Source organism: Burkholderia sp. WTPI3 (assembly GCF_021483755.1).
In the GTDB taxonomy this organism is placed as follows: Bacteria; Pseudomonadota; Gammaproteobacteria; order Burkholderiales; family Burkholderiaceae; genus Burkholderia.
This window is the reverse complement of record NZ_JAGIXF010000052.1, coordinates 1-53,393: the sequence shown is the minus strand read 5'-3', so window position 1 is coordinate 53,393 and position 53,393 is coordinate 1. Positions and strand designations below refer to the sequence as shown.

Sequence of the window (53,393 nt, the reverse complement as noted above, 5' to 3'; positions counted from 1 at the left end):
GAAGCCGCGACGCAGCGCCACGCAGAAGCGATCGCAGAAGCCGAAGCGCTCGCGCTGCGTCACACGCAGGCCATCGCCGAAGCGGAAGCCGCCGCGCAGCGTCACGTCGACGCGACCGCCGAGGCCGAAGCCATCACGCAACGCCACGCCGAAGCGATCGCGCAGGCCGAAGCCGCTGCCGAGCGCCACACGAAGGCCATCGCCGACGCGGAAGCGTTGGTCGAAGCCGTCGTGAAGGAAGCCGCTGCGACTGCCGCTGCGCCTGCAGCCGCAGCGGCAGTCGCCGCCGAAGTCGTCGAACCGGCAGCCGAGCCGGTCGGGGAGGCAGTCGCCCCGGTAGCAGCCGATGCCGCCGGCGCAGCGCCGGCGAACGCAGGCGCCGCGATCGAAGTCGCCCCCGCCGCCGAAGCAACCGATGCAGCCGACGCCACGGCCGACAAATCGACGCTGCACGTCGCCCGTCCGTCGCAAAACGAGCTGACGCTGACCGTCAACGGCCAGTCGATCACGCTGCACCCGGAGCAACTGGGCCAGCTGATCGAGGAGCTCGCGCATGCGCGCGCGTCGATGCAGCCGGAACCGCCGCCGGGCATCCCGGCCGGCTGGCGCTTCGTGACGACAAAGAACCCGATGATGGCCGTGCAGAAGCAGTCGAACGGCGATCGCCTGCTGGTCGCGCGCCACACCGGCTACGGCTGGGTGCCGTTCACGTTCTCGCCGGACGTCGTGATCCAGATGTACATGATGCTGACGCAGCGGTAAGCACGCGCGGCCTGCGCCGCAAACGAAACAGCCCGACCGGTTCGCACCGGTCGGGCTGTTTGCCCTCCGAAGTCCGGGAGCGCGCAGCCGGCCTGCGCCGGCCGCCGCTCAGCGCTCCACCGGCGCCTGAACGCGCGCCTTCCACTGACCGCCCTTGCCGCGCCAGTAGCGCCACGCGGACGCGAACGTCGCGCCGACGTAGAACAGCGCGACGAGCGGCAGCGCGGGCGCCCACAGCGGCGAGCGCCGGTAGTAGCGCAGCATCGGTGCATACGCGGTGCACATCGACGCCCATGCGAGCCACGCCGGCCATGCGCGCGCACCGTACACGAGCGCGGCGACCGGCGGCACGAGATAGATGATCGTCATCCCGAGCAGCGTGCCGGCGAGCAGCAGCGGCGAATAGTGAAGCTGGGTGAACGCGGTGCGCGCGATCATGTTCCAGATGTCGCGCCAGCTGTCGTATGGGCGCAGCGACACGCTGCGGTCGGCCAGGTCGAGCCGGATCGGATGCCGGCCGCTGCCGCGATGCTTGATCTGCGCGGCGAGACTGCAGTCGTCGATCAGCGCACCGCGGATCGATTCGATGCCGCCCGCCTCCTCGAGCGCGGTGCGCCTGACGAGCATGCAGCCGCCGGCCGCGCCGGCTGTCCGGTTACGCGGATTGTTGATCCACGAGAACGGATAGAGCTTCGCGAAGAAGAACACGAAGGCCGGGATCAGCGCCTTTTCCCAGAACGAATCGCAGCGCAGCCGCACCATCAGCGACACCAGATCGCGCTGCTCGGCTTGCGCCCGCGTGACGAGTTGCGCCACCGCGTCGGGCGGATGCCCGATGTCGGCATCGGTCAGCAGAAGATAGTCGGCCGGCAGCCCGAGCGTACGAACCGCCGCGATGCCCTGCGACTGCGCCCACACCTTGCCCGACCAGCCGGCCGGCAACGGCTTCGCGGCCAGCACCGTCAGGCGGTCGGCGCGGTTGATCGCAAGCGCGGCCGCGCGGGCGGCGTCGGCCGTGCCGTCGTCGCTGTGGTCGTCCACGATGATCAGATGAAACTCGCCCGGATAATCCTGCTCGAGCAGCGACGTCGCCGCGCGAGCGATCACGTCGACCTCGTTGCGCGCCGGCACGACCGCGACGACGGCCGGCCAGCCGGCTTCGGCAGCAGCGCCGCGCGCGTCGGGCGGCAACGCCCGCGCCGGGCGTGCACGCCAGAAGCCGCCGCGCGCGACGAGCAGCACGATCCAGATCAGCAGCGACAGGCCCGATACAAGGAACGTCAGCGCGAGCATCATCGGCACACCTCCCGCCGGGTGCCGGCCCGCTCAATCGGGGTCGGAGTGAAAACACCCAAATCCGCATGGGCGGCAGGGCAATACGCGTAAGAATCGACGATCATCGAATGGCCTTGAAATGAGCGCGACGCCGGGCAGCCGGACAGGCTGCCCGCGAAACCGCGCAGTTTACCGGGTTCCGCGCCCGCGAGCGCCGACGGGGCGCTGCGGCGATTGCAACAGCGCCGATACGGCACCAAAGCAAGGACGGCCCGATAGAGTTAAAATGCGCGATTAATTCGGGGTTCCGAGGCCTGGCTTGGCCGGTTCGTTTCCTGCCTTCATAACATCAAGCCGGGGCGAGCGGGCAGTGCCAGCTCCTCGAACCCCGGCGTCTGTCGTCGGAGTTCGCTCACCTATGCGAGTCATCCTTGCCCAGCCCCGCGGCTTTTGTGCGGGGGTTGTCCGTGCGATCGAGATCGTCGATCGCGCGCTGCAACAGCACGGCTCGCCGGTCTATGTGCGTCACGAAATCGTGCATAACCGGCATGTCGTCGAAAACCTGCGCAATAAAGGGGCGCGATTCGTTGAGGAGCTCGACGAGGTGCCTCATGGCGCCGTGGCGATCTTCAGCGCACACGGTGTCGCCCAGACGGTCGAGCGTGATGCGCAAACGCGCGGGCTCGACGTGCTCGACGCCACGTGCCCGCTCGTCACGAAAGTGCACGTGCAGGGCCGGCAATACGTCGCGGCGGGCCGCCGGCTGATCCTGATCGGCCATGCGGGCCATCCGGAAGTCGAGGGCACGATCGGCCAAATTCCGGCCGAGGTGATCCTCGTGCAGAGCGAAGCCGAAGTCGGTACGCTGACGCTGCCGGTCGATACGCCGGTGGCATACGTCACGCAGACGACTTTGTCGGTCGACGACACGCGCGGCATCATCGAAGCGCTGCAGCGCCGGTTCACCGACATCGTCGGCCCGGACACGCGCGACATCTGCTACGCGACGCAAAACCGCCAGGCCGCCGTGCGCGAACTGAGCGAGCAGGTCGACGTGCTGCTGGTCGTCGGTGCGACGAACAGCTCGAACTCGAACCGCCTGCGCGAGATCGGCACCGAAAGCGGTGTGCCGAGCTATCTCGTCGCCGACGGCTCGGAAGTGAAAGCCGAATGGTTCGCGGGCGTGCAGACGGTCGGTCTGACCGCCGGCGCGTCGGCACCCGAGGAAATGGTTGAGGATGTAATCAGTGCGCTGCGCGCGCTGGGGCCCGTCGATGTCGCGACGATGGCGGGCCGTGAGGAAAAAGTCGAATTCAAGTTGCCGGCGAAGCTTACGCAAGCTGTCGCCCGCGAAGTTTAAGGAGGACATCTCTTGTCTATTCCGCTGCTCCAGCAAGTCCGCGTCGGCGCATACATCATGCGCCAACACCTGTCCGGCAACAAACGCTATCCGCTCGCGCTGATGCTCGAGCCGCTGTTCCGCTGCAACCTCGCCTGTAACGGCTGCGGCAAGATCGATTATCCGGACCCGATCCTGAACCAGCGCCTGTCCGTCGAGGAATGCCTGGAAGCCGTCGACGAGTGCGGCGCGCCCATCGTGTCGATCGCCGGTGGCGAGCCGCTGCTCCACAAGGAGATGCCGGAAATCGTCAAGGGCATCATGAAGCGCAAGAAGTTCGTGTACCTGTGCACGAACGCGCTGCTGATGGAAAAGAAGATGGACGACTACGAGCCGAATCCGTATTTCGTCTGGTCGGTCCACCTCGACGGCGACAAGGACATGCACGATCATTCCGTGTCGCAGGAAGGCGTGTACGACAAGGCGGTCGCGGCCATCAAGGAAGCGAAGCGCCGCGGCTTCCGCGTGAACATCAACTGCACGCTGTTCAACGATGCGATCCCCGAGCGCGTCGCGAAGTTCTTCGACACGCTGGGGCCGATCGGCGTCGACGGCATCACGGTTTCGCCGGGCTACGCGTACGAGCGCGCCCCGGATCAGCAGCACTTCCTGAACCGCGACAAGACGAAGAACCTGTTCCGCGAAATCCTGAAGCGCGGCGAAGGCGGCAAGCGCTGGTCGTTCAGCCAGTCGTCGCTGTTCCTCGACTTCCTAGCCGGCAACCAGACGTACAAGTGCACGCCGTGGGGCAACCCGGCGCGTACCGTGTTCGGCTGGCAGAAGCCGTGCTATCTGGTCGGCGAAGGTTACGTGAAGACCTTCAAGGAACTGATGGAAGACACGAACTGGGACAACTACGGCGTCGGCAACTACGAAAAGTGCGCGGACTGCATGGTCCACTGCGGCTTCGAAGCCACCGCCGTGATGGACACGATCTCGCATCCGCTGAAGGCACTGCGCGTGAGCAAGAAGGGCATCAAGACCGACGGCCCGTTCGCACCGGACATCTCGATCGCGAAGCAGCGCCCGGCCGAGTACGTGTTCTCGCGCCACGTCGAGATCAAGCTCGAGGAAATCCAGCGCGCAGGCAAGGGCAAGCTGCAGAAGCCGGCAAAGCCGGCAACGGCGGCTTAAGCGCGTTTCGCTGCGCGAAAGGCTTACGCCTTCGCACGAGCGGGCAACGAAGAAGCGCCACGGAGTTCGCTCCGTGGCGCTTTTGTTTGGCCGGCAGCCGTCATGAGACAACGCGTGCGTTCGCGCATATGCCTGCGAACGCCGCCCGCCTAGTGCCGCGACTCCGCCGCCGCGATCAGTTGCCACGCGGTCGGCCCGCGATCGAGCAGCGGGTCGGAAGGCGGGTCGAGATCGTGCCGATGCGCATCGTCGGACGGCAACGTCTGCGACTTCGCGATGCCGATTTCGTCGCCGCACACGGTACACCGATAGATGCCCGCCACCGTCACCTTGCTGCCGGGCAGCAGATTCTCGCTGAATGCGCGGCCGCTTCCGCACGTGAAGTAGCCGCCGATCCTGTATAGCGCCATCGCGCCTCCTGAACGAAACGAATGCGTTCGCGCCGACACGCGCGATCGTCGCGAGCGCGAGGGTGGATCGTCATCGCCCGTACGCGTGCGGGCTGCCGTGATGCCCCTGGACGGCGAGAACCGGCCTCGGGGGCCGGTCGCGTGGCAGCCGCTCAATGCAGAACGGCCGGTTTCCGCATCTTCGATGCCGCCTGCTCGACCAGGGCCGGTTGCCCGGCGGATGCGAACGCGCACACGTGATTCCACAGCTCGGCCAGCCGATGCCGCGTGAGCGTCGCGACGCATGCGTCGTTCGCGGCGAGCACGCGTTCGAGCACCGCGCATTCGTCCTCGTGCAGCGTCCATGCGCCGCTTCGCGCGGCGCGCGCCACGCTCGCGTCGAGCGCCCGCTCCGCCTCGACGCACAGGTCGATGCTCGCATCGGCACATACGTCGTCGTCGAGCGCGAGGAACACCAGATAGACGCTCGTGCGCAACCGCATCAGCAACGTTTCGCTGCCGTGCTCGCCGCGCAGCGCGACGAGCGCCATGTGGCATTTCAGCGAGATGTCGCGCACATGCGCAGGCGGCAGCGGCAGCAGCCATTCGCGGGTCAGCGGCGCGTGCCGACGGCCTTTTCGGACAGCCTTCATGATTCGCACTCGCTTGCAAACGCATCGTCCGCGATGAACACCGGCCATGCCGTTCGGCACGCGACCGCGCTACGGCTCGCGTCCCGCCGGCCGTTCGCAGGACGCCGGGCGTCGTACGCGTCGGCCCGCCACCACGTCGCACGCTCGCCGCGAAACCGGCGCAATGCCGACGTGCGCAACACGTCGGGGAATCGATTCGGACATCCCATTCGCGTCTCCCGCATCAGAACGTGTTCTCGCCCTTCAGGTAGTACGCGGTCTTCACGAAGAACGCCTGCACCGGATGGCCGCTCCGCGCGGCGCTGTCCGCACGTGCTTCCATCGCGGCCTTCTGCTCGCGCGAACGGTCCGGCATCGGGTTCCTCACCCGCTCCAGCGCGCGTTGCATCGCGAGCGGATAGTTCTGGTTGCCGGCCGTTGTCGCGCGAAAGCCGGCACGCGTCATCTGCATCAGCTGCACGTTGGTTTCGGCACGCGCCGCCGACCAGTTCAACGGCGCGGCGTTCGGCTGCCATTCGGTATTGGATGCCTGTGCGAAGCTCGCGGCGGGCAGCGCGGCAAGCGTAACGGACAGGGCAGCAAGGGAAACGAGGGATCGCATCGTGGCCTCCAGATGGTTGCGTCCGCATCGATCGTCGTCGATGCCGTGCAGTCATCGTATGTCGCGTCGCAATGCGCTTGAATAGCCGATTCCGCAATTGATATTTTCAGCGCGAAAATCCGGGCCGCGATCCACGTGAATCGCCATTGCTGCCGAACCGGAATTTCTTCATTTCATTCAATGACCTGATCGCGTCTTTCCAGGCGATTCGCCGTCGCGCATCCCGCGTTTTTTCAGTTTTCGAAATGAAATATTGCCTGCGCGGGAAGCGGCCGCAGCCCTTGCCGGCGCGGCTTTCGGCACGATGCGACGCATACGGACACGAGCGAGAACGGCACCGCGCTGCAAGCCGAATACCAGGACGCATAGCCCATCCTCCGCGCCGAAATCCCGCTCCGCGACAAGACGTGTCCGACAAGGAAGCGCGATAATTGCGCATCGGCCGTCGTCACGGCTCTCACGCATTCCCTTTTCTTCTCGAGTCCCGCCATGGCTGCCATCGACACCACTGCCATCGATAGTTGGCACGCACACGTCTACTTCGACGCCGCGAGCCGCGACGCGGCCTGGGCGTTTCGCCTGATCGTCGAAGGGCGATTCGGCGCGGTCATCGAACTCGGCCGCTTTCACGAACGCCTCGTCGGCCCGCACCCGGCGTGGTCGTACCAGATCGCGTTCGACGCCGCGCAGTTCGACACCATCGTGCCGTGGCTCGTGCTGAATCACGGCGCGCTTGATATCTTCCTGCATCCGAACACGAACGACGAATTGCGCGACCATCGCGATAGCGCGGTATGGATCGGCAAGTCGTACGTGCTGAATCTCGACGCGCTGGCTGGCTGACCGGCGCACCGGCCGCCCCGTCGACGGCCGGTGCGCGGCCCCATCCGGCAAACGCCGCAGCCACGTTTCGGCTTGGGCTGAAACGTCCGGCGCCGCCGCGTCACTACAGTGGTTCCGTTATCCACGCCTGCCGGAGCCCACCATGACCCACACCGACACCGATGCGCGACGCATTCACGAGAACTGGCACGCCGCCGTCGTCGCACGCGACTTCGACGCGCTGATGTCGCTGTACGCGGACGACGCGATACTCGAAACGCCGCTCGTCGTCGTCACGCTGCCCGACCGCGGCTGCGGCGTGCTGCACGGCAAGGCGGCGATCGGCGAATTCTTCGCGGCGGGCCTGCGCAATCAGGGAAACAAACTCGGACGCTGGTACCGGACCGGGCAGTTCTTTTCGAACGGACAGCAAATCACTTGGGAATATCCGCGCGAAGCGCCGGAAGGCGATCAGGTCGATCTCGTCGAAGTGATGGATCTGCGCGACGGGCTGATCGCCCATCATCGCGTCTACTGGGGGTGGGTCGGGTTCATGGCGCTGCGCGACGCCGCGGCTCGAACGGCCGGGCGCGGATGAGAGCCGTCGCGCCCCGCACGCTCACGCGACATACATCGCGACACTGACGAACTGGCACAGGCTGCCGGCCAGCACGAAAAGGTGCCAGATGCCGTGCCCGTGGCGAATACGCTCGTCGTTGATGAAGAAATAGATGCCGGCGCTGTAGATCACGCCGCCGGCCACGAGCCATGCGGCACCGACCGGCGGCAACGCGTGGATCAGCGGACGGATCGCGACGAGCGCGAGCCAGCCCATCAGCACGTAGAGCACCATCGACACGATGCGCGTGCGCCGCCCCAGCGTGAGTTCCTGCGCGATCCCGAACGCGGCAAGCCCCCAGCTCACGCCGAACAGCGACCAGCCCCACGGGCCGCGCAGCGTGACGAGCGTGAACGGCGTGTAGCTGCCCGCGATCAGCAGATAGATGGCCGAATGATCGCACTTCTGCAGGATCGCCTTGAGCCGCGGATTGCGCACGCTGTGATACGCCGTCGAGATCGCGTAGAGCAGGATCAGCATCGCGCCGTACACGCTGAAGCTCACAATCTTGTAAGGATCGTGGTCGAGTGCGCCCATCGTCACCAGCGCGACCAGCCCTGCCACCGACAGCACCGCGCCGACGAGATGGGAAATGCTGTTGAAACGCTCACCGACATGCACGGCGGATTCTCCTGCGCGGATTCATCGGAAAAAAGAGAGGCATATGATACCGGTCGCTCGATTAAGCCGTACTGAAGCCGGTCAAACGCCGCGGTTACGGCCAGGCGACGCGCACCATCCAGCCCCAAAAAGAAAAAGCGCCGCGAATACCTTCGCGGCGCTTCCTGGTCCATCACCGGCCGGCCTTACCGGGCGGCTTCTTCGGCCCGGTTCAGCAGCACTTCCCTGCCCCCGACCCGTACCGCGCATTCTGGCGTTCGCGGAAGAATGCCTCGTACGTCATCGGCTCGCGGTCCGGATGGGTTTCACGCATGTGCGCGACGTAGGTGTCGTAGTCGGGCAGGCCGACCATCAGCCGCAACGCCTGCCCGAGATAACGCCCCGCGCTGCGCAGGTCGCTGCCAAGATCGCTGAACATCGCGGCCTCCCGTTATCGGCCGCTGCCGAGCGCCTGCGCGGCCGGCATCGGCTCGTACGGCGTCTCGCGCACGGTCGGCTTCGACTCGCGGCGCGCGCGCAGCACGGCAATCACGCCGTACACCGCGATCGCCACGACGACGAAGATGAACAGGCCGGCCAGCGCCGCATCGATGTAGTCGTTGAAGATGATCCGCTGCATCTGCGCGATCGACTTCGCCGGTGCCAGCACCTTGCCTTCGTCCACCGCGGCCTGCAGCTTCGCGGCGTGCGCGAGGAAGCTGACCTTCGGATTCGCGTCGAAGATCTTCTGCCAGCCGGCCGTCAGCGTGCAGATCAGCAGCCACACGGTCGGCACGATCGTCACCCACGCATAACGCTCGCGCTTCATCTTGAACAGCACGACAGTGCCGAGCACCAGCGCGATCGCGGCGAGCATCTGGTTCGAGATGCCGAACAGCGGCCACAGCGTATTGATGCCGCCGAGCGGATCGACCACGCCCTGATACAGGAAGTAGCCCCACGCGGCCACGCACAGCGCGGTGGCGACGAGGTTCGCGGGCAGCGACTCGGTGCGCTTGAGCGCCGGGTGGAACGTGCCGAGCAGGTCCTGCAGCATGAAGCGGCCCGCACGCGTGCCGGCGTCGACGGCCGTCAGGATGAACAGCGCCTCGAACAGGATCGCGAAGTGATACCAGAACGCCATCATCGCTTCGCCGCCGATCACCTGGTGCAGGATGTGCGCCATGCCGACGGCCAGCGTCGGCGCGCCGCCCGCGCGCGCGATGATGGTCGTTTCGCCGACGGCCTTGGCCGTCTGCGTGAGCATGTCCGGCGTCAGCACGAAGCCCCATTGCGTGACGGTGTTCGCCACCGCTTCCGGCGTCGAGCCGAGCGCGGCCGCCGGCGCGTTCATCGCGAAGTAGATGCCCGGCTCGATCACGCAGGCCGCGACGAGCGCCATGATCGCGACGAACGATTCCATCAGCATCGCGCCGTAACCGATGAAGCGCGCGTTGGTTTCGTTGTCGATCAGCTTCGGCGTCGTGCCCGACGAGATCAGTGCGTGGAAGCCCGACACCGCGCCGCATGCGATCGTGATGAACAGGAACGGGAACAGGTTGCCCGACCACACCGGGCCGGTGCCGTCGACGAACTTCGTCAGCGCGGGCATCTTCAGTTCCGGTGCGACGACCAGGATGCCGATCGCGAGGCCGAGGATCGTGCCGATCTTCAGGAACGTCGACAGGTAGTCGCGCGGCGCGAGCAGCAGCCACACCGGCAGCACCGATGCGACGAAGCCGTAGCCGATCAGGATCCACGTGAGCTGCGTGCCGTTGAACGTGAACCATGCGGCGAGCGTCGGCGAATCGTGCACGGTCTGGCCGAACGCGATCGATGCCATCAGCAGCACGAAGCCGATGATCGACACTTCGCCGATGCGGCCCGGACGGATGTAGCGCGTGTAGACGCCCATGAACAGCGCGATCGGAATCGTCGCTGCGACGGTGAACGTGCCCCACGGCGAGTTCGTCAGCGCCTTCACGACGATCAGAGCGAGCACCGCGAGAATGATCACCATGATCAGGAACGCGCCGAACAGCGCGATCACGCCGGGCACCGTGCCGAGTTCCATCTTGACGAGGTCGCCGAGCGAGCGGCCGTCGCGACGCGTCGAGATGAACAGCACGATGAAGTCCTGCACCGCGCCCGCGAACACGACGCCGGCCAGGATCCAAAGCATGCCGGGCGTGTAGCCCATCTGCGCGGCGAGCACGGGCCCGACGAGCGGCCCCGCGCCGGCGATCGCGGCGAAGTGATGGCCGAACAGCACGTACTTGTTGGTCGGTACGTAGTCGAGGCCGTCGTTGTATTTCACTGCCGGCGTCATCCGCAGCCCGTCGAGCTGCATGACCTTGCTGGCGATGAAACGGCTGTAGAAGCGATATGCGATCAGATACACGCAGACCGCGGCGATCACGATCCAGAGTGCGCTGACGCGTTCGCCGTGCGCAAGTGCGATCGTCCCGAACGCGAATGCGCCGAGCAGCGCGACCGCGATCCAGAGCAGGGTGCTGGAAGCCCGATTCATGGCGTCTCCTGGTCTCCTATGTGGTTTTGAGTGGATCCGGCAAGGCGCCGAACCCGCGTGACGTCGATGCGTCGTGCCGCGTCTCGTGGAAGCCGCGGCGGTGGGCCGTAGTATTCCGCGCGACGGGGGACGCTTACAAGCGCACAACTACGTACGTGGGGCTACGTAGAATTACGTAGCCCCGGGTCGTTTCGTGTCACGGGCGCCGTCGTCGGGCGGCGATTGATCGCCGTCGACAAGCCACGTACAGTAATTACCTGCCTCGATTATGGAGCCGCCATGCCGATCGGATTTCAGAAGATGAACGCGAACGGCGACGACTTCGTCGTCGTCGACCTGCGCGGCCGGGACGCCGCGCCCCGCATCGACCGCGAGCTCGTGCGGCGCATGGGCGACCGTCGCTGCGGCATCGGCTTCAACCAGCTCGCGGTGATCTCGGACTGCGACGACGCGGCTGCCCGCGTCGCGTTCTGGAACCCCGACGGCTCCGCGCTCGATACCTGCGGCAGCGCGACGCGCGGCATCGCGTGGAAGCTGATGCGGGAGACGGGCGGGGCGTCGATCGTGCTGCGCACCAGCCGAGGGCTGCTTTCCTGTACGCAGGATGCGCACGGGCTGATCACGGTCGAGATGGGCGCGCCGCGCGTCGGCTGGCAGGACGTGCCGCTCGCCGAAGCAGCCGACACGCTCGCGCTCCCGCTGCCCGGCGCACCGGCCGCATGCAACATGGGCAATCCGCATTGCACGTTCTTCGTCGACGATCCCGGCGCGATCGATATCGAAGCGCTCGGGCCGGCGATCGAAACGCATCCGCTGTTTCCGCTGAAAACGAATGTGCATGTCGTGCAGGTGATCAGTCGCACACGTATCCGGCTGCGCATCTGGGAACGCGGCGGCGGCGTGCCGCTCGGCTCGGGCTCGTGTTCGTGCGGCGCGGTGGTCAACGGGATCCGGCGCGGGCTGCTCGACGAGACCGTGCGGGTCAGTTGCGATGGCGGGGATGTCGTCGTGCGGTGGGACGGCGCCGGCAGCGTGTTGCTGAGCGGGCCGGTCGCGTTCGGCTTCGACGGGGTGTGGACGGAGTGACGATGCCGGCGAGGCGGTCGCCGGCAAAAGCGACATGCCCGGCCCGGTACATGCAGGATGCACCGGGCCGCGTGCATCAGTGCTTGTCGTCGATCTGCTTCGGCTTCGGCGGCGACGGCACCTTCGCGTACTGGAACGCCGGCGTCGCCTTCAGCGCATCCTTCGTCGCGCCCGGCAGGTAGATGTTGCCCTTGCGCACGTCGAGCGACGCGATCGGCACCGCGACGTCGTGCGCCGCCACGCCGAGGAAGCCGCCGGCCGACACGATCGCCGCGGACACCGAGCCGTCCGGTGCGACGATCAGGTCGCGCACCGTCCCGACCTTCTGGTTCGCGTCGTTGTACACGGCCTTGCCGAGCACGCTCTTCTTCACGCTCCAGCCTTCGAGCAGCGCTTGCGACTGTTCGACGGTGACGCTGAGCGGCTGCGCGCCGGCGATCTGCGCGTGCGCGCTGACGCTCGATGCGAGTACGGTTGCTGCGATGAGGGTCTTGTAGAACTTCATGTGCATGGCACTCCGGTTCGATTGTTGTTGATTCCGGGAGCGAAACGACGCGGGCGCAACGGCTGACCGGTGCGCGCCCCGCGCTTCGTCGATGGCGTGGCGGCCGGCCGCACCGCCACTGCGTGTACGCTCGGCGGACCGGCGTGGCCGGCCCGCATGCAACACGGCTTCATGGTAGCGGCATTCGCACGATCGTGCGTTCGGGAGGCAACGTCGCAGGCGGGTCGAGCCGGACGAAGATCAACGATGGCGTGAATAGGCGGCGAACGCGTCGCATCCGGCACGAGCGCGGCGCGAAAAAACGGCGGCGTGCGCGTCGATCGGGACAACATCGCAGACGCGCGCGGCGGTGGCGGGGCACTGCCCCGCCACCGCTGCATCACGCGTTGCGCGAATACACGCGCCGATGCCGCACCGCTTCGGCCAGCACGTCGAGCACCGGCTCCGTCTGCGTCCAGCTCAGGCAAGCATCGGTGATCGACACGCCGTACTGCAACGGCACGCCCGGCTTCAGGTCCTGACGTCCGGCCTCGAGATGACTTTCGACCATCACGCCGACGATCCGGTGCTCGCCCTGCGACAACTGCCGCGCGAGATCCTGTGCGACCTCGATCTGCCGTTCGTGCGACTTGTTCGAGTTCGCGTGCGAGCAATCGACCATCACCTGCTCGCGCAACCCGCTCTTGCGCAGCACCGCGCAGCTCGCCTCGACATGCCCGGCATCGTAATTCGGCCCGTTCTTGCCGCCGCGCAGGATCACGTGCGCGTCGTCGTTGCCGCGCGTCTCGAAGATCGCGGCCATCCCCATCTTCGTCATCCCCATGAACGCGTGGCTCGCGCGCGCGGCGACGATCGCGTCCGATGCGACCTGCACGCCGCCGTCGGTGCCGTTCTTGAAGCCGATCGGGCAGCTCAGCCCCGACGCGAGCTGGCGATGGCTTTGGCTCTCGGTGGTGCGCGCGCCGATCGCGCCCCACGCGATCAGGTCCGCGATGTACTGCGGGCTCAGCAGGTCGAGGAATTCGGTCGATGCCGGCAGGCCGAGCGCGTTGATGTCGAGCAGCAGTTGCCGCGCGGCGCGCAGCCCTTCGTTGATCCGGAAGCTGCCGTCCAGACGCGGATCGTTGATGTAGCCCTTCCAGCCGACCGTCGTGCGCGGCTTCTCGAAGTACACGCGCATCGTGATCAGCAGATCGTCCTTCAGCGCATCGGCGGCAGCCTTCAGCCGGCGCGCGTATTCGAGCGCCTGGCCGTGGTCGTGAATCGAGCACGGGCCGACGACGAGCAGCAGACGGTCGTCGCGGCCGTGCAGGATGTCGCCGATCGCGCGGCGCGTGTCCTCGACGAGCGTCTGCGTGCCGGCCGGCACCGGCAGCTCGTCCTGCAACAGCGCCGGCGAGATCAGCGGACGCACCGCGCCGATGCGGACGTCGTCGATGCGCGTGGTGTCCTGCGTCGCGTCGGCGCTGCCTACCTCGCGATCGTGGGAAGGATTGTCGAGGTTCTGCATGGCGATTCTCCGGGACGTCTGTAATGATGGGGAGGCTCGATTATGGCACTCGCGCGGGGCGGCAGCGCCGCGCGACGGGGGCTGCGATCGACATCGACACACCGGTGCGCGACCCGTTCCGCGCGTGCCGGCCGTTCGGCCGAGTGGTCGCGCGTCACGGAAGCGCCGTACGATCGTGGCTGTCCGCTGCCGAAGCGCGACGCCGCTTCTGTCGGAACCGGCGCGCACGGAACAGGGCTGGCGCGTCAACACGGATCTCGGTTCGGCGCCGGGCGCCGCCGCGTCGAGGATCTGCTGTTCCGGCTCGTCGACGCAGGCGCCACGCGAATCGTCGTCGGCTGAACCGCTTCTTCATCACACACACATGAACTTGAAAAAGACGCTCGCTGCCTTGCTGCTGTGCATCGCATTGCCCGCATCGGCCGAAGTCACCACGGAAGTGCTGTGCTTCAGGACGACGGGCGACAAACCCGTGCGCTTCGAGTTGCGCACGTATTACGACGACGTGGCCAAGTGGCAAGGCGGCGTCGTCCGGTATGCAAAATCGAAAACGGCCATCCCGCTGCTGTTCGAGCACCAGGATCAGGAAGAACTCGCGGAAGGCCGTCCGTACCAGTTCACGACCACGTGGTGGGAAATGGTCGACGGCAAGATCAACGGCGAATACGAGATGATGAGCCAGGGTGCGATCGTGTATTCGATGACGTACACCAATGCGCGCACCGGCAAGAAGACCGATTTCGAGTGGGCACGGGACGTCGATGCGTCCGCGCAGGCGGGGTGCCGCTGGTAATGGGGGTTCGTGCCGCGCCGCGGTGCGGGTTCGTCATCCGGCACGCCCGCGTGCGCGCCGGTGCAGTGCCGCCTCCGGCGGTCCGTCAGCCCGCGTCGGCCGGCGGGTCGACGTCGATGCCGAGTTCGGCCGCCATCCGCTGAACGAACGCGTTCAGTCGCGCGACTTCATCGGAAAGGCGCTTCTGCTCGGCCTTCAGTGCCTCGAACTCGGACGGCGGAACGGAATCCGAGCCGCTGCCCGCCTCCGCGCTGGCGAAATCGGCCAGGTTCACCTCGCCGCACATCAGGTGCATCCAGCGGTTCTCGCGCGCGCCTGGTGCGCGCGGCAGCCGGACGACGAGCGGCTGCGCACGCGCGGCGAGTTCGTCGAGGAACGCCTCGACCGACGAGATGTCCGCGAAGCCGTGCAGGCGCGCACTGTTCAGGCGCAGTTCGGCGGCCGTCTGCGGGCCGCGCAGCAGCAGGACCGTCAGCAGCGCGATCGCCTGGCTCGGGATGCCGAGCACGCGGTTCGCGTTGTGTTCGAAACGCGGCACGCGGCTGCTGCTGCCCTCCATCACGAGGCTCAGGTGCTTGAGCCCGTCGAGCGCGGTCGTGACTTCGTCTTCGCTGACGTTCATCACTGGCGAGCGCGCGGTTTTCTGGTTGCAGCCCGAGGTCAGCGCATTCAGCGACAGCGGATAGGTGTCCGGCACCGTGTGCTGCTTCTCGACGAGCACCCCGAGAATGCGGGCCTCGAGGGGCGTGAGTTCGCGCAGGGCGCGTGGCGTGGGCATGTCCGGCGTGGTGTTCATGGGTGGCGTCGCAGCGTGCAGCAGATGAAGGGAAACGGTCGCGGCCCGTGCGGCGTCGCGCGCGGGCGAGCCATATGATAGCTCGCGGCGTGGCGCCCGGCGCCGCTTGCCGCGAGCGCGCACTTGCCACAGCCGGCTTTCGTCCAACGGTTCGGCCACGCGCCGCCGCGCGGCAATGGCGGCGTGCCGCGCCGCGCAATGGCGCTCCGAGCACCTGGCGGCAATCGGCCCACGCGCGGCTTCGCCCGCTCGTTTGCGTGTCGCGCAGGCCGGCGCTACGATACGCGTTCACCCCGACACGCGAGCGCTTCGCGCACCGCGCCGATACCGCGCATTGCCCGTGTCGCCGCGCATGCGCGCCGCCCGTCGACACCGTTCATCCGATCCGTTCACTCGTTCACCGCCATGACCGCCTCCTCTTTCGCGCCGAACGTGCGCGCCATCGTCACCGGACACACGCGCGGCCTCGGCGCGGCGCTCGCCGAACAGTTGCTGCAGGAAGGCGTCGCCGTGCTCGGCGTGTCGCGCAGCCGTCATCCGGCGCTCGCCGCGCAGGCCGGCGACCGTTTCGCCGAAATCGAACTCGACCTGTCGGACACCTCCGCCGTCGCGACGTGGCTGGCCGGCGATACGCTGCGCCGTTTCGTCGACGGCGCATCGATCGTGCTGCTGTTCAACAACGCCGGCATCGTCGACCCGATCGGGCCGCTCGATGCGCAGGATCCGGCGCTCGTCGCGCGCGCGGTCGGCCTGAACGTCGCGGCGCCACTGATGCTGTCGGCCGCGCTCGAGCAGGCTGCGTCCGCGCCGACCGAATGCCGGATCCTCCACGTATCGAGCGGCGCCGCGCGCAACGCGTATGCGGGCTGGAGCATCTATTGCGCAACCAAGGCCGCGCTCGACCACCATGCGCGCGCGGTCGCGCTCGACGCGAACCGCGCGCTGCGGATCTGCAGCGTCGCGCCGGGCGTCGTCGACACGGGCATGCAGGCGACGATCCGTTCGACCCCGACCGACCGTTTCCCGCTGCGCGAGAAATTCGACGCGCTGAAGGCGAGCGGCGCGCTGTCGACACCCGAAGCGGCCGCGCGGCAGTTGATCGGCTATGCGTTGAGCGACGGGTTCGGCGCGGTGCCGACGGCCGACGTGCGGGAACTGCCGACGCCCTGATCCGGGATAGAATTTCGCGGTTGCCTTTCCCCAAGGATGCCCCGATGGTCACGAAGACCACCGCACCGTTCCAGCAGATCAAGACGCTCGTTCGCCAGCACGTCGATGCGGGCGACTGGCGCCCGGGGGACCGCATTCCGTCCGAACTCGATCTCGCCGCGCAATTCGGCGTCGCGCGCATGACGGTCAACCGTGCGCTGCGCGAGCTGACCGAGGAAGGCGTGCTCAAGCGCATCGCCGGCGTCGGCACCTTCGTCGCCGAAGCGAAGCCGCAGTCGAACCTGCTGATGATCGCGCACATCCGCGACGAGATCCGCGCACGCGGACACGAATATCGCTGCCGCGTGCTGAGCCAGTCGCGCGAGCCCGCGTCGTTCGACGTTGCGGCCGCGTTCGGGCTGACGGTCAATACGCCGGTCTTTCACGTGGTGTGCGTGCACGAGGAAAACGGACGGCCGATCCAGCTCGAGGACCGTTACGTGAATCCGGCCGCCGCGCCGGCATTCATCGATCAGGATTTCCAGAACGAGCCGCCGTCCGAATACCTGTTCAACAACGTGTCGCACTACGAACTGGAGATCGAACACGTCGTCGACGCGTCGATGCCGACCAGTGAACAGGCGCGGCTGCTCGACATGCGCGCCGACGAGCCGTGCCTCACGCTCACGCGCCGCACCTGGACTAACGGGCTGCCGGTCACGTTCGTGCATTTCCTGCATCCGGGCAACCGTTACCGGCTCGGCTCGCGCTTCAAGCCGGGCGCCGGACGTCACCAGACCTGAACCGCCTTTACCTGCGCCTGAAAACGACGACGCGCGTCGGCCGCTTCCTCTCGAAGCGGCCGACGCGCGCATGAAGCAGCGTGATGCGCCGCTAGCCGCCGCTCAGATCGCGCCGACCTGCCCCGCGCCGCGCGACCACACGACCGGAAACAGCGGATGCTCGAGCGGTGCGCCGTCCGGCAGTTGCTCCGCGAGCCCGGGGAACTCGGGCGAGGTCTTCCAGCGGCGCGGCGCGTGACGGATATCGTCGCCGACGAAGCGGATCGAGAACGCGCGCCGGCGATTCTGCGTGCCGCCCGACGCATGCAGTGTCAGCATCCGGAAGCACACCATGTCGCCCGGTTCGAGCGCCCAGTGGCGGATCGGGAACGCGGCACGATCGGCCTCGATGTCCGGCAGGTCCGCAAGACTGCCTTCCGGGAACCACTTCGCCTCCTTGTCCATGAACGTGCGCGGCATCAGCCACGGCCCCTGGTGCGAGCCGGCGACGAATTCCAGCGTCGATTCGAGCGGCACCGGGTCGACCGGAATCCACATGCTGACGTTGTCGTCGCCTTCGATGTTGTAGTACGGCTGGTCCTGGTGCCACGGCGTGCGCTGCCGCGTGCCCGGCTCCTTCACGAGCAGGTGGTCGTGATGCAGCCGCACGGTCTGCGTGCCCATCAGCGCGGCGGCCACCGACGGCGCGGGCGAATTCACGATGAAGTCTCGGTACGCGTCGTTGTGCTGCCAGTTGCAGAAGTCCTCGAAGAACCAGCCGGGGTCGTCGGGCCGGCTCGCGACCTTCGCGCGTTCGCTCGGCTGCGCAAGGTTCGTGTCGATGCCGGCACGCAGCGCGGCCACTTCGTCGGGCGAGAAGATGCCCTTGATGCACACTGCGCCTTCGTCGCGGAAGGCGGCGATCAGTTCGGGCGTCACGGCTTGCGCGACGCGGTCCTGGATACTCGTCATGGGTTGCCTGTCGATTGAATGAATCACGGAGTCATGGGATCACGGTGCGGAGGTCAGTTGCTGCTTCGCGCCGTAGATGTCGAAGTCGAAATATTTCGCGGCGATCTTCTGGTACGTGCCGTTCGCGCGGATCGCGACGATCGCGTCGTTCAGCCGCTTCTTCATGTCGGTGTCGCCCTTGCGCACACCCATCGCGACGCCGTAGCCGGTGATGCGCACGTCGGTCACGTCGGGGCCCGCGAACGCGTAGCCCTTGCCGCGCGGCGTCCGCAGGAACGAATAGCCGGCCTGCGTCTTGTCCTGGAAGGTCGCGTCGAGCCGGCCGTTCACCAGATCCTGATACACCTGGTCCTGGTTCTGGTACGACACGATCGTCACGCCCTTGGTCGCCCATTCGGCCTTCGCATACGCCTCCTGCGTGGTGCCCTGGTCGATCCCGACGCGCTTGCCGGCGAGCGACGCGGCGGTCGGCAGCAGCTTCGAGCCGGCCGGCGCGACGAGCGCGCCCGGCGACGCATACAGCTTGTTCGAGAAGTCGATCTGCTTGAGCCGCTCGTCAGTGGCCGTCATCGCGGACATGATCACGTCGAACTTGCGCGCGCGCAGCGCGGGAATCATCCCGTCGAAGCCCTGCTCGACCCACACGCATTTCGCATGCATCTGCTCGCAAAGCGCATTGCGCAGATCGATGTCGAAGCCGGCGAGCGAGCCGTCGGGCTGCTTCGCCTCGAACGGCGGATAGGTGGGATCGATGCCCCAGCGGATCGTCGCCGTGTCCTGCGCGAACGAGACGAGCGGCGCGAACGCCAGCGCGGATACGACGAGCTTTGCAGTGCGGTTCATGGTGTGTCCTTGTGGTCTCGACGTGGCGGGCGAGCGCCGGGCGTCCGTTGGGGAGCGTCGTGCCGGCATGCCCGGCGCGGTGATGCGAAAGACGGGGACTTCGGTAAAACTGCATTGCAGTCTAGACCGCTCAATTTTTGAGCGCAAGCGGGGAAATGGAGGGGTAGGAAATCGGGAAACCCGAGAACGAAATCAGGACGAAGAGTGGCACCAGTAATCGTGCTACGGTCATTTTTGCGGGATTTTCACTATATTTCCCCTCGTTTCCGGGCGGGATACTCGCCTGTCACAGGAGGAGTTCCCGCCGATATCCGCCAGGAGGGAGCGTGTCTGTGCAGCTCGGCCGAGCGGGGCCTTCCGCCCACGCATCCTATACCGCATCAGCGGCCGTGAGTGGCGGCCCCGCGCACCCATCGCGTCGCCGCCAACCCTACCGCCGCCACGAGAATCCGCTCGATCGGTGCATACGCGCGGCAGCGCGCATGCTGCAGCGGCGTCGCGTCCGGGGTTCGGCGAAACCGCGATTGCCGGCGACGGGCGGCCATGTTAAAAGTCGTCGCACGCATTTGAAAATGAAATGCTCGAATCCACACAAGTGCAGAAATGAATAGACCTTTGTTCGACCTCGACTTGCTGCGCGCGCTCGTGATGGTCGCCGATTGCGGCAGCTTCACGACAGCATCCGCGCGCCTGCATTCGACGCAGTCGACGGTCAGCCAGAAGGTTCGGCGGCTGGAGGAGATCGCCGGTCATCGCCTGCTCGATCGCGGCACGCGCGACGTGCGGCCCACCGACGCCGGCGTGACGATGCTCGGCTACGCGCGCCGCATGCTCGCGCTGAACGACGAGATGCTGGAAGCGCTGTCGGGCGCGACCGTCGCGCTGACGATCCGGCTCGGCGTGCCCGACGATTTCGCGGCGGGCCGCACGACGCACGTGCTCGCCGCGTTCAGGCGCGATCATCCGCAGGTGAAGCTCGAAGTGACGTGCGGGCTGAGCCGCGACATCAGCGCGGCGTACGATCGGGGCGAGCTCGATCTCGTGCTGATCAAGCAGCGCCGCGACAGCCGCGAGGCGGTGGTGCGCTGGCCGGAGAAACTGCGCTGGATCGACAGCGCGCAGCATCCGACGATCGATCTCGATCCGGTGCCGATCGTCGTGTTTCCGCCGCGCGGGCTCTATCGCGACGACATGATCAAGGCGATCGAGGAGCGCGGCCGCCGCTGGCGGATCAGCTTCACGACGTCGAGCCTGAGCGGCATCCAGGCGGCCGTCGCGGACGGGCTCGGCATCAGCGTGCTGCCCGCGCGCGTGGTGACCGACGAGCACGTGGTGCTGACCGAGAAGGACGGCTTCGCGCCGATCGAGAACATGGACATCGCGATCCTGCATCGGCCGACCGCCGATCCGATGGTCAGCGAGCTGACGAGAACGCTCGCGGCGATGCTGGAGCAAGAGCCGGATTGAGCGCGCGGCGCAGCGATGCGGGCCGGATTCGACGTGAAGGCGACGCCGCTGGAAGCGCCGCACCCGGCGACAACCTTCGTCAGAACATCGTGTTCCCGTTCGCGGCCTGCTCCGGCACCGGCTGGTTCACGTCCCAGTGCTCGACGATCTTGCCGTGCTCGAGCCGGAAGATGTCCATGATCGCGCTGCCGCGCGTGCCGGGTTCGCGCACCGCGTGCACGTGCAGGATCACGTAGTCGCCGTCGACGAACGAGCGCTCGATCTCGCTGTGCGACTGCGGGTATTTGTCGCGCAGGAACGCGACGAACTTGCGGAAGCCGTCGCGGCCGTCGGCCGCGTTCGGGTTGTGCTGCACGTAGCGATCGCCGACGTACGCGAGCGCGGCATCGGCATCCTTCTCGTTCAGGCCTTTTTCGTAGAACGCGAGCACCGTGCGGCGATTCGCCTCCTGCTGTGCGTCGTCCGCGCCGGCCGCCGCCGCATGCACGGCCGTCACCGCGAACATCGCCGCGGCCATCCATCGTGCGGCCCGTGCCGCCATCGCGCCCATCGTCCATCTGCGTCGCATCGTCGTCTCCCGGGGAATCAGGCTGAAAGCAGCCCGATCATACCGGGGCGACGCCATGCTCAGACCAGCGCGCCGTTGCGCGCGACGATCTTCCCCGACGACACGACGAGCCGCCGCGTCGGCCGCGCGACGACGGCCTCGGCGAACGTCAGTGCATCGACGAGCACGACATCCGCGCGCTTGCCGGCTTCCAGACCGTAGTCGGCGAAACCGCAACCGCGTGCCGCGCCGTGCGTCACGCAATCGAGCGCGACTTCGAGCGCGTCGTCGCGGCGGAAATCGTTGCGCATGCCGATCAGCATCGCGCGCTCGAGCATGTCGGGCGAACCGTACGGCGTCCACGTGTCGCGCACGCCGTCGTTGCCGCCGATCACGGTCACGCCGGCCGCGCGGCACGCGGCAACGGGCGGCACCGGCACCGCGGCCGGCGCGGTGGTGACGATCGCGACACCGAGCCCGGCCATCCGCGCGAGCAGCGCATCGCGCTCGCGGTCGGCGATATCGCCAAGGCAGAAGCCGTGGCTGATCGTGACCTTGCCCTTCATCCCGTGCGAGGCCGTGCGCTGCAGGATCAGGTCGAGCGAATACGCGCCCATCGAACCGCGCTCGTGCAGGTGGAGATCGAGCCCGCGGCCGTGGCGCCCGGCGATGCCGAACAGCACGTCCACCGCCTCGACCGGATCGCCTTCGATCGCGCACGGGTCGAGCCCGCCGAGCAGGTCGGCGCCCGCGTCGAGCGCGTCGGACAGCAGCGCGGCCGTGCCGGGGCGCTTGAGCACGCCCGACTGCGGAAACGCGACGATCTGGATGTCGACCTGGCCGCGCAGCGTCTCGCGCGTCGCGAGCACGCCGTGCAGATGCCGCAGCCCGGCTTCGGTGTCGACGTCGACGTGCGTTCGGATACGCGTCGTGCCGGCCGCGAGGAACGCGCGCGACAGCGCGAGCGATGCGGCGCCGGCGTCGTGGCCGCTCGTCGCGCGGTAGTTGCGCTCGTTCTCGATGCGGTCGACGAGGCGCGGCCCCACCGCATTGCGATACCACGGCATCCCCCAGTGCGTCTTGTCGAGGTGCGTGTGGCCTTCGACGAGGCCGGGCAGCGCAAGCGCCCCCGCGCCGTCCTCGATCGCGCAGCCGGCGGGCGCGTCGAGCGACGGGCCCACGCGCGCGATGCGATCGCCGTCGATCAGGATGTCTAGCGCTTCGTCGGCGTGCGTGCGGACGTTGCGGATCATCAGGTTCGTCATGTCGGTTCCGGTAAGGTCGGTCAGTGCAGGGCCGTCACGATGCGCGACCGTGACGGCGCTCAGGTCGTTATCGCGTGAAGCGCAGCCCGGGCGCGAACGGCGCGGCCGTATCGCTTTCGCCGCGGCGGAACACCCAGCGTTCGGCCGGCACGCCGGAGACGGCCGCTGCCGCATTCGGCGCGCTCACCGCGACGAAGCTCGCGTCGCACCCGACCGCGACACCGTAGTTGTCCTTGCCGATCGCACGCGCGCCAGCGTGCGTCGCCATGTCGAGCGCGATGCCGAGCGCTTCGTCGGTATGGAAGCCCGACCGGTAGCCGACCATCATCGCGCGTTGCAGCATGTCGCCGTTGCCGTACGGCCACCATGCGTCGCGGATGTTGTCGTTGCCGGCGAACACGTGCACGCCCGCGTCGCGCAGCTGCCGCACCGGCGGGAATGCGCAGTCGCCCGGCGCGTTGGTGAGGATCGACACGCCGGCATCGGCGAGCGCGGCGGCCGCACGCTCGACGTCGTCGTGGCTCACCTGGCCGAGGGCGTATGCGTGGCTCACGTTCACGCGGCCGCCGAGGCCTGCCGCGCGTGTGCGTGCCGCGATCCGCAGCAATTGCGCAATGCCGGTTTCGCCGGGTTCGTGCAGGTGGATGTCGATCTTCGCGCCGCGCTTCTCGGCAATGCCGAACACGATGTCGAGCTGGCCGTCCGCGTCGCCGTCGAGCGTCGTTGGATCGATCCCGCCGACCACGTCCGCGCCTTCGCGCACGGCTGCGTCGAGGATCTCGGCGGTGCCCGGGCACGTCACGACGCCGGCCTGCGGAAACGCGACCAGCTCGATGTCGACGATCCCGCGCCATGGTTCGCGCGCGGCCATCACGGCCTGCAGGTTCGACAGGCCCGTCGTCGCGTCGACGTCGACGTGGCTGCGCATCGCGATCGTGCCGAATGCGGCGGCCTGCCCGATCAGCGCATTGGCGCGCTCGACGATCGCCGGCGCGGCCGCAAGCTGGCGCTTCTCGACCGCAAGCCGCTCGCGCAACGAGCCGACCGGTTCGTGCGGCACCCACCGATCGCCGACGAAGCTCTTGTCGAGATGGATGTGGCCGTCGACGAAACCGGGCAGCACGACGCGCCCGCCGAGGTCGATCGTTTCCGCGCCGGGCGCGGCGGTGCAATCGGCGCCGATCCGGACGAAGCGGCCGCCGCGGACGACGAGGTTGACGGGCTGGCCGCCGGCATCGACGGCGTTGGTGAAGACACGATCGGTGGTCATGACTCGGAATGTAGGTGGGGCAGTCGCTGCGCGACGTCGACGCGGACAGGGGAAGGAACCGCGGCCGACACGGCGCGACTGTTGGCAGGGAATCCGGTCACGATATCGGACAGGGCGGCCAGTGACCAATTAAATGTCGCGATGCCGCGCATTCGATTTCACGATGTGCGGCGCGCGTGCCAGCCAGGCCTGGCGCGGGGATGGGGTGCGATCCCGCAGGCGGGTGGGCAGCCGCAGCCGCGCAGCGCGATGCGTGCCGCCGCTCACGCCGCGACGCGCGACCCGGCGGCGAGTTGCACGGCAACAGACTTTACACGTTGTTACCCGGCCACAACGGACGCGCATCCGCCCATTCCTTATACTCACGCCGAGTTCGCCACCCGTCCCGGCATTCGTCGGCGAACACGTTGCCGATGCAGGAAACACCATGATGCGCATGCCCTCCACGAAGACCGTTCTGTTCGCCTCGCTCGTCGCCGTGGCGGCGCTTCCGCTGACCGCCTGTGTCGCGCCGGGTTACTACGGCGCGCAACCCGGCTATCCGCAACAGCAATACGCGACGCCCGGCTACGCGCAGCCCGCGTATTCGCAACCGGGCTACGTGCAGCCGCAGCAGCCGGCGTATCCGAACCAGACGCCGCAGCCGTACGACCAGTACGGCAACCAGCCGCAATACGGGTCGCAGCCTTACGCGAACCAGCAGCAGTATGGCGGCCAGTACGGCAACGGCTACGGCACGCAATACGGCACGGTCTCGAACATCCTGCCGGTCAACGGCTCGGTCGGCCCGTCGGGTGTCGCGGGCACTGTCGTCGGCGCGCTGGTCGGCGGCGTGCTGGGCAACCAGTTCGGCCGCGGCCACGGCCGCGATGCAGCGACCGTGATCGGCGCGCTCGGCGGCGCAGTCGCGGGCAACCAGATCGGCCAGCAGATGGGCGCGGCGCAACCGCCGAGCAGCTATCGGATCGACGTGCAGCTCAGCGACGGCTCGACGCGCTCGTTCGACGTGCAGTCGCCGGGCGACCTGCGCCCGGGCGATCGCGTGCAGATCAACGGCAATCAGCTCTCGCGGTATTGATGCAGGCCGTGCGCGCCTGACCGGGTCGGGCGCGCTTCAACTCCCCAGCCCTCCTCGAGCCGGCGCGACGCGCGTCGAATGCGCGGCCGCCCGCAGACGCCGCGATCGCCGGTAACGTGAACACCGTCGTCGGCAACGCGCCGACGGTCAACCAGGTCACGCCGTCGTTCAACGCGGCACTGGAGGGGCTGGACGTCACGCGGAGCCGGGATGTCATGGCCCGGCCGTTCATCGAGTCCGGCACGCTGAAGCGCATCGGCGATTTTTCGTACGACACCGGACGCCGGGATTGCCTGGTGCACGCCAAGTACCGCCTGCTCGGAGCGCATGCGCGCACGTTCCGGGACTGGCTGCCGGCGGCCGTCTGATCGCGTGAGCGCGGCCGTTCGAAGCGGCGCAGCGCACAGCACCGAATCCGCTTAGCATTGACACGCCGCCAAGCACCACGCGGCAAATGCCGGCACCCGCCCACTCCCCGACAACGCCAAGCGATGATCACGATCCGCCTGCTCGACGCCGCCGATGCGGCGCAATTCCAGTCCGTCCGGCTTCGCGCGGTCGACACGTCGCCGACCTCGTTCCTGCCGACCCGCGCAGAAGAGGCCGGCGTCTCGGTCGACGAATTCGCGGTGCGCATCACCGCCACTCATGAGCGCGCCGTGTTCGGCGCATTCGACGACGCCTCGCTCGTCGGCATCACGGGCGTGCGCCGCGATGCGCGGGCGAAGGTCTCGCACAAGGCGACGATCTGGGGCGTGTTCGTCGATCCCGCGTATCGCGGGCGGGGGATCGCGCAATCGCTGCTCGACAGCGCGACCGCGCATGCGGCGCAGGCGTGGCAGTGCCGGCAACTGACGCTGTGCGTGAACGAGATCAACGGCACCGCGGAACGGCTGTACGCATCGCAAGGATTCGTCCGGTTCGGCACGGAACCGCGCTCGCTGTTCGTCGACGGCCGCTTCTACGATGAACATCACATGGTGAAGACGCTCGCGTAACGCGTTCGCAGCCAGCTTCGCGTTCGCGTGCATCGATCGGCCGCCCGCGAACGCTTGCCCCTCGTTACCTCACCGCTTGTCGGTAATCGTCGCGTTGACCGCCTGCCCGGCGATCGTCACGTTCGCCAGCGTCATCGCATTCACGTTGAACGCATAGATCGGCCCCGGCGACGTGACGGTCGCCGTGCCCGACGCGACCGGCGTACCGAAATCGCAATTGCTGATCGTCACGCCGGAGATCGGCTGCACCGTGGGCGTCGGCGGCGTGCCGTTGTAGTCGAACGCGATCGGCCCCTGCGCGACGATCGCCTGGAAGCACGACGCGGTCACGCCGTTCAGCGTCACGTTGCTCGCCGTCACGTCCGAGATCGTCACGTTCTGAACGACCGGCGGCCGCGTGCGCACCGCGTCGTTCGCGGGCTGGTAATCGCAGTCGAACGTAACGATCCCGCCCTGCGCGGCCGACGGGTTGCCGGCCGCCGGCGTAACCACGCCGAGCGGCACGCTCGCGTTGACCGGGCTGCCCGCGAGCAGCGCGCTGCCGTAGCCGCCGCCCTTGAGCGTCACGCCGTTCGGCAGCGTGACGCCCTTCACGTGGAAATCCTTCACGTAACCGCCGCGGTTCATGTTGGTCTTCACGCGAATCGCGATGTTCAGCGGGTTGGTCTGCCAGTTCGCGTTCAGCATCGACAGGTTGGTCGCATAGATCTGCTCGACGCCGCCGCCCATTTCGCTGCCGAGCGTGATGCCGCCGTGGCCGCTGTTCATCGTGCAGTTGCGGATCAGGTGCCGCTTCGCCGGGCCATACTCTGTGTCGCGGTCCTTTCCCGACTTGATCGCGATGCAGTCGTCGCCGGTGTTGAACGTGCAGCCCTCGCACAGCACGTCGGTGCATGCGTCGGGATCGAAACCGTCGTTGTTCGGGCCGATGCTGTTGGTCGTCACGCCGCGCATCACGACGTTGCGGCTCGCGGTCGGATGGTGCTGCCAGAACGGCGTGTTCTGCGTCTGGTAGCTCTCCATCAGCACGTTGGTGCAGCCGATGAATTCGACCATGCACGGCCGCAGGTAGTGGCCGAGGCCGAAGATGCGCTTCTCGACCGGCACGCCGGCCTCGGACAGCGCCGGCAGGTAGTTCTGGTCCTGCTGCCACGGCGTGACGGGCGACGTGAGCAGCGTGTAGAGCGCGTCGGGAATCGCCGGCGCGACGATCCGCAGGTCGACGTTGTTCGGGTTCGCATACGCCTGGCTCGGCACCGTCGCGCTCGCGCCGTATGCGCCCGACGACCCTTTGTAGGTCCACCAGCACACGCTGTTGCTTCCGCTGCCGGAAAACGGCGTCATCGCCTGCCCGTTGAGCACCGACGTCGGCCCTTCGCCCGTCAGCGCGATATTCGTCGCATTGCGCGCATAGACGGGCGCACCGTAGTTCAGGCAGTCGTTCGCCTGCCAGCGGCTGTAGTACAGGCGGCCGTTCGCGCCGCAGTCGACCGGGCCGTCCTTCGCGTAGTCGGCCGGGTTCGGGCTGAAGTAGATCGTGCAGTTCGCGCTCAGGTGAAAATTCACGTTGCTCTGCAGTACGATCGGCCCCGCGCAATACCAATTGCCGGGCGGCACGACCACGCGCCCGCCGCCTTCGCGGCGACATGCGTCGATGGCCGCGAGGAACGCCGGACGCGAATCGAACGCGCCGGCCGCGGTCGTCAGCTCGGACCCGGGGCTGACCGGCGATTTCGCCACCGGGTACGGCGACGTCTGCGCGACGATCGCGCATGCACGCGCGCCGTAGTGCGTGACGTCGAACTCGCGCCCGCGGAACGCGAGCCGCGACACGTGCGCGAGCGACGCCGCGATGCGCGCGGCCGCACCGTGCTCGCCCCAGACGAGGTCGACCGCCGCATTCGGCGAGCTGCCTGCCGCAAACGCGCGGGTGGCGGCGAGCGGTCCGCCGAGCACGGCGCCGCCGGCAAGCGCACCGGTCCAGCCGATGAAGGCGCGGCGCGAAACCCGCTTCGACGAGAACGATCGGACAGACGAAGACGAACGGCGGCTGGGTGCGGCCATGGGCACTCCTTCGATGATTTGGGTGTCGATACGCCGGACGGCGGATCTCAATTCATACGTCGTCGTACTACATCGAACAGTCTAGACGCGATCCGCATTCGACCAGTATTTGTCGTTTACCCTGTTTTTATCGGCCAATTTGGCTTGATGTGTGCGCCCACTCACATTTCGTTTTTCTAAAATGAGATATGTTGTCGTATCTTTATGCGCACAAACTGCACGTATGACGGATACGCGGGTCGAGTCCGAATCGACCGCACGCATGGAATATGACAAGCTCGCGGAGGCCTCACTCGTCCATTCCAACCCGTCAGAGGAGCATCAATTGCAGACCCGCCACGGAGTCGACCTCATCCGCGCCCGCGCGCTGTTCGATCGCGAGCGCCGTGCATTCACCGAAGCCATGCCGAAATCCCGCGCGTTGTCGGCGGAAGCGGCCGAGCACCTGCTCTTCGGCGTGCCGTTGCACTGGATGCAGGACTGGTCGACGCCGTTCTCGCTGGTCGTGAAGGAAGCGCGCGGCGCGACTTTCACGGACGTCGACGGTCATCGCTACGCGGACTTCTGCCTCGGCGATACCGGCGCGATGTTCGGCCACGCACCCGAGCCGGTCGCGCACGCGCTCGCCGAACAGGCGACGCGCGGCTACACGACGATGCTGCCGAGCGAGGACGCCGCGTGGGTGTCGCGCGAGCTCGCGCGCCGCTTCAAGCTGCCGGTCTGGCAGTTCGCGCTGAGCGCGAGCGACGCGAACCGCTTCGTGCTGCGCTGGGCGCGCGCGGCCACCGGCCGCGACACGATCGTCGTGTTCAACGGCTGCTATCACGGCACGGTCGACGACGTGTTCGTCGATCTCGTCGACGGCCGCCCGGTGCAGCGCGACAGCCTGCTCGGCCAATCGTACGACCTGCTCGCGAACACGCGCGTCGTCGAATTCAACGATCTGCCCGCGCTCGAAGCGGCGCTGAAGGACGGCGACGTCGCGTGCGTGCTCGCGGAACCGGCGATGACGAACATCGGCATGGTGTTGCCCGAACCGGGTTTCTGGGAAGCCGCGCGCGAACTGACGCGCCGCTACGGCACGCTCCTCGTGATCGACGAAACGCACACGATCAGCAGCGGCCCGGGCGGCTATGCGGTCGCGCATGGTCTCGAACCTGACGTGCTGGTGGTCGGCAAGCCGATCGCGGGCGGCGTGCCGTGCGCGGTATACGGCTTCAGCGCCGAATTCGCGGAGCGCGCGAAAGCGGCGAAGCTGAACGCGCCGCCCGGCCATTCCGGGATCGGCACGACGCTCACCGCGAACATGCTGGCGATGCATGCGATGCGCGCGACGCTCGCGGAAGTCGCGACCGACGCCGCGTATGCGCACATGTTCGAACTGGCCGCGCGGCTCGCCGCCGGGCTCGAACAGGCGATCGCGAAACACGGGCTGCCGTGGTGCGTGACGCGCATCGGCGCGCGCACCGAGTTCCAGTTCTCGCCCACGCCGCCGCGCAACGGCACGATCGCGGGCGCGCAACTCGACAGCGAGCTGGAGCACGTCGTGCATCTGTACCTGCTGAACCGCGGCGTGCTGATCACGCCGTTCCACAACATGATGCTCGTGTGTCCGCAGACGACGGCCGACGACGTCGACACGCTCGTCGCGCAGTTCGACGCGTGCCTGGGCGAACTCGTGTGACGTGATGCACGGCGCGTGCGGGGCGCCCGCGGCGGCGGGCAGCCCGGTGCCGCCGGGCATCCACGCGTCACCGATGCCGAAGGCCGCAACGCGCGCCGCGCCACTTCCGCGAAATAGCGCGCGCCGACCGGCAGGATCTCGTCGTTGAAATCGGACGTCGCGTCGCGCAGCGGCACGCCGGCGCGAACTCGTGCGTGTATTCGAACGTGCACGCCGCATCGGAGAAAGTCGACCATCCGCTGACGATCGTCGTGAACGTCGAGGTCAAGCGCGAGCAGATCGACCAGCTCGACGCGATGAAGCGGACCTTCGAGCGCTGCCCGCAGATCCGGCTGTGCTATCACGTGACGGGGGAATGGGATTTCGTGCCGATCCTGGCCGTGCGCAACCTGGATCGGTACAACGCGCTCACGCGCGAGCTGTTCTTCTCGAACAACAACGCGAAGTGTTTCAAGACGCTGGTGAGCATGAGCCGCGTGAAGGCCGGGCTCGAGGTGCCGGTGGACCTCGGCGAGTGATACGCGGGTCAGCGCGCGCCAGCGGCCAACGCCCCGAAGAACGCCGCGACCTTCGCCTTGCTCGTCGCCTGCAACCGCGACATGAGCCCGTGATCGACGTGCCGCAGCCCGTAGGTCTCGCCGATGTCGCGCTGCAACCGGCACCACAGATGGCTCGCGATCTCCGCGTCGACCATCGCCCGGTGGGCACGGCCCGTCTGCGGCAGGCGCAGCATGTCCGCGAGGTTCGACAGCCGGTGGCTTTGCGCATGCGGATAGATGCGTCTCGACACGAGCATCGTGCACGCGAACGCATGCTCGGCCGCCATGCCGAGCATGGCAAGCTCGGCCTGCCAGAAGCGCTTGTCGAAGCCCGCGTTGTGCGCGACGACGGGATGGCTGCCGACGAACGCGGCGGCTTCCCTCATGACCTTCGCCACCGGCGGCGCCGACGCGATCATATCGTTCGTGATCCCGGTGAGCGCGACGACGTCGGACGGAATGCGGCGGCCGGCGTTCATCAGGCTCTGGTAACGGTCGACGATCTGGCCGTCGCGCAGCAGAATCACGGCGATTTCGGTCGCCCTGTCCCCCATGTTCGGGGAAAGCCCGGTTGTTTCGAAGTCGAGTACCGCTACGGTTTGCATGGCCGAATCAGAGGAGGGACACCTGGTGCGGCACGTCGATCAGGACGCGTCGCACTGACGAGAAGGCGCCATAGTACCCCGGACGCGACCTCCAAAGTCGTGCCCGACACATCGCCGCGTTCCGGGCCCGCACGCTCGTCACGGTGAATGTGCCGATGCGCGCGCATCGGCACATTCACGCTGCCGCTACGTCATCGGCAACTGAAGCTCGCCGCCGAATTCACGTCGCCCGACCCGTTGTAGCGCGCGACCTGCGGATACGGGCACAGCGGACGCGTGCGCCCCGCGCCCCACGACGTCGGCACGTCGGCGTTCGGCACTGCGTTGGTCGTGTCGCGCGCGGTGGCGACGATCTCGGCCGGCGCCTGCCCCTGCTCGACCCACGCGACGAGCGGCGTCAGCATGTCGAACTGGTCGGTCGCGGGGCCGCCCGAACAATGGTTCATTCCCGGCACCGGATAGAAGCGCGCGAAGTCCGACGCGTCGCCGCCGTTCGCCTGCGCGAGCCGCCCGTACCAGTCGCTCGTGTCGTTGAACGAGAACACCGGGTCGCCCGTGCCGTGATAGACGAGCAGCTTCGCGCCGCGCGACTTCAGCGCGGCCAGGTTCGTCTCGTCGGGCGGCGTCATGAACGACCACGCGGATTGCGTATACACGCCGTTCGTCGCGAAGATCGACGGCGCATCGTTGTCCATGTCGAAGCCGAGCGCGAAGCCGGCGAGGTTGGCGAGCGTCGCGGCGGTCTTCGGCGGCGTCATGAACGTGAACGCCATCGCGGCCGGATCGAGCGTGACCGAATTCGACTGCTTCCACGCGGCCCAGCCGCTGCCGGCCACGCCCGGATCGTACGGAAAGCTCGCATAGAGCGCCGCGCCAGCGCTGTTGCGCGCGCCCGCGAACACGTTTTCCAGCGCGCTCTTCTGCGCGGTCGTCAGGCACGATCCGGTGCGCGCGCCGTTCACGCAGGCCGGGATGTCCGTCTCGATGCTGAAGTGCGCCTGGCACGCCGCGACGTCCTGCACCATCCCGTCCGTCGCGCCGTCGAGCGCATCGCATTTCTCGAGTATCTTCGCGCCGACGAACTGGCGCTCCGCATCGGTGAAGCCGCTGCGGATGTCCGGCAGCCCGTTGGTGCCGGTCGCCGACGCGATCTTCGCGAACTGCTGCGCGCCGTACATCTCGCCGATCGCCGCCTTCGGCAAGTGGAAGCCCGGGTCGCCCGCGATGATCCCGTCGTAGTCGCCCGGGTTGCGCGCCGCCGTGACCATCGCGTGACGGCCTCCGTTCGAGCAGCCGTCGAAATAGCTGCGGTCGGGCGCCTTTCCGTACGCGAGCCGGATCACCTGCTTGGCCATCGGCGTGAGCGCGTCGACCGCGCCGTAGCCGTAGTCGATCCGCGCCTGCGGATCGATGCCGAACAGCGGGTTCTGCGCGGCGCTGTGCCCGGAATCCGAGCTGATCACCGCGAAGCCCATGTTCAGCGCATCGGTCAGCGGCCCGCCGCCGCCGATCTCGCCGGTCGCGGTCACGACGTTGCCGTCGAGCCCGCCGTTCGCCTGGTAGAAGAAGCGGCCGTTCCATGCTTTCGGCAAGCGCATCTCGAAGCCGATCGCATAGGTGTTGCCATCCACCGCGCTCACGCGCTCGTTCATCTTCCCTTCGATCACGCAGTGCTCGGCGATCGGCTTGCCGGCCACCGTCAGCGCGCCGGCGGCCGCGGTCGTGACCGACGTGAACGACGTGTTCGCATACGACAGCTTCGCGGCGAGCGCGTCGCAGGTCTGCGTCATCGCGGCGGGCGTCGCGGCGCTCAGGTGCGTCGGCGCGGAGCTGACCGAATCGTCGCCGCCGCAACCGGCGAGCATGGCCGCCGCGGACAGCGGCGCGATACAGAGGAATGCAGATTTCCTGTTCAAGATAACTCCCGTTCGTCAGGCTGCCGATCAGAACATGTGCCGCACGCCGACCATCGCGCCGAGCTGCCCCATCCCTTCGCCGGGCGTCGTGCCGGCACCGCCGCCGCTGACCGCGTAGCGCGCGTGCGCGCTGTTCCACAGATACGACGATTGCGCGTAGACGGCCGTGCGCTTGGTCAGCAGATAGGTCGCGCGCAGCGTGGCCATCGTCGCGCGCGTGTCGTGCGCGCTGTTGACGATCCGGTAGCCTTCGCCGTCGACGACGAAATCGGGCTTCACCGCATACGACGCGCCGACGAAGAATAGGTCCGAGTGCGCGCCGGGCGCGGCCGGCGACCCGGTCGACACGCGCCGCCCGATCCAGCCCGCGCCGATGCGCGCACCGGCCGCCTGCGCATAGGCGCTCACGTGCGTGCGTGCATCCTTGCCGCCACTGCTGGTGAAGGCGACAGGCTCGACGCCGTCGAAGAAGTTCGCGGCCGCGCCGGTGCCGCCGCGCTGTTCCTCGTACGAGGCCGCCGCGCCGAAGTACGCGCTGTCGTACTTGAGCATCACCGACCAGTTGCGGCACTGGAGCGAGTCGCCCGGCACCTGCCCCGCGCACGTGCCCTGCCCCGGAGAGTTGCCGGTGCCCGCGCCGTCGCGGCCGAACGAATAGGCCGCGCCGAGCGTCACGCCGCGATACGTGCCGACGTACGTCACCGCGTTGTCCGCGCGGCCGTTCGGCACGTACGCATCGAACGAGCCGAGCCCGTAGATGTCGGGGCCGATGATGTCCGCGCCCTGCAGCGCCAGGTAGGTCATCGTGTACTGCCGCCCGAACGCGAGCGTGCCGAAGCCGCCCTTCAGCCCGACGAACGCCTGCCGCCCGAACAGCCGGCCGCCCTGCCCGAGATCGCCGCCGCGCACGTTGAAGCCGCTTTCGAGCGTGAAGACCGCCTGGTAGCCGGCGCCGAGATCCTCCGCACCGCGCAGCCCCCAGCGCGACGGCAGTTCGCCCGTCACGCCCGGCATGCGCACCACGTGGTCGCCGGCCGCGTTCGCGTGCGACACGAACTCGACGCCCGTATCGATGATCCCGTACAGCGTCACGCTCGACTGCGCGTGCGCGCCCGGCGCGGCGAGTGCGCAGCATGCGCCTGCGGCCAGCAGGCCGTTCCTTGTGTTCTTTTTCATGTCGTTGCGTCTCCAGACCTTGGTGAGTGGCGCGCTCTGACGGCGCGCATTGAAAAAAGGCGAAACGTCAGTCGCCGGCTTGCGGGCGGCGAATCAGCACCAGCGCGGCGACGGCCGCGACCAGCGTGACGGGGATGCTCGCGCCGATCACGACCGGCGCGCTGCGGCCCGCGGCCAGCAGCGTCGCGGCCGCGAGCGGCCCGACGACGGAGCCGAGCCGGCCGACCGCCACCGCCGCGCCGACGCCCGTGCCGCGCATCGCGGTCGGGTAATAGATCGCGGCGAGCGCATACAGCACCGACTGCCCGCCGACCACGAACATCCCGGCCGCGAACGCGGCCGCCGCGAGCGACGCGAAGCCGGGCGCGGCCGCCAGCGCGGCGAGCGACAGCACGATCCCGACATACATGCCGCCCACCACGCGCGACGCACGCATCCGGTCGAGCGCCGCGCCGATGCCGAGCGCACCGAGCCCCGCGCCCACGTTGAACGCGATCTGCACGAGGCCGACATGCTCGCGATCGAGGCCGCGCGCGGCCATCAGCGACGGCAGCCAGTTCAGCAGGAAGTAGAGGACGATCAGCGTGCAGAAGTAGCTGATCCACAGCGCGAGCGTCGACGTCGTGCGGCCGTCGCCGAACAGCGTGCGCGTGACGCTGGTGCGCGCGGCCTGCGTGCCGGCGATGTCGAGATACGCGCGCGATTCCGGCAGGAACCACACCAGCAGCGGCACGAGCAGCAGCGGGCCCGCGCCGCCGACGTAGAAGATGTGCCGCCATTCGGTGTCGCCGGCGAGCAGCACGCCGATCAGCGACGCGATCACGCCGCCGAACGGGATCCCGCAGTACATCGTGGCCACCGCGCTGCTGCGCGAGCGCGGCTCGACCGCCTCCGACGACAGCGCGATCAGGTTCGGCATCGCGCCGCCGAGCCCGATGCCGGTCAGCACGCGCACGACGACGAGCATCGCGAAGGTCGATACCTGCGCGGTGGCGATCGACAGCAACCCGAACAGCACGACCGACGCGATCAGCACGCGCTTGCGGCCGATCCGGTCGGCGAGCCGCCCGCCGAGCATCGCGCCCGGCAGCAGCCCGAAGGTGCCCGCGCTGAACGCGATGCCCATCTGCGATACGGTCAGCCCGAATTCATGCGCCATGCGCGGCGCGGCGACGCCGACCGACTGCAGGTCGAGCCCTTCCAGAAGGGCGATCGCGAAACACAGCGCGAGCGTGGTCGCGACCGTTGGTTTTTCGGCAACGTACGTATTCATCCTTGTCTCCAATCCCATGTCTTGTAGTCGGTCGGCCCGGCAACGGCCGCCGCGCGCGGCCGCCGGCCAGTGGCGGACCCGCGCGCGAGGTGTCGGCTGAACGGCCGCCAATATCAGGCAGCCTGATTCACTGGCCGCAAGCGTGCCTGCCGGTGCGATGGCCGGCGGGTCGTTACGTGTACTTCCGCTTACTCGTGTCTGCCTGGTGCTGCTTACGCGTACATCACGTCCGGATCGCGCCGCGCCGGGTCGTACAGCGCGTCGATCGCCGCCGCGCGGTGCTGCTGCACGGCCGCCTGATTCAGCGAACCCTTGTCGGTCACTTCGCCCAGATCGAGCGACGGCGGCTGGTCCATCAGCCGGATGCGCGCGACAAACGTCGAGCCGCCGGTCGCATGCCGGTTCAGCGCGACGAGCCATGCCGCGAACGCCGCACGTACGGCCGGCGCGCGCAGCACATCGCGCACCGGCGCGTCGGCTGCGAGCCCCGCGAGCGCACGGCACGCGTCGACGCGCGGAAACACGAGCAAGCCGATGTCGTCGCGATTGATCCCGGTGACGACCACGTCCTGCACGTATGGCGCGCCGCTCGACACCGCGTTCGCGCGCAACGGCCCGACGCTGACGAACGTGCCGCTGCTCAGCTTGAAATCCTCGGTCAGCCGCCCGTCGAACAGCAGCCCGAGTTCCGGCCGCGCCGGATCGGCGAAGACGCCCGCGTCGCCGCTGCGGTAATAGCCCTCTTCGTCGAACACGTCGCGCGGATCGGCGTCCGCATGCCAGTAGCCGCGCATCACGTTCGGCCCCTTGAAGCGCAGTTCGAGCTTGCCGCCGCACGGCACGAGCTTCGCGTCGCAGCCGGGCGCGGGCAGCCCGATATAGCCGGCGCGCATCAGCGGCCCCGTCGTGAACAGGCACGACGGCGACGCCTCCGTCATCCCGAGGCCGGCCATGATCCGGATGCGCTCGCCGCAATGCGCCTGGGTCACGCGGTCGAGCCGGTCCCACGCGGCCTGCGACAACCCCGCGCCGCCGAAGAAATACAGCTTCACGCGCGAGAAGAACGTGTCGCGCAGCTCGGCGTCGCGTTCGAGCGCGACGGTCAGCTCTTCCCAGCCCTTCGGCACGTTGAAGTAGATCGTCGGCGCGATCTCGCGCAGGTTGCGCACGGTTTCGTCGAAGCGGCCGGGCACCGGGCGGCCGTCGTCGATGTACAGCGTGCCGCCGTTGTACAGCGCGATGCCGAGGTTGTGACTGCCGCCGAACGTGTGATTCCACGGCAGCCAGTCGACCAGCACCGGCGGCTCGCGCGTGAGTTCGGGCATCGTCTGGCGCAGCATCTGCTGGTTGCTGCACAGCATCCGGTGCGTGGTCGGCACGGCCTTCGGCAGCTTCGTCGAACCGGACGTGAACAGGATCTTCGCGAGATGATCCGGGCCGACCGCCGCATGGATCGCGTCGATCGTGCGCGGTGCGGTGGCGAGCAGGCGTGACAGCGGCACCGCGCGGCTCTTTCCGTCGGCGTCTGCGGCGGCATCGCCGTCGCGTGCGACGATCAGCGCCGCGTCGGCCGGCAACGTCGCGTCGAGCGCACGCGAGAACGGCGCGCGTTCGGCGACGAACACCGCGCCCGGCCGCAGCACGCCGAGCGTGTGGCGCAGCTTGCCGTAGTCGGTCGACACCAGCGAATACGCGGGCGAGATCGGCGAGTACGGCACGCCGGCCAGCATCGCCGCGAACATCAGTTGCAGATGCTCGAGATCGTTGCCGGACAGCACCGCGAGCGGACGCTCGGCCGACAGCCCTAGATCGACGAGGCCCTGCCCGAGTGCGCGGGCGCGTTCGAGCATCTGCGCATAGGTGATCTCGATCCAGCGGCCGTCGGCGCCGCGCCGCGCGGCCAGCACGCGCTCGGGATGCGCTTGCGCACCGCGCACAAGGCAATCGGTCAGGCGTGCCGGATAGTCGCCGAGCGGTTCGCGCGAGCGCAGATACCATGTGCCGCTTTCCGCGCGGCGAATCTCGGCCGCGCCGACCGCGACGGCCGCCGCGCGATAGCGCACGCCGTCGGCGTGTTGGCCGGCCGCAAGCGGCGCCTTCAATGCATTCATCGTCGGCTCGCTCATATCGGGTAATGACGGGGCGTGGTCTGCACGGTGATCCAGCGCAGCTCGGTGAATTCGGCAATCGACGCGCGGCTGCCGAAGCGGCCGTAGCCGCTCGCCTTCGTGCCGCCGAACGGCATCTGCGCTTCGTCGTGCACGGTCGGACCGTTGATGTGGCAGATCCCCGATTCGATCCGGCGCGCGACCGTCATCGCGCGTGCGACGTCGCGGCTGAACACGCTCGCCGACAATCCGAACTCGCTGTCGTTCGCGAGCGCGACGGCTTCGTCGTCGTGGTCCGCCCGCAGGATCGCGACCACCGGCGCGAACGACTCCTCGCGATAGAGCCGCATGTCGCGCGTCACGCCGTCGACGATCGCCGGCTGCATCGTCGCGCCCTCGATCCGGCAGCCGAGCGGCAAGCGTGCGCCGTGCGCACGTGCGTCCTCGACGAGCGACGCGGCACGCGCGGCGGCCGCAGCATCGACCATCGTGCCGAGTGCGTGACCCGCCAGCGGATCGCCGGCCACCAGCGTGCGCGCCTTCTCGCTCAGCCGTTCGACGAGCGCATCGGCGATCGGGCGCGCGGCGATCACGCGCTCGGTCGACATGCAGATCTGCCCCTGGTTGAAGAACGCGCCGAACGCGATCGCGTCGGCCGCCGCATCGACATCCGCATCATCGAGCACGAGCACCGGCGCCTTGCCGCCGAGTTCGAGCAGCACGGGTTTCAGGTGCGCGGCCGCGTGGCGCGCGATGATGCGCCCGACGTGCGTCGATCCGGTGAAGTTGATCCGCTTCACATGCGGATGCGCGATCAGCCGCTCGACGAGCGCCGGCGCATCGGCCGCCGCATGCGTGATCACGTTGACGACACCCGCGCCGAGGCCCGCGTCGTTCAGCACCGCGCCGATCAGCGCGTGCACGCCCGGACACGCTTCGGACGCCTTCAGCACGACCGTGTTGCCGCATGCGAGCGGCATCGCCAGCGCACGCGTGCCGAGGATCACCGGCGCATTCCACGGCGCGATGCCGAGCACCACGCCGCACGGCACGCGCATCGCCAGCGCGAGATTGCCGGGCACGTCGGACGGGATCACGTCGCCGTCGATCTGCGTCGTCATCGACGCGGCCTCGCGCAGCATGTTCGCCGCGAGCGTCACGTTGAAGCCGAGCCAGCCGGGTGTCGCGCCGGTCTCGGCGATGCCGGTCGCGACGATCTCGTCGATGCGCGCGTCCATCAGGTCGGCCGCCTTCAGCAGCCGGCGACGCCGCTCGGTCGGCGCGAGCGCCGCCCATGCGGGAAACGCGCGGTGCGCGGCGTCGATCGCCGCGTCGGCATCGGCCGGGCCGGCCGCCGGCGCGCGCGACGCGAGCGCGCCCGTCGCGGGGTTGAATCGGTCGAAGGTTCGCCCGTCGCGGGCGGTACACCACTCGCCGGCGATCAGCATCCGTCTGTCGGTCATGTCGTCTCCTGCCTTGCCTGTCTCTTGCGGTTGCGTTGGCGGTTTTGTCAGCGCTGTATCAGCGCTTGTATGCCTGCAGGCCCGGCTTGATCGTCTTGTCGTCGAGGAACTGCTTCAACCCCTGCTCTCGGCCGCGCTCCGGATCGCGCAGTTGCGCCTGGTCGAGCTTCGCGTACAGGTAATCCTCGCACTGCTCCCACGTGAGTTCGCGCGAACGCTTGAAGCCGTGTTTCGCCGCGCGCAGCACGACCGGGTTCTTGTCCATCAGCCGTGCGGCGAGCGCGATCGTCGCGTCGCGCAGGCCGGCCAGCGGCACGCTGCTGTTCACGAGGCCCATGGCCGCCGCTTCGACGCCGGTGAACGTGTCGCCGGTCATGATGTAGTGCAGCGCGCGGCGATGCCCGACCGTGTCCGCCATCGCCTTGCTCACCAGGTTGCCCGGCGGGATGCCCCAGTTGATCTCCGACAGCCCGAACACCGCTTCGTCCGCCGCGATCGCGAGGTCGCACGCGACGAGCGGCGAGAACCCGCCGCCGAAGCACCAGCCGTTCACCATCGCGATCGTCGGCTTGTTGTACATCCGCAGACGGCGCCACTGCCATTCCGATGCGTCGCGACGCACCTTTTCCTGCAGCGCGTCGGAACCGCCGTCGATCTCGCGGAAATATTCCTTCAGATCCATGCCGGCCGTCCACGCGGCGCCCGCGCCGGTCAGCACCAGCACCTTCGCTTCGTCGTCGAATTCGATCGCGTCGAGCACGTCCAGCATCTCCCGGTTCAGCGTCGGGCTCATTGCGTTGCGCTTGTCCGGACGGTTCAGCGTCACCCACGCGATGCCGGCCTCCACCTTCACTTCCACGGTCTGCCAGCGATTGTCGTACTTGCTCATGTCGGTTCCTGTCGTTCGTTTCCAGTGCGATTCGGTGCGCAGCGATCCTGCTGCGAACGGCTTCATTTAATATCAGGCTACCTGATATTGCAAGCGGCACGAACGCCGGTGTAAACCCGGAGCGGAAAGCCGAGGACACGATGGAATCGGGGAACGGTCAGGCCACTGGCGACGACAAGGCGCAGCGGAGGCGGGCTGCACGGGCCCACGCGGGCCCGCGCGATGAAGCGTCGGGAAGCGATCAGCCGCGCAGGTTGCGCGAGAACAGTTCGAGCGCGCGCTGCACATGCGCGGCGTCGTCGGCGGAGATGTCACCGAGCATTCGCGTCTCGACGGGGCGCAGCACGGCTTCGCACTCGCGCAGCATCGCCGCGCCTTCGTCGGTCAGCGTCAGCAGGATGATGCGGCCGTGCGACGGGTCGGCTTCGCGCGTGACGAAACCGCGGGCGGCCATCACGCTCATCACCTCGTTAGCCGATTGCGGCGTGATCCACGAGCGCTCGGCCAACTGCGCATTCGACGACGCGCCGCGCGCCTCGAGCACCGACAGCGCCGTGTATTGCGCGAGCGTGATGCCGAGCGGCGCGAGCGCGTCGGTCATATGGCGGCGCAGCAGCCGGTCGAGGCCGCCGATCACGTAGGTCAGGCGCTGCTGCACGCGCGTCTTCGGCTTGTCGCCCGTCGCGCGGGCGGCGCTTTTCGCGGCTTTCTTCACGGCGCCTGCCGTGGCGCTCGTCGCGGCGTTTTTCGGATTCGCGGGCTTGGTCGGTGCGGAACTCATGGTGCGGGCGGGATGGAATTGCGCGCCATCTTACCAGCACGTCGGGGGGCGAACGCATAGTCGCGACATCACTCCCAGCATACCTCCATGTGCTCAGTTGCCTCGTATAAGTACGAAATTATCGGTCGGCACACTAATTAAATTACCAAAAACAATCGATTCTCATCTTGAAAATGGTTCGGCACTTCGTGACGGGGTAAAAAAACAGCTTCATTCCAACCATCACAGGGTGGAGTGACTGCGATACCTGAACCAACAAGGATCAACATGGAACGGGAGTTTCGTTAATTATTAAATATTACAGAATAATCCATTAATCGATTGATGAAATCCATTTATTACTGGCGCAAAAAATCCTTACTATAAGCCACAAAAAGGTTTGCTAGGATCAGAGTTAAAGAAGTACGAGGGTGTACAAGGATGCATCCCGTTTGAGACTCAAAACACTGTATCAATCGATAGACTAGCCCCGGGCGAAAAACCGCCGCCCGATTCCGCCTACCAAATGGGATTGGATTCGCGCCCGACTACCTTTATTTTAATTATGGAAATTGTGTGCAAAAGAAAGGCCCCCGAACCTTCACAAGCCGGGGGCTTTCGTTTTTCTGCGTCACTTCGGGTTGTGCCGGTGCTTCGTCCACGGAGGTAGCCGCATCTACAGCCCGGCAGCGGCTTCTGTCGTGTCATCCGGCGCCGAAGTATCGAGAGCTCGACGGCGGTTTGTTCCGGCCTACGGTTGCGGAGGGCAGATTTGTGTATAAGACGATGCTTTGAGCCTGGTCGATGGATGTGGCCGGAGGAATATGCGAAGCAGCTGTGAACGGGGAAAGGATGACCTTGCGTCACGTCGGCGTTACGCATTCCGCGATCACGTTTTCCGCGCGGCATTCATGCCGCGGATGCGGCGCGCCTGAATTCCGCTAAGAAAGACGACGGCTGATCAGCCCCGTTCAAGGCCCATCTTTCGTACAACCCGGATCTTTGCCTGCAGCCGATAGAACCTGCCGTCCACACCCGCCATTCATCCAGGACATGTCCCAGCAAATCTCGCGGTCGCCAACCCCGCATGGCCCGTCTGCGCGACGAACACGCCACCGGCATCGGCATCGCTCGCCAGCGCGTCGTCGCTCAACCCGATGCGCGCACTCGTCACGTACAACCGACCTTCCCCATCGATCGCCACGCAGCTCGGCTGCGCCGTCGGCACCGCCACGCGCGCCGTTTCGACACCGTCCGGCCCGTAGCGCACGACCCGCCGGCCGCCCCACTGCGCATTCCACAGCCCGCCGTCGCGGTCCATCGTCGAGCCGTCCGGATCGCCGTCCGCGTCGGTGAGCCGCGCGAACAGCCGCACGTTGGCAACATCGCCGCCCGCGCGGTAATCGCACACGAAAATCTCGCGCACCATCGAATCGCAGAAGTACATCTTCGAACCGTCCGGCGAGAACGCGATGCTGTTCGCGATCGCGGCAGCCGGCAATGCAAGCCGTTCGAGCGTAAGGTCCGGATTGAGCCGATAGAACCCGCCGATCGCGCACGGCGGATCGCCGCCTTCGTCCTTCATCCCGAACACGAACGCGCCGAACGGATCGCAGCGGCCGTCGTTCAGCCGCGTCGGCAGATCCGGCTCGACATCGACGATGCGCGTGAACGCGCCGCTGCGCAGATCGAAGAACGCGAGATGCGTCGCGAACCCGACGAGCAGCACGTCCGGCTCGTTCGTCAGCGCAAAGCACGCCAGCCGCTCCGGCATCGGCCATTGCGCGAGGGCCGAGCCGTCCGCGCGGCAGCGCCACAGGCGCGCGCCTTCGATATCCGTCCAGTACAGCGCGTGCGTCGCGTCGCACCACGTCGCGCCTTCGCCGAGCGTGTTGCGGCTGTCTACGAGCAGCGCCGCCGCGCCCGGACTAGTCTGTTGCATGCCGTCTCCCGATATCTGTCGCTTTCGCGGGCGGCGCGTTGGTCAGATCTTCATCGCGCGCCGCTGGTTGCGACGATACTGGTCGAACAGCACGGCAAGCAACAGAATTCCGCCGCGTATCAGATATTGGTAAAAGGTCGGCACGTTCAGGAGGCTCATCGCGTCCTGCACCGCGCCCATGATCAGCACGCCGACCAGCACGCCGGAGATCGTCGCGACGCCGCCCGTCAGCGACACGCCGCCGAGCACGCATGCGGAGATCACGCCGAGCTCGAGGCCGACCGACGTCTTCGGGTCGCCTAGGCTCATCCGCGACGCGAGCATCACGCCGGCGAAACCGGTCACGAGCCCCTGCAGCACGAACACGGCGATCTTGATGCGCATCACCGGCAGCCCGGCGAGCAACGCGGCCTCGCCGTTGCCGCCCACAGCCAGCACGTTCTTGCCGAACACCGTCTTGCGCAGCAGGAAGCCGAACACGACGAAGCCGACGATGTTGCTCCAGATCGGAAACGAGATGCCGAGGAACGAACCGGAGCCGAGTTCGAAGAAGCGCTCCTCGGAGATCATCACCGCGTCGCCATTCGACGTGATGAACGCGAGACCGCGCACGACTTCCATCATCGCGAGCGTGACGATCAGCGAATTGATCCGCCAGCGCGCGATCAGCACGCCGTTCACGAGCCCGACCGCGCCACCCGCGAGGATGCCGGCCGCGGTGCCGAACAGGACGCTGTGTGTCGCGGTGATCAGCGTCGATGCGACGACGCCCGAGAACGCGACGATCGACGCGACCGACAGGTCGACCTCGCCGAGCGCGAGCACGAACATCATCGTCACCGCGATCGAGCCGATCAGCGTGACCGACAGCAGCAGGCCCTGGATGTTGCGCGGCGTGAGGAAGTCCGGCACGGTCGCCGACAGCACCGCGAACAGCACCAGGAACACCATCACGATGCCGGAGCGGTTGATCAGTTGCCACACGCCGCCGCGGGCGCGCGCGGGCGCGACGGCGGCATCGGAGGACGGGGAAGTGCGTTGGGGTTGCATGGCCTGGCTCATATCGATTGCATTCCGGTTGACTGCACGCCGCTCAGCGCGGCAGCGCGAGCTTGATCAGCGTGTCGGGCGTCGCCTGCGCCTTCGCGACTTCGCCCGCGATCCGTCCTTCCTTCATCACGACGATGCGGTCCGACACGCCGATCACCTCGGCCAGATCGCTCGACACGATGATCACGGTGCGGCCCGCTTCCGCGAGTTCGTAGAACAGGTTGTAGATTTCCGCGCGCGCGCCGACGTCGATGCCGCGCGTGGGCTCGTCCATCAGGAACACGTCGATGCGCTCGGCCAGCCAGCGCGCGAGCACGACCTTCTGCTGGTTGCCGCCCGACAGCGCGCCGATCGGCGTGTCGCCGTCGCGGGTCTTGATCGCGAGCCGCTCGATATATTTCTGCGCGAGCTCGCGTTCGCGCCGCGCGTCGAGCAGCACGCGCGCCAGGCTGAAATGGCGGCGCGCGCTGATGTTCAGGTTGTCGGCCACCGACGCGATCGCAACGATGCCTTCCTGCTTGCGATCTTCCGGGCACAGCGCGATGCCGGCGCGCACCGCGTGCCGCGGACTCGCGAACGCGACGCGCTTGCCACCGAGCTCGACGTGGCCGCCGCTCGGCCGCGCCGCGCCATACAGCAGCTTCATCAGCTCCGAGCGGCCCGCGCCGACGAGCCCGAAGAACCCGACGATCTCGCCGCGCCGCGCGGCGAACGACACCGGTTCGGACAGGCCCGGCCCGATCAGCCCCTTCGCCTCGATCAGCACGTCGCCGGCCGCGCGCGGCCGGTAGCCGTACACGTCCTCGATCGAGCGGCCGACCATGCAGCCGATCAGCCGGTCGCGGTCCAGGTCGGCGACCGATTCGAACGTCTCGATCCGCCGGCCGTCGCGAAACACCGTCACGCGATCGCACAGCGCGTCGACTTCCTCCATCCGGTGCGTGACGTAGATGATCGCGCGGCCTTCCGCGCGCAGCGAACGGATGATCCGGAACAGCTGCGTCGTTTCGCGCGCGGACAGCGAACTCGTCGGTTCGTCGAAGGCGATCACGCGCGCGTCGCGCATCAGTGCCTTGCCGATCTCGATCATCTGGCGCTGTCCGATCGACAGATACTTGACCGGGGTATCCGGATCGATGTGCTCGCCGAGCCGCTCCAGCGCATCGAGCGCCCGCACGGCGAGCGCACGTTCGTCGACCACGCCGAGCCGGCTCGGCAGTTGCCCGAGCATCAGGTTTTCCGCGACCGTCAGCTCGGGTACCAGATGCAGTTCCTGGTAGATGATCGCGATGCCGGCCTCGAGCGCGGCGCGTGTCGACGCGAAGCGCTGCACCGTGCCGTTCAGCGTCAGCGTGCCGGCCTGCGGCTGGTTCACGCCCGACAGCACCTTCAGCAGCGTCGATTTCCCCGCGCCGTTCTCGCCCATCAGGCCGTGCACTTCGCCCGCGCGCACCGCCAGCGACACGCCATCGAGCGCGCGCACGCCCGGAAACGTCACCGTGATGCCGTCGAGCGCGAGCAGCGCACCGCCCGGCGCCGGCTTACCGGCGCCGGCTTGCGCGGCGGCGTCGTTGCCGGACACGGCCGTCATCGTCTGCATCGTCATCGCGTCGTCGCCCCGCACGCTCAGATGCCGAGCTCGGCGCGCACGGCCTGCCAGTTCGCGCGCGTCATCAGCTTGCCGCTCGTCTGCGTGTCGGCCGGCGGCATCTTGCCGTTGCGGATCCAGTCGACGAGGTTCTGCGTGCTCTCCTTGCCGTGGTTCGTCGAGCTGACCGCGATCGTCCCGTAGAAGCCGGTCGGCTCCTTCTTCTGGAATTCGGCGAACGCCTCGCCCGCGCCGTTGATGCCGACGCCGATCACGTCGGCTGCCGGGATGTGCAGCTGCTCGGTCGCGCGCACCGCGCCGAGCACGGTTTCCTCGTTCAGCGCGTAGACCACCCACTTCTTCACGTTGGGATGGCGCGCGAGCACGGGCGCGGCCGCACTGAAGCCGCCTTCGTCGTCGGTCGTCTTCTGCGGCGCGTCGAAGATGTTCTCTTGGCGGAAGCCGTTCGCCAGCAGCGCCTGCGTCGCGCCGTCAGTGCGCAGCTTCGCGGTCGGCAGCTCGTAGTTGGTGATGCGCAGTGCGCCGACTTCTTCCGGCTTCCAGCCGCGCCGCTTCATCTCGTCTGCGATCGCCTGGCCGACCTGGTTGCCGATCTTGGTCGCCGACATCCCGAGGTGCGGCACGTTCGGCAGCGGCTTGCCGGTCGAGTCGACGAGCTGGTCGTCGACCGTCACGAACTTCATGTTGTAGCGCTTCGCGCGCGCGGCGATCGCCGGCCCGAGGCGCACGTCGGGCGCGCAGATCACGAAGCCCTGCGCGCCTTGCGAGCCGAGATTGTCGATCGCGGCCAGCACCCTCTCGCCGTCCGGCGTGCCGATCTTCACGACCGAGAAGTTCTCCTTCTGGCCGAGCGCCGACGCGGCATTCTGCTCGTTGATGAACCATGCCTGCTCGGGCATCTTCACCAGGAAGCCGATCCTCAGCGGCGCGTCGGCGTGCGCGGCGCCCTGCGTCCCGAGGGGAGCGATGCAAAGCGCGGCGAGCAGCGCGCGCAGGGTGTGTCGGCGAATCGTGCGGTTCATGCGGTGTCTCCTTGTATTGGCTTGGGTCTTCAACATGCTTCATGCGCGGCCGCGCTCGCAATGGAGCGCGCCGGCACGTTGTCAGCGGCCGAACGCGTCCGTCCCGACGCGCCGCCCGAACAGGAACGCGTCGGCGACGAGCCGCAGCGGCCGGACGTCGACGTCGCTTTCGCCGCGCGCGATCAACGCGTGGAAGTGTGCATACAGCGCCGGATACTCGCGCTCGGACCCGATCTCGACCGGTGCGCCGTCGATCGACAACTGCGCGCCGCCGCGGCTGATCGCGAGCACGCCGTCCGACGTGTCGACCGCGATTTCCCATTGCTCGACGGGGCCGTGGCGCCAGTCGAATTCCGCATGCACGGGCACGCCCTCCGTATCCGCGCAATCGAGCTCGGCCGCGATCGGCATCTGCGCGTCGCTCGGCACATAGAGCGTCGCTTCGCGCAGCACGAGCTCGCGCGGCAGGATCCGCGTGACGATCGACAGCGCGTTGATGCCGGGATCGAACACGCCGAGGCCGCCGGGCTCCCAGATCCACTGCTGCCCCGGATGCCAGCGCCGCACGTCCTCTTTCCAGCGCACCTGCACCGCGCGGATCGTGCGCGTCGCGAGCCACGCGCGCGCGGGTTCGACCGCGCTCGCGCAGCGCGAATGCCAGGTCGCGAACAACGTAAGGCCGCGTTCGCGCGCGAGCGCGTCCAGCACGGCCACTTCACCGAGCGTCGCGCCCGGCGGCTTTTCGAGCATCACATGCTTGCCGGCTTCGAGCGCGGCGCGCGCCTGCGCATAGCGCACCTGCGGCGGCGCGCACAGCGACACCGCGTCGAGTTCGCGTTCGGCAGCCAGCAGCGCGCCCAGGTCCGGATAGTTGCGCACGCCGGCCACTTCCGCGTGACGGCTCGCACAGGCGCTCAACACGAAGCCCGGCTCGGCGGCGATCGCCGGCAGATGCTGGTCACGCGCGATCTTGCCGATCCCGATCACGCCCAGCGAAAACACCTTGCTCATCTGTGTTCCTCCTTCGCCACTCGCTCAGCGCGCCCAGCGCAGCACGAGCGGATCGAGCCGGCGCGCGATCGCGATCAGTTCGGCGCGCGTGTCCGGATGCAGCTCAGGCATCGGATGCCGCGGCCGCTCGCACGCGATCACGCCGCCTTCGCGCATCAGCGCCTTCGCGGTCAGGATCCCGGACTGACGATTCTCGTGATTGATCAGCGGCAGCCACCTCTGGTAATGCGCGAACGCATCGTCGTGCCGCCCTTCGCGGAACGCGTCGAGGATCGGCCGGATGCCGTCCGGAAATCCGCCGCCCGTCATCGCGCCGGTCGCGCCCGCATGCAGGTCGGCAAGCAGCGTGATCGCCTCTTCGCCGTCCCACGGCCCCTCGATCGCGTCGCCGCCGAGCCGGATCAGCTCGCGCAGCTTGTTCGCCGCACCCGGCGTCTCGATCTTGAAGTACGCGACCTGCTCGATGTCGCGCGCCATCCGTGCAAGGAACGGCGCGGCCAGCGCGGTGCCGCTCGCGGGCGCGTCCTGGATCAGGATCGGGATGGAGATCGCGTCGGACACGCGGGCGTAGAAATCGAAGATCTGCGTTTCCGGCACGCGGAACGTCGCACCGTGATACGGCGGCATCGCCATCACCATCGCCGCGCCGAGCTGCTGCGCGCGCAAGCTGCGCGCCGCGCAGACCTGCGTGCTGTAGTGCGACGTCGTGACGATCACCGGCACGCGGCCGGCGACGTGTTCGAGGATCGTGCGCGTGAGCACGTCGCGCTCGTCGTCGGTGACCGCGAATTGCTCGGAGAAGTTCGCGAGGATGCACAGCCCGTCCGAGCCCGCGTCGATCATGAAATCGACCGCGTGCTTCTGGCTCGCGAGATCGAGCTCGCCGGTATCGGAAAACGTCGTCGGGACGACGGGGAAGATGCCGCGATAACGCGGCGTGCTGCTCGATGTCATGGTTCGCGTCCTGCGTCGGCCCCGATGCGAGGCCATCATGCGTTCACGGGTTTCACAACTTGACGATGCGCGAGCCGATGCCCTCGCGCGGCCGCGGCGCACGTTGCGCCGCCCGGCCGCTCAATGCGAATGGCTCGGCACATCCGCGCCGCGCGTGCCGACCAGGAAGTCGAGGTCGCATCCCTCGTCCGCCTGCAGCACGTGGTCGATATACAGCCGCGCGTAGCCGCCCTTGCCCATCTGCCCGGCCACGCCCGGCGCCGCGGCCGGATCGACGTCCGACAGGCGGCGCTGCAGTTCGTCGTCCGTAATGTCGAGATGCAGCAGGCCGGCCTCGCAGTCGAGTTCGATCCAGTCGCCGTTGCGCACTGCGGCGAGCGGGCCGCCGGCGGCCGCTTCCGGCGCGACGTGCAGCACCACCGTGCCGTATGCGGTGCCGCTCATCCGCGCATCCGAGATGCGCACCATGTCCTTCACGCCCTGGCGCAGCAGCTTCGGCGGCAGCCCCATGTTGCCGACTTCGGCCATCCCCGGATAACCGCGCGGTCCGCAGTTCTTCAGCACCAGCACCGAACCGGCATCGACGTCGAGCGCTTCGTCGTTGATCGTCGCCTTGTAATGGTCCAGGTTCTCGAACACCACCGCGCGGCCGCGATGCTTGAGCAATTCCGGACTCGCCGCCGACGGCTTGAGCACCGCGCCGCGCGGCGCGAGATTGCCGCGCAGGATGCAGATCCCGCCGTCCGCGATCAGCGGCCGGTCGAGCGGGCGGATCACCTCGTCGTCGTAGTTCGGCGCTTCGCGCACGTTGTCCCACAGCGACTTGCCGTTTACCGTCAGCGCGTCGGGGTGCGGCAGCAGCCCGCCCTCGCCGAGCCGGCGCAGCACGGCCGGCAGGCCGCCCGCGTAATAGAACTCCTCCATCAGGAAGCGCCCGGACGGCATCAGGTCGACGATCGTCGGCGTGTCGCGGCCGATGCGCATCCAGTCCTCGAGTTCCAGCGGCACGCCGATGCGGCCCGCGATCGCCTTCAGGTGGATCACCGCATTGGTCGACCCGCCGATCGCCGCGTTCGCACGGATCGCGTTCTCGAACGCGGCGCGCGTCAGGACCTTCGACAGCACGAGCCCTTCGAGCGCCATCTCGACGATACGGATGCCCGACATGTGCGCGAGCACGTAGCGGCGCGAATCGACAGCCGGAATCGCCGCGTTGTGCGGCAACGCGACGCCGAGCGCCTCGGCCATGCACGCCATCGTCGATGCAGTGCCCATCGTGTTGCAGGTGCCGGCCGAGCGCGACATCCCGGCTTCGGCGGACAGAAAGTGATGCAGGTCGATCTCGCCGGCCTTCAACGATTCGTGCAGTTGCCACACGGCCGTGCCCGAGCCGATGTTCCGGCCTTCGAGCTTGCCGTTCAGCATCGGGCCGCCCGACACGACGATCGCCGGCACGTCGCAGCTCGCCGCGCCCATCAGCAACGCCGGGGTCGTCTTGTCGCAGCCGGCGAGCAGCACAACCGCATCGATCGGGTTGCCGCGGATCGCTTCCTCGACGTCCATCGACGCCAGGTTGCGCGTGAGCATCGCCGACGGCCGCAGGTTCGATTCGCCGTTCGAGAACACCGGGAACTCGACCGGAAAGCCGCCCGCCTCGAAGATGCCGCGCTTCACGTGCTCGGCGAGCTTGCGGAAGTGCGCGTTGCACGGCGTCAGTTCGGACCACGTATTGCAGATGCCGATGATCGGCCGACCGTCGAATTCGTGATCGGGAATGCCCTGGTTCTTCATCCAGCTCCGGTACATGAAGCCGTTCTTGTCGTTCGTGCCGAACCATTGCGCGGAGCGCAGCCTGGGTTTTGTTGCCGACATCGTCAGTCCTGTGGTGACGGGATACCGACGCAGTCTAGGGAGAATTTTGATAACTCGCCAATGACGTTTTAGGCGATTACGATATCGATTCCGATATCGATATAAACCCGTACGATGAGCGAAGCCAGCCCGTGGGGAAACCGCAGCCGCCTGAAGACGCGCCAGTTGCTGCTGGTCGTCGCGCTCGCCGACGAAGGCAGCATTCATCGCGCGGCGGCCGCACTGAACATGACGCAGCCGGCCGCGTCGAAGCTGCTGCGCGAGCTGGAGGAATCGATCGGCGCGGTGCTGTTCGAACGGCTGCCGCGCGGGATGCGGCCGACGCTGTATGGCGACGCGCTGATCCGCCATGCGCGCGCGGCGCTCGGCAGCCTCGACCAGGCGCGCGAGGAACTGGCCGCGCTCAAGGCCGGCCATCTCGGGCATGTGGCGGTGGGCGCGATCACGTCGCCGGGGCTGCGGCTCGTGCCGCCGGCCGTCGCGGCCGTGAAAGGAACGCACGCGAACGTGCGGGTGTCCGTCGCGATCGACACGAGCAACGCGCTGCTCGAACACCTCGCGCAGGACAAGCTCGACATCGTGCTCGGCCGGCTGTCCGCCGAACACGACAAGCTGCACCTGCGCTACGAGCCGCTGACCGGCGAGCCGGTCGCCGCGGTCGTGCGGCCCGGCCATCCGCTGCTCGCGCAGGCGCCGCTGTCGCTCGCCGACGTCCAGCGCGCCGCGTGGGTGATGCCGCCTGCCGGCAGCGTGCTGCGCCATCGCTTCGAGCTGGTGTTCCAGCGCGCCAGCCTCGCGCCGCCCGCGAACGTCGTCGAGACGGCCGCGCTGCTTTTCATTACGCAGCTGATCGAGCAGAGCGACATGATCGCGGTGCTGGCGGAGGACGTCGCGCGGTACTACGCGCGACACGGGATCGTTACCGTGCTGCCGCTGGAGATGGATTGCCGGATGGACGATTTCGGGATCATCACGCGCACCGACCGGCTGCCTTCGCCGGCCGTCGCGGTGATGGCCGATGCGATCCGCGCGGCCGCGCGGGACGTCTACGGAATCGAACTGTAACGATGCACGGGAAGGCGCGCCCGTGCGGCGCGCGCGCCGGTCGAAGCCGAACGGCACGCAGGCGGCTGCGCCCGCGCGCCGCTTACACCCAGGGCGCCGCGAGCCCTTCCGTCCTCAGCGCCCGCTGGATCGCCGGGCGCGCGAGCACCTGCCGCAGATAGCCGCCGAGCCCCGGACGCTGCCGCGCCGGCTCGGCGAAGCCGCGCGTCCAGCGGCACAGCATCAGTGCATACGGGTCGAGCACCGTATAGTGCGCGCCGAGCAGCCAGGGGCCGCCGCTTGCGTCGAGCTGCGACTCAAGCTGATCCAGCAGCGTCGCCACCTTCGCCTCCGCATGCGCCTTCACCTGCGCGGCCCCCGACGCGTTGCCCGCATCGACCCACCGCTCCGGATAGAAATACGCGATCAGCGTCGCCTGAAGCGTGTTGGTGAGCCACGTCAGCCACGTGTAGAAGCGCGCACGCTCCGGCGTGCCGAGGTCCGGCGCAAGCCGCTGCTCCGGATGCGTGTCGGCAAGATGCAGACAGATTGCGGCCGTCTCGTACAGCACCAGATCGCCGTCGACCAGCACCGGAATGAGCCCGTTCGGATTGAGCGCGAGATATTCGGGCGACTTGTGCTGGTCGCGCGTGCGGTCGACCCACACCAGCTCGAACGGCTTGCCGATTTCTTCCAGCACGAAATGCGGCGCCATGCTTGCGTTGCTCGGGTAGTAGAAGAGCTTCAACGTCGTCCCCCTTGCGTGCGTCACGCCGCAGCGAATTCGATCACCGGCTCGCACCGGATCGGGAAATTGACGGAGTTCGCCACGTAGCACTTCGCATGCGCCGCGTGATGCAGCCGCTCCGCCAGTTCGCGATCGTCGCCGGCGCGAATCGTCACGCGCGGGTGCAGCACGATTTCGGTGAAACGCCCTTGCTCGGTGCTGTCGAGCATCGTGCCTTCGGCCTCGTCGACGTACGCGAGCACGCGGATCCCCGCATCCGAGCATAGATGCAGATACCAGAGCTTGTGGCATGCCGACGCCGACGCCAGCAGCAGGTCCTCCGGATTCCAGCGCGCCGCATCGCCGCGAAACGCGGCATCCGACGAGCCGGGAATGTCCGGCTTCGACCCCGCGCGGATCACATGATCGCGGCCATAGTCGCGATACCCCGACGTGCCGGTTCCCCGGTTGCCGGTCCACTCCACTGTCACGCCGTACTTGTGTTCGCCATGCGCCATCCCGCTCTCCTCTGCTATCGGAACGTGAGGTCGCCATTGTGGCACCTGAATGTCGTTTGGTATACCATTATTCCAAATTCAGGAGCCCAGAGGCATGGAAGCCAGACTCGATTCCACGGCAGACGCGGTGGCCGCATCGCTGCGGGAAATGATCATCAACGGCGAACTGCAGGCAGGCGAGCGGCTCGTCGAGCGCGATCTTGCCGAACGTTTCGGGATCAGCCGGATTCCGATGCGCGAGGCGATCCAGCGCCTTGAGCGCGAAGGGCTGCTGGACATCTTCCGCAATCGCGGCGCGGTCGTCCGGATGCTGAGCGCGTCCGACGTGCAGGAGATCTACGACATGCGCGCGCTGCTCGAAGGCGATGCGATCTTCCGCAGCGTGAAGCGGCTCGACGACGAGACGCTGGCGCGCGCCGAGCTCGTGCACCGGCTGCTCGGCGAATCGGGCGTGCCGCGCCGGCAAGGCGAGCTGAACCGCGAGTTCCATGCGCTGCTGTATTCGTGCTGCGGCAACGAGCGGCAGCTGAAGGCGATCGCGGAACTACGCAGCCAGGTCGAGCGGTACGAGCGGTTGCAGGCGACGCTGCTCGCCGATACGCCATCGTTCCAGGTCGAGCACGAAGACATCCTGCAAGCGTGCCGCGAACGCAATGCACGCGGTGCTCGCGCGATGACGGTCGCGCATCTCGAATCGGCGCGACGGATCGTGATGCGGCTCGTCGAAGGCGAATGAGGCCCGCACCCAATCCGGCCCGGGACTCCGGTTCCGTGCAGTGGCCGGTGACCAGCGCCATTCGCCGCTTCGCCGCTTCGCCGGTTGCGCCCCACGCCGGCAAACCACGCCACGTCCGGTGTCGCGCGGCGCGGCCGCCCGCGACGTCTAGGCCGTCGTGCGCGGCCCCGGCGCCGCGCCCGTCGTCCCCCGCACCACCAACCTCGGCAACGACGCCGTCCGCACCCGCGACACCTCGTCGACCTGCCCGCCCGCCTCGCGCAACGCATTGAGCAGTTCGACCGCGAGCCCCGCCGCCTCGGCGGTCGGGATCGCGACGGTCGTCAACGTCGGACGCGTGTCGCTTGCCAGATGAATGTCGGTAATGCCGACGATCGACAGGTCGTCCGGCACGCGCCTGGCGCGCTCGGCCGCCGCGTGCACTGCGCCGATCGCCGGCACGTCCTTGGTCTCCACCCCCCCCGCCAGCCCCCGATCCCGATCCACCAGGCCGCCCGGCTCACGCACGCCCCCGCCGAACCCACCCGGCCCCGCCCCCCCCCCCCCCCCCGCCCCCCCGCCCCGCCCCCGCCCCCCCCCCCCCGCC

At 67.9% G+C, this 53,393-nt stretch carries 50 protein-coding genes and 1 pseudogene; 17 read left to right on the top strand and 34 right to left on the bottom strand.

Annotation, left to right across the window (positions count from 1 at the left end):
• Nucleotides 1–762 (top strand): annotated as a pseudogene (locus tag J7024_RS24810) (phage tail protein); the annotation flags it as partial.
• Between the two features lie 108 nt (nucleotides 763–870).
• Here J7024_RS24810 and J7024_RS24805 read toward each other — a convergent pair.
• Nucleotides 871–2,058: a glycosyltransferase gene (locus J7024_RS24805; RefSeq protein WP_124826716.1), complete on the bottom strand. Its 1,188-nt coding sequence runs from the start codon at nucleotides 2,056–2,058 to the stop codon at nucleotides 871–873.
• 397 nt (nucleotides 2,059–2,455) lie between these two features.
• Here J7024_RS24805 and ispH point away from each other — a divergent pair, with 397 nt between their 5' ends.
• Nucleotides 2,456–3,397: a 4-hydroxy-3-methylbut-2-enyl diphosphate reductase gene (gene ispH, locus J7024_RS24800; protein WP_096507844.1), complete on the top strand. Its 942-nt coding sequence runs from the start codon at nucleotides 2,456–2,458 to the stop codon at nucleotides 3,395–3,397.
• Nucleotides 3,398–3,409: 12 nt separating this feature from the next.
• Nucleotides 3,410–4,570, top strand: coding sequence for an adenosyl-hopene transferase HpnH (hpnH, locus tag J7024_RS24795; RefSeq protein ID WP_175750610.1), 1,161 nt, complete (start codon nucleotides 3,410–3,412; stop codon nucleotides 4,568–4,570).
• Nucleotides 4,571–4,719: 149 nt separating this feature from the next.
• Here hpnH and J7024_RS24790 read toward each other — a convergent pair whose 3' ends face one another.
• The 3 genes from J7024_RS24790 to J7024_RS24780 all read right to left on the bottom strand — a co-directional run bounded on the left by J7024_RS24790 (nucleotide 4,720) and on the right by J7024_RS24780 (nucleotide 6,213).
• Nucleotides 4,720–4,980: a hypothetical protein gene (locus tag J7024_RS24790; protein WP_124826719.1), complete on the bottom strand. Its 261-nt coding sequence runs from the start codon at nucleotides 4,978–4,980 to the stop codon at nucleotides 4,720–4,722.
• A 152-nt stretch (nucleotides 4,981–5,132) separates the two neighbouring features.
• Nucleotides 5,133–5,612, bottom strand: coding sequence for a hypothetical protein (locus tag J7024_RS24785; RefSeq protein WP_124826720.1), 480 nt, complete (start codon nucleotides 5,610–5,612; stop codon nucleotides 5,133–5,135).
• A gap of 223 nt (nucleotides 5,613–5,835) precedes the next feature.
• Complete coding sequence (locus tag J7024_RS24780; RefSeq protein ID WP_175750609.1) at nucleotides 5,836–6,213, bottom strand: hypothetical protein; 378 nt, start codon at nucleotides 6,211–6,213, stop codon at nucleotides 5,836–5,838.
• A gap of 489 nt (nucleotides 6,214–6,702) precedes the next feature.
• On the opposite strand from J7024_RS24780, the gene J7024_RS24775 reads away from it, so the two are divergent.
• Both J7024_RS24775 and J7024_RS24770 read left to right on the top strand, forming a co-directional pair.
• Complete coding sequence (locus J7024_RS24775; protein ID WP_124826723.1) at nucleotides 6,703–7,056, top strand: DOPA 4,5-dioxygenase family protein; 354 nt, start codon at nucleotides 6,703–6,705, stop codon at nucleotides 7,054–7,056.
• A 142-nt stretch (nucleotides 7,057–7,198) separates the two neighbouring features.
• On the top strand, nucleotides 7,199–7,633 hold the full coding sequence (locus J7024_RS24770) for a nuclear transport factor 2 family protein (protein ID WP_124826724.1): 435 nt from the start codon (nucleotides 7,199–7,201) through the stop codon (nucleotides 7,631–7,633).
• 21 nt (nucleotides 7,634–7,654) lie between these two features.
• Here J7024_RS24770 and trhA read toward each other — a convergent pair whose 3' ends face one another.
• The 3 genes from trhA to J7024_RS24755 form a co-directional block, all read right to left on the bottom strand.
• Nucleotides 7,655–8,275, bottom strand: a complete 621-nt coding sequence (trhA, locus tag J7024_RS24765) for a PAQR family membrane homeostasis protein TrhA (RefSeq protein WP_124826725.1) — start codon at nucleotides 8,273–8,275, stop codon at nucleotides 7,655–7,657.
• A 211-nt stretch (nucleotides 8,276–8,486) separates the two neighbouring features.
• A complete protein-coding gene (locus J7024_RS24760; protein WP_014900797.1) occupies nucleotides 8,487–8,693 on the bottom strand; it encodes a YbdD/YjiX family protein in 207 nt (68 codons plus the stop codon).
• A 12-nt stretch (nucleotides 8,694–8,705) separates the two neighbouring features.
• Nucleotides 8,706–10,784: a carbon starvation CstA family protein gene (locus J7024_RS24755; protein WP_234745559.1), complete on the bottom strand. Its 2,079-nt coding sequence runs from the start codon at nucleotides 10,782–10,784 to the stop codon at nucleotides 8,706–8,708.
• Nucleotides 10,785–11,063: 279 nt separating this feature from the next.
• Between J7024_RS24755 and dapF the strand changes: the two genes are divergently transcribed.
• Nucleotides 11,064–11,870: a diaminopimelate epimerase gene (dapF, locus tag J7024_RS24750; RefSeq protein ID WP_124826726.1), complete on the top strand. Its 807-nt coding sequence runs from the start codon at nucleotides 11,064–11,066 to the stop codon at nucleotides 11,868–11,870.
• Between the two features lie 76 nt (nucleotides 11,871–11,946).
• Here dapF and J7024_RS24745 read toward each other — a convergent pair whose 3' ends face one another.
• Both J7024_RS24745 and J7024_RS24740 read right to left on the bottom strand, forming a co-directional pair.
• Nucleotides 11,947–12,375, bottom strand: coding sequence for a PRC-barrel domain-containing protein (locus J7024_RS24745; RefSeq protein WP_124826727.1), 429 nt, complete (start codon nucleotides 12,373–12,375; stop codon nucleotides 11,947–11,949).
• Between the two features lie 379 nt (nucleotides 12,376–12,754).
• The gene (locus tag J7024_RS24740) at nucleotides 12,755–13,885 is read right to left on the bottom strand and encodes a 3-deoxy-7-phosphoheptulonate synthase (protein WP_124826728.1); all 1,131 of its coding nucleotides are present in this window, start codon (nucleotides 13,883–13,885) and stop codon (nucleotides 12,755–12,757) included.
• 364 nt (nucleotides 13,886–14,249) lie between these two features.
• On the opposite strand from J7024_RS24740, the gene J7024_RS24735 reads away from it, so the two are divergent.
• Nucleotides 14,250–14,678 carry a hypothetical protein gene (locus J7024_RS24735; protein ID WP_233410048.1) on the top strand — a complete coding sequence of 143 codons (429 nt, stop codon included), beginning with the start codon at nucleotides 14,250–14,252 and terminating at the stop codon, nucleotides 14,676–14,678.
• Between the two features lie 85 nt (nucleotides 14,679–14,763).
• Here J7024_RS24735 and J7024_RS24730 read toward each other — a convergent pair whose 3' ends face one another.
• Nucleotides 14,764–15,474: a YceH family protein gene (locus J7024_RS24730; RefSeq protein WP_124826729.1), complete on the bottom strand. Its 711-nt coding sequence runs from the start codon at nucleotides 15,472–15,474 to the stop codon at nucleotides 14,764–14,766.
• Between the two features lie 405 nt (nucleotides 15,475–15,879).
• Here J7024_RS24730 and J7024_RS24725 point away from each other — a divergent pair, with 405 nt between their 5' ends.
• Together J7024_RS24725 and hutC are read left to right on the top strand one after the other, a co-directional pair.
• Entirely contained in the window at nucleotides 15,880–16,644 is a 765-nt protein-coding gene (locus J7024_RS24725; RefSeq protein ID WP_175750607.1) for an SDR family oxidoreductase, read from the top strand.
• Between the two features lie 44 nt (nucleotides 16,645–16,688).
• Nucleotides 16,689–17,426: a histidine utilization repressor gene (gene hutC / locus J7024_RS24720; protein ID WP_124826731.1), complete on the top strand. Its 738-nt coding sequence runs from the start codon at nucleotides 16,689–16,691 to the stop codon at nucleotides 17,424–17,426.
• Nucleotides 17,427–17,528: 102 nt separating this feature from the next.
• Here hutC and J7024_RS24715 read toward each other — a convergent pair whose 3' ends face one another.
• Both J7024_RS24715 and J7024_RS24710 read right to left on the bottom strand, forming a co-directional pair.
• Complete coding sequence (locus J7024_RS24715) at nucleotides 17,529–18,377, bottom strand: phytanoyl-CoA dioxygenase family protein (protein WP_124826732.1); 849 nt, start codon at nucleotides 18,375–18,377, stop codon at nucleotides 17,529–17,531.
• Nucleotides 18,378–18,416: 39 nt separating this feature from the next.
• Complete coding sequence (locus tag J7024_RS24710; protein WP_124826733.1) at nucleotides 18,417–19,220, bottom strand: ABC transporter substrate-binding protein; 804 nt, start codon at nucleotides 19,218–19,220, stop codon at nucleotides 18,417–18,419.
• A gap of 603 nt (nucleotides 19,221–19,823) precedes the next feature.
• Here J7024_RS24710 and J7024_RS24705 point away from each other — a divergent pair.
• Nucleotides 19,824–20,687: a LysR family transcriptional regulator gene (locus tag J7024_RS24705; RefSeq protein WP_124826734.1), complete on the top strand. Its 864-nt coding sequence runs from the start codon at nucleotides 19,824–19,826 to the stop codon at nucleotides 20,685–20,687.
• 79 nt (nucleotides 20,688–20,766) lie between these two features.
• Here the strand turns inward: J7024_RS24705 and J7024_RS24700 are convergent, their stop codons facing one another.
• The 3 genes from J7024_RS24700 to J7024_RS24690 form a co-directional block, all read right to left on the bottom strand.
• On the bottom strand, nucleotides 20,767–21,255 hold the full coding sequence (locus J7024_RS24700; protein ID WP_199568953.1) for a nuclear transport factor 2 family protein: 489 nt from the start codon (nucleotides 21,253–21,255) through the stop codon (nucleotides 20,767–20,769).
• Nucleotides 21,256–21,314: 59 nt separating this feature from the next.
• Nucleotides 21,315–22,499: an amidohydrolase family protein gene (locus tag J7024_RS24695; RefSeq protein ID WP_234745558.1), complete on the bottom strand. Its 1,185-nt coding sequence runs from the start codon at nucleotides 22,497–22,499 to the stop codon at nucleotides 21,315–21,317.
• Between the two features lie 67 nt (nucleotides 22,500–22,566).
• On the bottom strand, nucleotides 22,567–23,769 hold the full coding sequence (locus J7024_RS24690) for an amidohydrolase family protein (protein WP_124826737.1): 1,203 nt from the start codon (nucleotides 23,767–23,769) through the stop codon (nucleotides 22,567–22,569).
• Nucleotides 23,770–24,196: 427 nt separating this feature from the next.
• Between J7024_RS24690 and J7024_RS24685 the strand changes: the two genes are divergently transcribed.
• The 3 genes from J7024_RS24685 (at nucleotide 24,197) to J7024_RS24675 (ending at nucleotide 25,845) form a co-directional block, all read left to right on the top strand.
• Nucleotides 24,197–24,847 (top strand): glycine zipper 2TM domain-containing protein, encoded by a 651-nt coding sequence (locus J7024_RS24685; protein WP_124826739.1) that lies wholly within the window; start codon nucleotides 24,197–24,199, stop codon nucleotides 24,845–24,847.
• Between the two features lie 116 nt (nucleotides 24,848–24,963).
• Nucleotides 24,964–25,215, top strand: a complete 252-nt coding sequence (locus J7024_RS24680) for a hypothetical protein (protein WP_124826740.1) — start codon at nucleotides 24,964–24,966, stop codon at nucleotides 25,213–25,215.
• Nucleotides 25,216–25,338: 123 nt separating this feature from the next.
• Complete coding sequence (locus J7024_RS24675; RefSeq protein ID WP_124826741.1) at nucleotides 25,339–25,845, top strand: GNAT family N-acetyltransferase; 507 nt, start codon at nucleotides 25,339–25,341, stop codon at nucleotides 25,843–25,845.
• Nucleotides 25,846–25,914: 69 nt separating this feature from the next.
• Here the strand turns inward: J7024_RS24675 and J7024_RS24670 are convergent, their stop codons facing one another.
• Nucleotides 25,915–27,909 carry a glycoside hydrolase family 28 protein gene (locus J7024_RS24670; RefSeq protein ID WP_124826742.1) on the bottom strand — a complete coding sequence of 665 codons (1,995 nt, stop codon included), beginning with the start codon at nucleotides 27,907–27,909 and terminating at the stop codon, nucleotides 25,915–25,917.
• Nucleotides 27,910–28,234: 325 nt separating this feature from the next.
• Between J7024_RS24670 and J7024_RS24665 the strand changes: the two genes are divergently transcribed.
• Both J7024_RS24665 and J7024_RS24660 read left to right on the top strand, forming a co-directional pair.
• A complete protein-coding gene (locus J7024_RS24665) occupies nucleotides 28,235–29,593 on the top strand; it encodes an aspartate aminotransferase family protein (RefSeq protein WP_124826743.1) in 1,359 nt (452 codons plus the stop codon).
• 113 nt (nucleotides 29,594–29,706) lie between these two features.
• On the top strand, nucleotides 29,707–30,111 hold the full coding sequence (locus J7024_RS24660; RefSeq protein ID WP_124826744.1) for an Lrp/AsnC ligand binding domain-containing protein: 405 nt from the start codon (nucleotides 29,707–29,709) through the stop codon (nucleotides 30,109–30,111).
• A gap of 8 nt (nucleotides 30,112–30,119) precedes the next feature.
• Here J7024_RS24660 and J7024_RS24655 read toward each other — a convergent pair whose 3' ends face one another.
• From J7024_RS24655 to J7024_RS24585, 15 genes are all read right to left on the bottom strand, one after another.
• Entirely contained in the window at nucleotides 30,120–30,737 is a 618-nt protein-coding gene (locus tag J7024_RS24655) for a 3'-5' exonuclease (protein WP_124826745.1), read from the bottom strand.
• A gap of 191 nt (nucleotides 30,738–30,928) precedes the next feature.
• The gene (locus tag J7024_RS24650; protein WP_124826746.1) at nucleotides 30,929–32,653 is read right to left on the bottom strand and encodes a tannase/feruloyl esterase family alpha/beta hydrolase; all 1,725 of its coding nucleotides are present in this window, start codon (nucleotides 32,651–32,653) and stop codon (nucleotides 30,929–30,931) included.
• Nucleotides 32,654–32,680: 27 nt separating this feature from the next.
• A complete protein-coding gene (locus J7024_RS24645; protein ID WP_124826747.1) occupies nucleotides 32,681–33,829 on the bottom strand; it encodes a porin in 1,149 nt (382 codons plus the stop codon).
• A 67-nt stretch (nucleotides 33,830–33,896) separates the two neighbouring features.
• On the bottom strand, nucleotides 33,897–35,102 hold the full coding sequence (gene mhpT / locus J7024_RS24640) for a 3-(3-hydroxy-phenyl)propionate transporter MhpT (RefSeq protein ID WP_124826748.1): 1,206 nt from the start codon (nucleotides 35,100–35,102) through the stop codon (nucleotides 33,897–33,899).
• A gap of 212 nt (nucleotides 35,103–35,314) precedes the next feature.
• Nucleotides 35,315–37,228: a feruloyl-CoA synthase gene (locus J7024_RS24635; RefSeq protein ID WP_175795808.1), complete on the bottom strand. Its 1,914-nt coding sequence runs from the start codon at nucleotides 37,226–37,228 to the stop codon at nucleotides 35,315–35,317.
• Nucleotides 37,225–38,673, bottom strand: coding sequence for an aldehyde dehydrogenase (locus J7024_RS24630; RefSeq protein WP_124826750.1), 1,449 nt, complete (start codon nucleotides 38,671–38,673; stop codon nucleotides 37,225–37,227). The genes J7024_RS24635 and J7024_RS24630 overlap by 4 nt, the downstream gene beginning before the upstream one ends.
• 58 nt (nucleotides 38,674–38,731) lie before the next feature.
• Complete coding sequence (locus J7024_RS24625) at nucleotides 38,732–39,562, bottom strand: p-hydroxycinnamoyl CoA hydratase/lyase (RefSeq protein WP_124826751.1); 831 nt, start codon at nucleotides 39,560–39,562, stop codon at nucleotides 38,732–38,734.
• Between the two features lie 241 nt (nucleotides 39,563–39,803).
• On the bottom strand, nucleotides 39,804–40,343 hold the full coding sequence (locus J7024_RS24620; RefSeq protein WP_234745557.1) for a MarR family winged helix-turn-helix transcriptional regulator: 540 nt from the start codon (nucleotides 40,341–40,343) through the stop codon (nucleotides 39,804–39,806).
• Between the two features lie 1,021 nt (nucleotides 40,344–41,364).
• Complete coding sequence (locus J7024_RS24615) at nucleotides 41,365–42,264, bottom strand: SMP-30/gluconolactonase/LRE family protein (protein ID WP_124826752.1); 900 nt, start codon at nucleotides 42,262–42,264, stop codon at nucleotides 41,365–41,367.
• A gap of 42 nt (nucleotides 42,265–42,306) precedes the next feature.
• Nucleotides 42,307–43,326, bottom strand: a complete 1,020-nt coding sequence (araH, locus tag J7024_RS24610) for an L-arabinose ABC transporter permease AraH (RefSeq protein WP_124826753.1) — start codon at nucleotides 43,324–43,326, stop codon at nucleotides 42,307–42,309.
• A 31-nt stretch (nucleotides 43,327–43,357) separates the two neighbouring features.
• Nucleotides 43,358–44,920: an L-arabinose ABC transporter ATP-binding protein AraG gene (gene araG, locus J7024_RS24605; RefSeq protein ID WP_124826754.1), complete on the bottom strand. Its 1,563-nt coding sequence runs from the start codon at nucleotides 44,918–44,920 to the stop codon at nucleotides 43,358–43,360.
• Between the two features lie 20 nt (nucleotides 44,921–44,940).
• Nucleotides 44,941–45,945, bottom strand: a complete 1,005-nt coding sequence (locus J7024_RS24600; protein WP_234745556.1) for an arabinose ABC transporter substrate-binding protein — start codon at nucleotides 45,943–45,945, stop codon at nucleotides 44,941–44,943.
• An 81-nt stretch (nucleotides 45,946–46,026) separates the two neighbouring features.
• Nucleotides 46,027–46,956, bottom strand: a complete 930-nt coding sequence (locus tag J7024_RS24595; RefSeq protein ID WP_124826756.1) for a Gfo/Idh/MocA family protein — start codon at nucleotides 46,954–46,956, stop codon at nucleotides 46,027–46,029.
• A 24-nt stretch (nucleotides 46,957–46,980) separates the two neighbouring features.
• Complete coding sequence (locus tag J7024_RS24590) at nucleotides 46,981–47,910, bottom strand: dihydrodipicolinate synthase family protein (protein WP_124826757.1); 930 nt, start codon at nucleotides 47,908–47,910, stop codon at nucleotides 46,981–46,983.
• A gap of 120 nt (nucleotides 47,911–48,030) precedes the next feature.
• Nucleotides 48,031–49,782 carry an IlvD/Edd family dehydratase gene (locus J7024_RS24585; RefSeq protein WP_124826758.1) on the bottom strand — a complete coding sequence of 584 codons (1,752 nt, stop codon included), beginning with the start codon at nucleotides 49,780–49,782 and terminating at the stop codon, nucleotides 48,031–48,033.
• A gap of 114 nt (nucleotides 49,783–49,896) precedes the next feature.
• Here J7024_RS24585 and J7024_RS24580 point away from each other — a divergent pair, with 114 nt between their 5' ends.
• Nucleotides 49,897–50,847 carry a LysR family transcriptional regulator gene (locus tag J7024_RS24580; RefSeq protein ID WP_175770261.1) on the top strand — a complete coding sequence of 317 codons (951 nt, stop codon included), beginning with the start codon at nucleotides 49,897–49,899 and terminating at the stop codon, nucleotides 50,845–50,847.
• 82 nt (nucleotides 50,848–50,929) lie between these two features.
• Here the strand turns inward: J7024_RS24580 and J7024_RS24575 are convergent, their stop codons facing one another.
• Nucleotides 50,930–51,574, bottom strand: a complete 645-nt coding sequence (locus J7024_RS24575) for a glutathione S-transferase family protein (RefSeq protein ID WP_268838409.1) — start codon at nucleotides 51,572–51,574, stop codon at nucleotides 50,930–50,932.
• A 20-nt stretch (nucleotides 51,575–51,594) separates the two neighbouring features.
• Nucleotides 51,595–52,071 (bottom strand): OsmC family protein, encoded by a 477-nt coding sequence (locus J7024_RS24570; protein ID WP_234745555.1) that lies wholly within the window; start codon nucleotides 52,069–52,071, stop codon nucleotides 51,595–51,597.
• A gap of 94 nt (nucleotides 52,072–52,165) precedes the next feature.
• Here J7024_RS24570 and J7024_RS24565 point away from each other — a divergent pair, with 94 nt between their 5' ends.
• Entirely contained in the window at nucleotides 52,166–52,807 is a 642-nt protein-coding gene (locus tag J7024_RS24565) for a GntR family transcriptional regulator (protein ID WP_124826761.1), read from the top strand.
• A 147-nt stretch (nucleotides 52,808–52,954) separates the two neighbouring features.
• On the opposite strand, the gene J7024_RS24560 is transcribed toward J7024_RS24565, so the two are convergent.
• Nucleotides 52,955–53,393 (bottom strand): substrate-binding domain-containing protein (locus J7024_RS24560; RefSeq protein WP_442861910.1); only part of this gene is annotated, 439 nt, incomplete at its 5' end.

Coding starts and splice junctions, on each gene's coding strand:
- J7024_RS24625 (WP_124826751.1), bottom strand. CDS start 39,562: ATGAGCAAGTACGACAATCGCTGGCAGACCGTGGAAGTGAAGGTGGAG.
- J7024_RS24670 (WP_124826742.1), bottom strand. CDS start 27,909: ATGGCCGCACCCAGCCGCCGTTCGTCTTCGTCTGTCCGATCGTTCTCG.
- J7024_RS24775 (WP_124826723.1), top strand. CDS start 6,703: ATGGCTGCCATCGACACCACTGCCATCGATAGTTGGCACGCACACGTC.
- J7024_RS24735 (WP_233410048.1), top strand. CDS start 14,250: ATGAACTTGAAAAAGACGCTCGCTGCCTTGCTGCTGTGCATCGCATTG.
- hutC (WP_124826731.1), top strand. CDS start 16,689: ATGGTCACGAAGACCACCGCACCGTTCCAGCAGATCAAGACGCTCGTT.
- J7024_RS24685 (WP_124826739.1), top strand. CDS start 24,197: ATGATGCGCATGCCCTCCACGAAGACCGTTCTGTTCGCCTCGCTCGTC.
- J7024_RS24715 (WP_124826732.1), bottom strand. CDS start 18,377: ATGACGAGTATCCAGGACCGCGTCGCGCAAGCCGTGACGCCCGAACTG.
- J7024_RS24570 (WP_234745555.1), bottom strand. CDS start 52,071: ATGGCGCATGGCGAACACAAGTACGGCGTGACAGTGGAGTGGACCGGC.
- J7024_RS24655 (WP_124826745.1), bottom strand. CDS start 30,737: ATGCAAACCGTAGCGGTACTCGACTTCGAAACAACCGGGCTTTCCCCG.
- dapF (WP_124826726.1), top strand. CDS start 11,064: ATGCCGATCGGATTTCAGAAGATGAACGCGAACGGCGACGACTTCGTC.
- ispH (WP_096507844.1), top strand. CDS start 2,456: ATGCGAGTCATCCTTGCCCAGCCCCGCGGCTTTTGTGCGGGGGTTGTC.
- J7024_RS24635 (WP_175795808.1), bottom strand. CDS start 37,228: ATGAGCGAGCCGACGATGAATGCATTGAAGGCGCCGCTTGCGGCCGGC.
- J7024_RS24780 (WP_175750609.1), bottom strand. CDS start 6,213: ATGCGATCCCTCGTTTCCCTTGCTGCCCTGTCCGTTACGCTTGCCGCG.
- J7024_RS24565 (WP_124826761.1), top strand. CDS start 52,166: ATGGAAGCCAGACTCGATTCCACGGCAGACGCGGTGGCCGCATCGCTG.
- J7024_RS24740 (WP_124826728.1), bottom strand. CDS start 13,885: ATGCAGAACCTCGACAATCCTTCCCACGATCGCGAGGTAGGCAGCGCC.
- J7024_RS24760 (WP_014900797.1), bottom strand. CDS start 8,693: ATGTTCAGCGATCTTGGCAGCGACCTGCGCAGCGCGGGGCGTTATCTC.
- J7024_RS24755 (WP_234745559.1), bottom strand. CDS start 10,784: ATGAATCGGGCTTCCAGCACCCTGCTCTGGATCGCGGTCGCGCTGCTC.
- J7024_RS24805 (WP_124826716.1), bottom strand. CDS start 2,058: ATGATGCTCGCGCTGACGTTCCTTGTATCGGGCCTGTCGCTGCTGATC.
- J7024_RS24745 (WP_124826727.1), bottom strand. CDS start 12,375: ATGAAGTTCTACAAGACCCTCATCGCAGCAACCGTACTCGCATCGAGC.
- J7024_RS24585 (WP_124826758.1), bottom strand. CDS start 49,782: ATGTCGGCAACAAAACCCAGGCTGCGCTCCGCGCAATGGTTCGGCACG.
- J7024_RS24695 (WP_234745558.1), bottom strand. CDS start 22,499: ATGACGAACCTGATGATCCGCAACGTCCGCACGCACGCCGACGAAGCG.
- J7024_RS24710 (WP_124826733.1), bottom strand. CDS start 19,220: ATGAACCGCACTGCAAAGCTCGTCGTATCCGCGCTGGCGTTCGCGCCG.
- J7024_RS24615 (WP_124826752.1), bottom strand. CDS start 42,264: ATGCAACAGACTAGTCCGGGCGCGGCGGCGCTGCTCGTAGACAGCCGC.
- J7024_RS24600 (WP_234745556.1), bottom strand. CDS start 45,945: ATGAACCGCACGATTCGCCGACACACCCTGCGCGCGCTGCTCGCCGCG.
- J7024_RS24785 (WP_124826720.1), bottom strand. CDS start 5,612: ATGAAGGCTGTCCGAAAAGGCCGTCGGCACGCGCCGCTGACCCGCGAA.
- J7024_RS24700 (WP_199568953.1), bottom strand. CDS start 21,255: ATGCGACGCAGATGGACGATGGGCGCGATGGCGGCACGGGCCGCACGA.
- J7024_RS24630 (WP_124826750.1), bottom strand. CDS start 38,673: ATGACCGACAGACGGATGCTGATCGCCGGCGAGTGGTGTACCGCCCGC.
- J7024_RS24590 (WP_124826757.1), bottom strand. CDS start 47,910: ATGACATCGAGCAGCACGCCGCGTTATCGCGGCATCTTCCCCGTCGTC.
- J7024_RS24645 (WP_124826747.1), bottom strand. CDS start 33,829: ATGAAAAAGAACACAAGGAACGGCCTGCTGGCCGCAGGCGCATGCTGC.
- J7024_RS24790 (WP_124826719.1), bottom strand. CDS start 4,980: ATGGCGCTATACAGGATCGGCGGCTACTTCACGTGCGGAAGCGGCCGC.
- J7024_RS24725 (WP_175750607.1), top strand. CDS start 15,880: ATGACCGCCTCCTCTTTCGCGCCGAACGTGCGCGCCATCGTCACCGGA.
- J7024_RS24705 (WP_124826734.1), top strand. CDS start 19,824: ATGAATAGACCTTTGTTCGACCTCGACTTGCTGCGCGCGCTCGTGATG.
- J7024_RS24580 (WP_175770261.1), top strand. CDS start 49,897: ATGAGCGAAGCCAGCCCGTGGGGAAACCGCAGCCGCCTGAAGACGCGC.
- J7024_RS24595 (WP_124826756.1), bottom strand. CDS start 46,956: ATGAGCAAGGTGTTTTCGCTGGGCGTGATCGGGATCGGCAAGATCGCG.
- araG (WP_124826754.1), bottom strand. CDS start 44,920: ATGACGATGCAGACGATGACGGCCGTGTCCGGCAACGACGCCGCCGCG.
- araH (WP_124826753.1), bottom strand. CDS start 43,326: ATGAGCCAGGCCATGCAACCCCAACGCACTTCCCCGTCCTCCGATGCC.
- J7024_RS24675 (WP_124826741.1), top strand. CDS start 25,339: ATGATCACGATCCGCCTGCTCGACGCCGCCGATGCGGCGCAATTCCAG.
- J7024_RS24730 (WP_124826729.1), bottom strand. CDS start 15,474: ATGAACACCACGCCGGACATGCCCACGCCACGCGCCCTGCGCGAACTC.
- J7024_RS24770 (WP_124826724.1), top strand. CDS start 7,199: ATGACCCACACCGACACCGATGCGCGACGCATTCACGAGAACTGGCAC.
- J7024_RS24620 (WP_234745557.1), bottom strand. CDS start 40,343: ATGAGTTCCGCACCGACCAAGCCCGCGAATCCGAAAAACGCCGCGACG.
- mhpT (WP_124826748.1), bottom strand. CDS start 35,102: ATGAATACGTACGTTGCCGAAAAACCAACGGTCGCGACCACGCTCGCG.
- J7024_RS24690 (WP_124826737.1), bottom strand. CDS start 23,769: ATGACCACCGATCGTGTCTTCACCAACGCCGTCGATGCCGGCGGCCAG.